Raw genomic sequence first — 56,835 nt, 5'->3', positions numbered from 1 at the left:
GCACCCCCGGCGGGAATCCCCTCGGCGGAGACGATCCGCCGATCGAGGACCTGATCATCAGCAACCGGGACAGCTACCACCTGCTGCGGTTCGTACGGACGTCCTTCGACAGCAGCGTGTGCCTGCACCTGTGGCTGACCCGCGCCGAGGGCAATCTCGCGCTGGCCCGCATCCGGCTCGGCGAGATGGCCGGACGGCTGGTGCTCGAATGACGGCCGTCAGGACCACCCCGGCCGCCCCGCCGCCCCGGCTGCCCGCGCGGGACAAGGCCGCGGCCCGGGACCGGGGCTGGGGCGGCGGCTCCCCGATGCTGACCCGGCTCGCCGCCGAGCGGGCCACCGGCGTCCTCGTCCGCGAACGCGGCACGCTGCGGCTCTCCCGGGGCCGGGTGGTGGACGCCGAGAGCCCGGCCGCGCCCGGCCTGGACGTCCTGCTCACCGCCCGGGGCACACTCGACGGCGAGGTCTGGCGGCAGGCGCTGGCCGAGACCGGGGACCGGCATCACGCGGGCCACCGGCTGGTCGAGGGCGGGCTCCTCGCGCCCGGCGCACTGGAGCTGTGCCGACTGGTCGCGCTGTACGACGCCGCGTACTTCACCCTCGCCCCCAGCAGCACCCCCGGCCGCTTCCGCTACGCCGCCGAGGACGGCCCCGACTGCGGCTGCCCCGTACCGGTGGCCGCCCTGGAGCGCGAGACCCTGCGCCGCCGCGACCTGCTGCACCGCATCTGGCCCGACCCGGCCACCGACGAACGGCCCCTGACCCGGGCGCACCGGGCCACGCCCCCACCGTCCACCGTCCGCCAGCGCGCGGTCCTCGCCGAACTGGACGACGTCCGCACGGCGACGGACATCGCGCGGGGCCTGGGCCGCCCGGCCTTCCACACCCTGGTGGACCTGCGGCGGATGGCGGCGGCCGGAGTCGTCGCGGCCCGCGAGCCCGCCCCCGCCGAGGCGTCCGACCCGCTCGAAGGGATCCCGGCCGACGCCGTCGACCCCCACATCACGTTGCTGAAGAGGCTCAGGGATGCGCTGGAGGCCCTTTGACCGACAGCGGCAGCGGATCCGCGCCGAGAGGAGAGACCTGATGGCGGCGGAGGCCGAAATACAGGAGGAGCTACGGCGGCTGAGGGCGCGTGTGCCCCAGCTGACCGGTGCCCTCGCGGCCGGGGCCGACGGACTCGTCCTCGCCCGGGACACCCCCGGCGTCGCCCCGGAGGCGGTCGCCGAACGCACCGCGGAGGCCCAGGCCCTCGCCACGGGACTGGCCGACGCGGCCGGCCGGGGCGAGGTCCGCGAACTGCTCGTCCGCGGTGTCCACGGCTATGTGGCGGCGTATCCGGCGGGCCGCGCCGCCCTGCTGACGCTGCTCGCCGAGGACGGCGTGAGCGTCGGCCGCCTGCGCCTGGAGGGCCGCCGGGCCGCCGCGCGGATCGGGGAGCTTCTCGACACGGCAGAGCCGACACCGACTCCGACACCGACTCCGACAGCAACACCGGCGGCCCAGACACCGGCACCGAAGCCCGCCACCAAGAGAGCGCCCCGTACGGCCAAGCCCAAGCCCGCGGCCACCCCGCGTACCGCGAACCCACGTACCGCGACCCCCGAGACGCCCGCCGCACCGACGGCGGCGCGTACCACCGAAAGTTGAGAGGAACCGAGGAATCGTCATGGCCAACACCGAAACCTGCCTGAAAGAGGCGCTCGCCTCCATCGAGGGCTCCACCGCCGTCGCGCTCGTCGACTACACCAGCGGGATGGCGCTGGGCACGCTGGGCGGCAGCAAGGGCTTCGACCTCAATGTCGCCGCCGCCGGCAACACCGACGTGGTCCGCGCCAAGATGCGCACGATGGAGCACCTCGGGCTCAAGGCCCAGATCGAGGACATCCTGATCACGCTGTCCGACCAGTACCACCTGATCCGGCTGATCAGCGGCCGCGGCGGCAACGGTCTCTTCCTCTACCTGGTCCTGGACGCCAAGCGGTCCAACCTCGCGATGGCCCGCCACCAGCTGCGGAAGATCGAGGAGGACCTGGAGGTCTGAGCCGCCCGGCTACACCAGGGCCGCGGTGCGGCGGCGCGCTCCGCCCGGGGCCGCGTCGCCCGCCGCGATGCCCGTGCTGCGGTAGCCCTTGACCGCCTTGCCGGCCGGTCGGCCGCCGCCCGCGGCGAGCCAGTCGACCCGCACCCACAGCAGCGCGTCCCCGTCCCGCTCGCGCCGCCCGAGCCAGGCGGCCTTCAGCCGGAGCCCCGTCCCGCACCCGGCGAGCAGCATGCCGCCCGCCGCGGGCACGGCGAACGCGCTGCCCAGCGCCGCCGCGAAGGCGAGCAACAGCCACCAGCGGTGTCCGCGCCGCCAGGTGCGGACGCTCACCGCACGGTCCTGGAGGATGTCGTGCTTGCCGGCGCGGACGGCCGAGCGGGCCAGGGCGACGTACCGCCTGCGACGGCCGTACGCCACGACCGCCGCCCCGATGATGAACAGGGCCGCTCCGGCCATCACACCGATCCGGCGGCCGGTCAGTCCCGGTACCAGGACGCCGATGCCCGCCGCGCACACCCCGAGCCACCACATCGGCGCGGCTCCGGCCCGTACGACGACCGCCACCCGAGCCAGTCCCTGAGCTCCCGCGCGTGCCACGTTCCGCCTCCTCGTCGCCTCGGCACAGCCGTTCGACACGGCCGTTTCTCGGTCGCACAGATTAGCGAGCGAACGTGAGACGAGTCTGAGAGCGCCGTGCGAGCGTCCCCGGCGGCGCCGTCACTCCACGAACAGCCCCCGGGCCGCCGCCCGCGCGTCGAACTGCTCCAGGCGTGCCTGCGCGTCCGGCAGGTCGTCGCACATGGCCTCCAGCAGGACCCGGCCGAGCAGCATCGGCGCACAGGCCGTGTCGAAGGCGAGCCCGGTGCCGACGGCGGCCGGCAGCAGCAGGTCGGAGACCTTGGCGACCGGCGCGAAGGCGGAGTCGGCGACCGTGACGACCGTCAGGCCCGCCTCCTTGGCGTAGGCCAGCGTGTCCACGACCTCGCGCGGGTGCCGGGGCAGCGCGAAGCACAGCAGGGTCGAGGCGCCCGCCCGGACGGCGGCGTCGATCCGGTCGTGGATCATCGTGCCGCCCTCGTGCAGCAGCCGTACGTCCGGATGGACCTTGGCGGCGAAGTACGCGAAGCCGTACGCCTGGGAGGCGGCGGCCCGCAGGCCGAGGACGGGCAGCGGCCGTGAGGCCGCGAGCAGCCGGCCCGCCCGCTGCACCGGCCGCGGGTCGGCCAGCACCTCCGCCAGGTGCCTGAGGTTCTCGATCTCGGCCTCGACGGCCTGCTGGTACTCGTTGTACGAGGCCGTGGACGCCGTCGGTTCGCCGGGCGCGACCTCGCGCAGGTGCCGGCGCAGGGCCGGGTAGCCGTCGAAGCCGAGGGCGACCGCGAAGCGGGTGACGGAGGGCTGGCTGACCCCGGCGAGCTCGGCCAGCTCGACGCTGGACAGGAACGGCACGTCGGCGGCCCGCCGCACCATGCTGTGCGCGATGCGCCGTTGAGTGGGCGTCAGCCGGTGCCCCTCGAACAGCGCCTGCAGCCGTGCGGCGGGAGTGTCCGTCACACCCATGTCGCTCATGCCCCGCTCCCCCTCCAGATGTCCGTGAACCGGTCGAGCAGTGCGGCCGCGGTCGTCACGTCGTACGTGAGCGGCCGGTCGGCCGGGTCCTCGTCGAGCACCGCCTCGGCGAGCTCCAGAGCGCGGCCCACCGGCAGGTCCGGGTCCGCCCTGAGGCCGCGCTGGCGCAGCGCCCGTACGGCGGCGACCAGTTCGCAGCCGACGACGAGACGGTACGCGCCGCACGCGCGCAGTGTCTGACGTGCGGCGAGCGAGGCGAAGCTGGCCTGTTCCTCGACGCCTCGGGAGAGTACAGCGTGCCCGAGCGAGGCGGGTGCCGAGAAGGCCCGCAGGTCTCCGAGGGCGGCCCCGGCGGCGTACTCCAGGATCATCACGCCGGAGGAGGCGGGCTCGGCGTCGGCGAGGAAGGGCTTCAGGCGGGTGAAGGCGGGCTCGTTGAGGGTGGACAGGCGGGAGGTGGACAGCCGGGCCACCTGGGTCAGGGCCAGCCTGAAGTGGTCCAGGGCGAGGGCGAGTTGGGCCTGGTAGAAGCCGCCGTGGTGGTAGGCGGCCATGTCCTCGGGGGAGATGAGCGGGTTCTCGGCGGCGGCGTTGATCTCGATGGCGAGGACCTCCTCCAGCGCGTCGGCCGCGTCCTGCGCCGGACCGTGGATCTGGGGCAGGCAGCGGAAGCCGTAGGGGTCCTGGATCCGGCCCAGCGGAGGGGTGGGCCGGTCCTCGGCGCCGATCAGCTCCCGCATCCGGCGGGCCACCTCGCCGGAGCCGCGGTGCGGTCGGGCGGCGTGCACGGGAGCGGCGTACGCCTCGTGCGAGCCGTCGACGGCGAGCAGGGAGAGGGCGGCGACGACCTGGGTGGCCTCCACCAGCCCGCGCAGTTCGTGCAGGGCCAGGGCGGCCTGGCCGAGGGTGAGGGCGTTGCTGCTGATGAAGGCGAGGGCGTCGTTGTTGTCGAGGGGCTGGGGCTCGGGGGCGCCGAGGACACCATGACCCGGGACGCGCCCCGCGCCGTCCGCCGCCGTCCGCCAGGGATGCTCCCCCGCGAGCGCCAGCCCCACCTGTGCCAGCGCCGCGATGTCCCCGGTGCCCACCGAACCGAACTCGTTGACGGCCGGGTGGGCGCCGTTCTCCAGCGCCTCGCACAGTGCCGTCACCACCGTCGGCCGGAGCCCCGCCCCGCCCGCGAGCAGTTGGTTGGCCCGCACCGCGAGCATCGCGCGCACCTGCCGGGCGGGCAGTTCCTCGCCGATGGCGCCGGCGTGACTGCGCAGCAGCCGCAGCCCGTGCTCGGCGGCCGCCTCGGTGGGCACGTCCTCGTTCCGGTTGGCGCCCACGCCGGTGGAGCGGCCGTAGACGCGTCCGGTCGCGGCGATCTGCCGGGCGGCGTCCCAGGACTCGGTCACCCGCTTCATCCCGTCGGTCGCGGGAACGGGCCGCGCGGTCCCGTCGGCGAGGCGGACGACGTCCTCGACGCCGAGCCCGATCCCGTCGAGGACCACCAGGCCGGTGTGCACAGGACTCGGCGTGTCCACGATCCGAGACGACATAGAGGCCAAACTCCCATCAATCGGGACATTCGATCTTGCTCTCTGGTCATTCGTTACCTCGGATTAACGTCGAGGCGTTGACAACCTATTCAGACACCGAGAACTCTGCATGACGTTATACAGCCGGGCAAGGGACAACTCATGATCCAGTTCGACGCGGTCCACAAGCGCTTCCCCAACGGCACGACAGCGGTCCACGACCTCTCCCTGCGCATGCCGGAAGGCGGCGTGACGGTCCTCGTCGGATCCTCCGGTTGCGGCAAGACGACCACCCTCAGGATGATCAACCGGATGGTCGAGCCGACCTCCGGCACCATCCGGGTGGGCGGCAAGGACGTCACCGAGCAGGACGCCGCCGAGCTGCGCCGCTCCATCGGGTACGTCATCCAGCAGGCGGGCCTCTTCCCGCACCGCACGGTCCTCGACAACATCGCCACCGTGCCGCTGCTGCTCGGCCACGGCCGCCGCCGGGCACGGGCCCGGGCGGCCGAGCTGCTGGAGACCGTCGGCCTCACCGCCGAGGCCGGCAAGCGGTACCCGCACCAGCTCTCCGGCGGCCAGCAGCAGCGCGTGGGCGTCGCCCGCGCACTCGCCGCCGACCCGCCCGTCCTGCTCATGGACGAACCGTTCGGCGCGGTCGACCCGGTCGTGCGCACCCAGCTCCAGGACGAACTGCTGCGGCTCCAGAAGGAGTTGAACAAGACCATCGTCTTCGTCACGCACGACATCGACGAGGCCGTCCGGCTCGGCGACCGCATCGCGATCTTCCGCACCGGCGGCCACCTCGTCCAGTGCGCCCCGCCCACCGAGCTGCTGGCCCGGCCGGCCGACGACTTCGTGGCCGACTTCCTCGGCGCCGAGCGCGGTCTGAAGCTGCTCTCGCTGACGACGCTGGCGGACGTTCCGCAGGGTCCCGCACCGGAGGGCGCCGCCTGGAGCCTCGTCCTCGACGCGCGGAACAGGCCCCTGCACTGGGCCTCCCGGGACGCCGAGGTCCCCGTACGACCGCTCAAGGACGGTGACTCCCTGCTCGCCGCCCTCGACGAGTCCGTCGCCTCCCCCACCGGCCTGGTCGCCCGGGTCGACGCCGACGGCGCCCTCACCGGCGTCTCCTCGCGCGACGACATCCACCGGCACGCGGGCCGGGCGCACACGGAAGCCCGGGTGGCGGCATGACCATCGACTGGTCGTGGATATCCGGCCACACCGACGACCTCACCACCCTCACGCTCTCCCACCTGCAGGCCGCCCTGACCGCGGTCCTCCTGGGCCTGATCATCTCGCTGCCCCTCGCGGTGCTCGCCCACCGGGTCCGGCCCCTGCGCGGACTCCTGCTCGGGCTGTCGAACGTCCTGTTCACGATCCCCTCGATCGCCGTCTTCGTGCTCCTGCTGCCGGTCAGCGGCCTCACCCGCACGACGACCGTGATCGGCCTGACGATCTACACCCTGGTCGTCCTGCTCCGGAACACCGTCGAGGGCCTCGACTCGGTCCCCGCGCGGACCAAGGAGGCGGCGAAGGCGATGGGCACGCGCCCCCTGCGCACGCTGCTCACCGTCGAGCTGCCGCTCGCGCTCCCCGTGATCATGGCCGGCGTGCGCATCGCGACGGTCATGTCGATCTCCCTCGTCTCCGTCGCCACCTACATCGGCGACGGCGGCCTCGGCCAGCTCTTCACCGACGGCTTCCAGCGCAACTTCCCCACCCCCGTGATCGTCGGCGTGGTCCTCACGCTGCTGCTCGCCGTGGTGGCGGACGCGGCGCTGGTCGCCCTCCAGTACGCCCTGACGCCGTGGAAGCGGAGGCGAGCCTGAGATGTACGAGCTCCTCAAGAACCTCGGTGCCTGGCTGACCAGCGGCGCCCAGTGGGCCGGCTCCGACGGCATCGCCCACCGCCTCGCCGAACACCTCCAGTACTCGCTGCTCGCCACCCTCGTCGCGACCGCGATCGGCCTCCCCCTCGGCCTGCTCATCGGCCACACCGGCAAGGGCGCGTTCCTCGCGATCAACCTCGCGTCCTTCGGCCGCGCCCTGCCGACGGTCGGCCTGGTCGTCCTCGTCTTCCTGGCCGGCGGCCTGTCCATGCTCCCGGTCTACGTCGCCCTCGTCGCCCTCGCGGTCCCGGCGATCGTCACCAACACCTACGCGGGAATGACGGCCGTGGACCCGGACGTCCGCGACGCCGCCCGCGGCCAGGGCATGCGCGGCCACCAGGTCCTCTTCCAGGTCGAGCTGCCCCTCGCGCTCCCCCTGATCATGACGGGCCTGCGCCTCGCCCTCATCCAGGTCGTCGCCACGGCGACCATCGCGGCCTACGTCTCCTTCGGCGGCCTCGGCCGCTACGTCTTCGACGGCCTCGCCCAGCGCGACCTGGTCCAGGTGCTCGGCGGCGCGGTCCTGGTGGCCGCGGTCGCCGTTGCCCTCGACCTGGCCCTCTCCGCCCTCCAGCGCTTCCTCTTCCGCCACCGCACCGCCTAGGGAATCCGAACCATGAACCGTCGCAACCTCCTCGGCGCACTGGCCGGGACCGCCGTCGCGATACCCGCCCTCTCCGCCTGCTCCAGCGGCATCACCTCCCTCGAAGGCCAGGGCTCCTCCTCCGGTGGCGGCGGCTCCAGCAAGGGCGGCCTCACCATCGGCACCGCCAACTTCACCGAGAACCAGGTGCTCGGGTACCTGTACGCGGCCGTGTTGCAGGCGTCCGGTGTGAAGGTGACGGTCCGCCCCAACCTCGGCACCCGCGAGATCCTCATCCCCGCGCTCAAGGGCGGCGACATCGACCTCCTCCCCGAGTACCAGGGCGCCCTGCTCCACTACCTGGACCCCAAGGCGACGGCGACCGAGGAGGGCGAGATGCAGAACGCCCTCACCATCGCCCTCCCGGCCGGCCTCCAGGTGCTGCCGTACGGCATGGCCGAGGACTCGGACGCCTTCGTCGTCACCCGCGAGACGGCCAGGAAGTACGGCCTGACCTCCCTCGCCGACCTGAAGAAGCAGAACGGCAAGCTGGTCATCGGCGCCGCACCCGAGGTGAAGAAGCGCCAGGTCGGCGTCATCGGCCTCAAGGACGTCTACGGCGTGGACTTCAAGGAGTTCAAGTCCCTCGACTCCTCGGGCCCCCTGGTCAAGGGTGCCCTGAAGAAGGGCGACGTCGACGTGGCCAACCTCTTCACCACCGACACCGACATCGTGGCCAACGACTGGGTCGTCCTGACCGACCCGAAGAACCTCATCCCCGGCCAGCACGTCGTCCCCCTCATCGCCGACCGCAAGGCCGACTCCCCCGTCCGCAAGTCCCTCGCCCGCCTCGGCAACATCCTCACCACCGCCCAGCTCACCGAACTCAACCGCCAGGTCGACAAGGACAAGAAGGACCCGGAGGACGTGGCGAACACGTACGCGAAACAACACGGCCTGGCCTGAACCCCCTCGGGGAGAACCCGCCCGGCACGGCGTCCGGACTCCCCGCGGCCTGCTCAGACGTGGTCGCGCTCGTACTCCTTGTAGCCGTCCGGGACACCGATGGTGATGTCGTGGATACGGGCCCAGCCGCGGGCGATCAGGTCGCTGTCCCGGAGGCCCTCGACGAAGTGGTAGTACGCCCTGAGGTCGTCGGTCTCGATCAGCAGGAAGTCGGAGTAGTCGGCGGCGAAGGCCTCCGCGTCGAAGTGCCGGACGGTGAGACGGTCGGCGTACGGGCCGACGACGTCCTTCCGGAAGATCTCCCCGTACTGGTTGCGCTCCGCCCTGCTCAGACGCAGCCAGGAGGAGTCGAACCGGTAGCGGATGACGATGCCGTAGGTCATGTCAGCACGTTATGACGGACCGTCGTTTTTTGACACCTCGTTCAGGTAAGAGATCGGTCAGGAGCAAGCTGCTCGGCCGCTCCCACGATCTCGGCGACCACCTGCTGGATCGAGGTCAGCTCCTCGGTCTCCAGCCGGGGCCAGCCGAGCCCCTCGACCATCGAGGCCAGCACCTGGAGCCGGCCGCGGAGGCTGTCCTTCTCGGCCCACAGGAAGCGGCGGGAGAGCAGGTGCATCGCCGCGTAGCCGAGGATGTACGAGCGCAGGGCGTCCACGGCGACGGCGGGGGTCAGACGCGGATTGTCGAACGGGCCCTCGGTGACCGCGCGCTCCACGACCGAGCCGACCACCTGCGACATCTGCGCCTCGACCAGCTCGCGCCGCTTCAGCCGGGCCTCGGACGCGGCCTCGCACACGGCGTCGGTGCGGGCGGTGATGCTGCACTCGAACAGGACGGGGGCGACCTCCGCGTGCCGCATGTAGGCGAGCATCAGCGCGTACAGGGCCGGCACCCCGCCCCACGCCAGGTCGGCGATCGCCTGGTAGTAGCGCAGTTGCCTGCGCGCGCTCTCGGCGGACAACTCGATGAGCAGGTCCTCGCGGCAGGTGAAGTGGTTGTAGATGGTCCCCTTGGAGTAGCCGGCCTCCTCGGCCAGGCGTCCGAGGGTGAGGTTGTGGAAGCCGTCCCGCTCGATCATCTCGAGCGCCAGACGCACCAGCGCCTGGTCACGCTCCGCGACCTCTTTGGCTTTCCTTTGAACGGTACGCATGGGCGTCAGTATGAATGACCATCAGTCGGATATCGACCAGCGGTCAAAGATTCTTTCCCTCGACGCCACCACAACTCCACACAGCCACCCCGAACAGGGGGGCTATCCCCAGTGCCGCGGGCCGCGTGGCTCCCTACCGTGGGGCGTATGAGCGGAATGGACGCGCGGGACACCGAGCTGAAGAAGGAACTCGACGCCACCTTGCAGGCCCGCAGGGAGCTGGGTGAGGAGTACGAGTCCGCGCTGGTCGACTCCTTCATGGAGAAGGTCGACCAGCGCATCGACGGCGCCGTGGAGCGCCGGATGCGGCGGAGTACGGCCGAGCGGCAGATGGTGGCGGCCCGGGGCTCCCGGTCGCCGCAACCCACCGATTCCTGGGGCGACCGCTTCGGCTTCGGCATCGTCTCCCTGGTGCTGGCGATCCCGCTGTCCGCGATCGGCGGCGGTGTGGCCCATCTGCCGGGCCTGCTCGTCGCCTGGGCGGGCATCGTGGGGGTGAACGCCTTCCAGGCGGTCCGCACGAACCCGGGGCTGTTCCGTGGCCGGGACAGCCGTAAGTCCTCCCAGGACAGTGACTGGGAGGAGTGACCGGAAGTATTTCGCGGGGACCGCCGCACCCCCGTGAACGGGGGGCGGGACGACGGCGGTCCCCGCGAGGGACGCGGGCCGGGTCAGGGCCAGGCTGGCGCGTCCTAGGCGTCTGTGGAGGTCCGGGAGCCGCTCCGGAGGTCCGTGACGCCGTTCTGTTGCCGCCGGGGCGGGGAGCCGCTCCCGCCCTGCCGACATCCACTAATGTGCCCGACCCGTGTTAAGCGGGTGCTGCGTGGACGTGACGCGCTCGTACCACTTCCGCGAAGTCGACGATTTCGGTAGGCAATCGCAAGTTCGCCGGGTACACCGGCCGTTCACCGGAGGTTTCCCGGCGAGCCGCGGGAGCCGGGCGGGAAATCGCCACCCGCCCGGCCACGAGGGCTACTTGGCGCCCAGGCTGCCCTTGCTGCCCTTGGCGAGGAAGGCCAGGAGGTCCTGCCGACTGACGACCCCGGTGGGCTTGCCCTCGACGAGGACGATCGCCGCGTCGGCCGCGCCCAGCACCGACATCAGGTCGCCGACCGGCTCACCGGAGCCGACCTGGGGCAGCGGCGGCGACATGTGCTTCTCCAGCGGGTCCTCCAGCGAGGCCTGCTGGGCGAACAGCGCGTTGAGCAGCTCGCGCTCCACGACCGACCCGACGACCTCGGCCGCCATCACGTCCGGGTGACCGGCGCCCGGCTTGACGATCGGCATCTGCGAGACGCCGTACTCGCGCAGCACCTCGATGGCCTGGCCGACGGTCTCGTCCGGGTGCATGTGCACGAGGGACGGGATGGCGCCGTGCTCCTTGTCGTTGAGGACGTCACCGACACGGGCGCTGGGGCCCTCGTCCTCCAGGAAGCCGTAGTCGGCCATCCACTCGTCGTTGAAGATCTTGCTGAGGTAGCCACGGCCGCTGTCGGGCAGCAGGACGACCACGACGTCGTCCTCGCCCAGCCGCGAGGCGACCTCCAGCGCCGCCACGACGGCCATTCCGCAGGAGCCGCCGACCAGCAGCCCCTCCTCCTTGGCGAGCCGGCGGGTCATCTGGAAGGAGTCCTTGTCGGACACGGCCACGATCTCGTCGGCGACGGTCCGGTCGTAGGCGGTCGGCCAGAAGTCCTCACCGACGCCCTCGACGAGGTACGGCCGTCCCGAACCGCCGGAGTAGACGGACCCCTCCGGGTCGGCGCCGATGACCTTGACCCTGCCGTCGCTGGCGTCCTTCAGGTACCGCCCGGTCCCGGAGATGGTGCCGCCGGTGCCCACCCCCGTCACGAAGTGGGTGATCCTCCCCTCCGTCTGCTCCCACAGCTCGGGGCCGGTGGAGTGGTAGTGGGAGAGCGGGTTGTTGGGGTTGGAGTACTGGTCGGGCTTCCACGCGCCCGGCGTCTCACGGACGAGCCGGTCGGAGACGTTGTAGTAGGAGTCCGGGTGCTCGGGGTCCACGGCGGTGGGGCAGACGACGACCTCGGCGCCGTAGGCGCGCAGGACGTTGATCTTGTCGGTGCTCACCTTGTCGGGGCACACGAAGATGCACTTGTACCCCTTCTGCTGGGCCACGATGGCGAGCCCCACGCCGGTGTTACCGCTGGTCGGCTCGACGATGGTGCCGCCCGGCTTGAGCGCGCCGCTGTCCTCGGCCGCCTCGATCATGCGCAGGGCGATGCGGTCCTTCACGCTGCCGCCGGGGTTGAAGTACTCCACCTTGGCCAGGACGGTGGCCCTGATGCCCTTGGTCACGCTGTTGAGCCGCACCAGCGGGGTGTTGCCGACGAGGCTGATCATCGAGTCGTGGAATTGCACCGTTGTCTCCGGATGCTTGCAAAAGAAGTGGTCGTGATTGGTTCCGCCAGCCTATGGCTTCCCGATGATCCGTGGCGGCCGTTCACTCGCCGTTGAGATTGGGCGACGGTCCGTACGGGGCAAGGAGTGGTTGTACGGATTCGAGGAGGTGGCGGCGACGCATGACGAGCATGTCGAGGGCACGGGTGGCCCGGCGGATCGCGGCCGGTGCCGCGTACGGCGGTGGCGGGGTAGGGCTGGCCGGGGCGGCGGCCATGGGCCTGCTGCTGGCGGAGGTACGGCTGGCGAGGCGCCAGGTGGGCAACGGCAGCACCCCGCACGTCCCCCATTCGGAGGGCCGCTACGGCCACGTCTACACCGTCCCCGACGAACCTCCCCTGCGCATGGTGATGCTGGGCGACTCCACCGCGGCGGGCCAGGGCGTGCATCGGGCCGGCCAGACGCCGGGCGCGCTGCTGGCGTCGGGCCTCGCGGCGGTGGCCGAACGCCCGGTGGAACTCCGTAACGTCGCCCTCCCCGGGGCCCGCTCCGACGATCTGGACCGCCAGGTGGCCCTGATCCTGGCGGACCCCGCCCGGGTGCCCGACGTCTGCGTGATCATGATCGGCGCGAACGATGTCACCCACCGGATGCCGCCCACTCGGTCCGTGCGGTATCTGTCGGCCGCGGTACGGCGGCTGCGCACCGCCGGTGCGGAGGTCGTCGTCGGTACCTGTCCCGACCTCGGCACGATCGAGCCCGTGCAGCAGCCGCTGCGGTGGCTGGCCCGGCGGGCCTCGCGGCAGCTGGCGGCCGCGCAGACGATCGGGACCGTGGAGCAGGGGGGCCGTACGGTGTCCCTCGGTGATCTGCTGGGGCCGGAGTTCGAGGCGAATCCCCGGGAGCTGTTCGGGCCCGACAACTACCATCCCTCCGCGGAGGGGTACGCCACCGCGGCGATGGCCGTTCTGCCGACGGTCTGTGCGGCGCTGGGGTTGTGGCCGGCAGAGGAGGAGCGGCCCGATGTGTCCCGCCGCGAGGGCTTCCTGCCGGTCGCCCGTGCGGCCGCGGAGGCCGCGTCCGAGGCCGGTACGGAGGTCGCCGCCGCGATGCCCACGGGGCCGCGTGGTCCCTGGGCCCTCCTCAAGCGCCGCCGCCGGCGGCGGGTCTCGGAGCCCCAGCCGGTGACTCCGGCCCCCCAGCCGTGATCTCGCCCCCCGCCACCCCTACCCGTCCCGTCCCCCAGGGGCTCCGCCCCTTCGACCCCGACCTGCGGGTGGGTGGGGGCTGGTCGCGCCCGCGCGGCGGTAGCCGCATATTCAGCACAGCCCCGCGCCCCTGGGTTTCTCAGCCCGTCCGGCGTTTGAGGACGAGGCCCCTTCAGGGCCGACAGCGGGGGTCTGGGGGCGCAGCCCCCAGGGATGGGACGGGTAGGGGCGGCGGGGGCGAAAATCCGCTCCCCCGCCGGAGGCCCAAGCAAGCGCTTAGACAATTGCGGTCAGGGTCACACCCCCACCCCCGTGACCGAGGCCATACGGCCGGGTAACTTCCCACACAGCCCTGCCCGACCCCCCGGTATGTCAATGGAGCCGTGATGCCCGAAGCCGTGATCGTCTCGACCGCCCGCTCCCCCATCGGCCGCGCCTTCAAGGGCTCGCTCAAGGACCTCCGCCCCGACGACCTCACCGCCACGATCATCCAGGCCGCCCTGGCCAAGATCCCCGAGCTGGACCCGAGGGACATCGACGACCTGATGCTCGGCTGCGGCCTCCCCGGCGGCGAGCAGGGCCACAACCTCGGCAGGATCGTCGCCGTACAGATGGGCATGGACCACCTGCCCGGCTGCACGATCACCCGCTACTGCTCCTCCTCCCTCCAGACCAGCCGCATGGCCCTGCACGCCATCAAGGCCGGCGAGGGCGACGTCTTCATCTCGGCGGGCGTGGAGATGGTCTCCCGCTTCACCAAGGGCAACTCCGACAGCCTCCCGGACACGCACAACCCGCTCTTCGCCGAGGCCGAGGCCCGCACCGCCGAGGTCGCCCAGCAGGAGGGCACCACCTGGCACGACCCGCGCGAGGACGGCCTCGTCCCCGACCCCTACATCGCGATGGGCCAGACCGCCGAGAACCTGGCCCGCGCCAAGGGCATCACCCGCCAGGACATGGACGAGTTCGGCGTCCGCTCGCAGAACCTCGCCGAGGAAGCCATCAAGAACGGCTTCTGGGAGCGCGAGATCACCCCGGTCACCACCCCCGACGGCACGGTCGTGAGCAAGGACGACGGCCCGCGCCCCGGCGTCACCATGGAGGGCGTCCAGGGCCTGAAGCCGGTCTTCCGCCCGGACGGACTCGTCACCGCCGGCAACTGCTGCCCCCTCAACGACGGCGCGGCGGCGGTCGTGGTCATGTCCGACACCAAGGCCCGCGAGCTCGGCCTCACCCCGCTCGCCCGCATCGTCTCCACCGGCGTCTCCGGCCTCTCCCCCGAGATCATGGGCCTCGGTCCGGTCGAGGCGAGCAACCAGGCCCTGCGCCGCGCCGGCCTCACCATCGACGACATCGACCTGGTGGAGATCAACGAGGCCTTCGCCGCCCAGGTGATCCCCTCCTACCGCGAGCTGGGCATCGACCTCGACCGGCTGAACGTCAACGGCGGCGCCATCGCCGTAGGACACCCCTTCGGCATGACCGGTGCCCGCATCACCGGCACACTCATCAACTCCCTCCAGTTCCACGACAAGCAGTTCGGCCTGGAGACGATGTGCGTCGGCGGCGGCCAGGGCATGGCAATGGTCATCGAGCGTCTGAGCTGATCACCCGGAAGGGCGCCAACCGCCCGTAGCCGTAAGGGAACCCAGCGTCACCCATCGGCCCGGAACCCTTGAACCACCAGGGTTCTGGGCCGATTTGTGATCCAATCTCCCTCAGGATGTGACCTATCTCCCTTTCGGAAGGGATTCACGCAGGTCAGCACCCCTCCATCAGCACCCCCCGGGCCCAAAGTCCTGTCCGATTCGTGACGTTACGCACTGACAGCTGGATAGTCCGCCCTTCAAGCTGATGTAGGAAGTCGGGGGTCGACTTTGAACCGGGAGTACGTCAGTGAGCGCCATGCCGATCGCCTTGCTGGTCACCACGGCCGCCACGGGCGCCGTGGGCGTCGCCGTCCTGCGCACCCTCATGGTGCTGCGCCGACAGGTCGCCGCCCTGCACACGGAGCTCGCCGCGGGCAACGCCGCCGCGGCGAAGGCCCTCGTGCCGCCCGCCCGCCAGTCCGCCGACGCCGAGGGGATACGTGCCGCCGTGGCCGAGGCCCTCGCCGAGGAGCGAGAGCGCGAGCTCGCCGAGGCGCGCGCCTTCTGGGCCGCGCAGGAGGCGCGAGACGCCTCCGACGCACCCTCGCTGCTCGGCCTGCCCGACAGCGAGCTCTTCCTGCCCCGGCAGGCCGATTTCGTGGGCCTGGAGCCGCTGGAGCCGGTCGCCGAGCCGACCGCCGACAGCGAGGAGTACGTCGCCGACTCCCCGGAGCTGGCCGCGGCCCGTCGCCGCCACCCCTCCCACCCGGACTTCGTCCCGGTCGCCTCACCCGTCGTGAACGACCACGAACGCACCGTCGCCACCCTCGAGGACCTCGCGGCCTCCCGGACCGAACTCACCGACGTCCGCCCCGGCCCCCTCGGCACCCTCGACGTCTACGTCTTCGCCGACGGCACCACCCTCTGCATGACCCCGGGCCACCGCGAAACAGCCGAACGCCTCGCCACCGCCCTCCGAGCCGGCGAAACCCCGATCCTGCTGGGCGGCTCAGGCATCTCGGGCGCCTACACCCTCACCTTCGCCTGCGGCGAGGAAAACGTCTACATCCTGGCGGACAGGGTCATAGCGAGCCTTTAAAAGGTTCACAGGAAAACGCAGGGCAACCGCGTCCCCCAGGGGCGCGGGGAACTGCGCGACAAGCCACGACGAACCCGCACCCGCCAACGCACCTCAAACCCCCGCCCTCTTCTGCGCCTCCTCCACCAACCTCACAGCCTCAGCAACCTGGCCCTCGTCCTCCAGGACGAGGGCCAAGTCATGCACAGCCACAGTGATCTGATCCGCCGCAGCGAACATCCCCGCGTCCGGCATCTCCCGAGGCTCAACCCCGGGCGCCTCCACCAACTGAGCCCGCCGCACAAACTCCCTGGCCAACCGCAAAGCCTCAGCGGCAGCGCCTCGCTGCAAACGACTCTGCGGCGCCGCCCGCAAACGGTCGGCAAAGTGATCCACAGCCCGGGTCAGACGCGTCGTATCCACCACGGCGCAACCGTACGCGTCCCACCGGGACTGTTGCCAACAGGCCAACGCTCAGGCACGGTGACCTGAAGGACCGGCTTACATCCCCTTTGCGTCCGGAGGCGCCGATGTCCCACGTCCTCTCCGAGGAGACCCACCGCAACATGCTCGCCCGCATCCCCCACTGCACCGGTCGTGAAGTGTCCGACTGGCTCCGCACCGTCGAAGAAGGCCCGGCTCTCTTCCGCTTCGAGGAAAAGGTCAGCTGGCTCCGCCACGAACACAACCTCGCGTACGGCCACGCGAAGGCGATCGTCCACGAGTACGACCTGAGGAGGGCGGCGCGCAAATTCCTCTAGGCGCGCGAAGACGACGAAGGGCCCCGGGTCGGCGACCCGGGGCCCTTACTCCGTACGACTGTTCCGTACGACCGTGCTGGACGACCGTCGGAGACTAGTCGTTGCTGTTGAGGATCGCGATGATCCTCAGGAACTCCATGTAGATCCAGACCAGCGTCAGCGTCAGGCCGAACGCCGCCAGCCACGCTTCCTCGCGCGGCGCGCCGTAGGCGATGCCGTCCTCGACCTGCTTGAAGTCCAGGGCGAGGAAGGCGGCACCGAGCAGGATGCCGATGACACCGAAGACGATGCCGAGCGGGCCGCTGCGGAAGCCGAGGCCGTCACCGCCGCCGAAGACGGCGAACAGCAGGTTCACCATCATCAGCAGGACGAAGCCGAGCGCGGCCGCCATCACGAAGCCGTAGAACCGGCGGTTGACGCGGATCCAGCCCGCCTTGTACGCCACCAGTACGGCGGCGAAGACCGCCAGGGTGCCGATCACCGCCTGCATGGCCGCACCACTGGCGATGCGGTTGTCGACGATGCTGGAGACGACTCCGAGGAACACACCCTCGAAGGCGGCGTACGTCAGGATCAGCGCGGGCGAGGCCTTGCGCTTGAAGGACTGGACGAAGGCCAGGACCATGCCGATCAGGGCGGCACCGATACCGATGCCGTACGAACGGCTGATGTTCGCGTCGTCCACGGGCAGCAGCGCCCAGGCGAGCGCGGCCGTGACGACGAGGACGCCGAGCGTGGTGCCGGTACGCAGAACGACGTCGTCGATGGACATCCGGCCGGTGGTGGCCGGGGCCTGCGGCGGCGCGCCGTGCTGCACGTCCTGCTGGGCGTAGGGATTCTGCGCGTACGGGTTCTGGGCGTACGGGTTGCCGGACTGCGGCTGCGCGTACGGGCTGCCCTGCGTGCCTACGGCTGCGCCCCCGGCCTGCGGCGCGGTGTTGAAGCCCGCGTAGCCGTTGTCGCGGCTGAACCCCCGTCGCGAGAAGACCGGGTTGCTGCTCCTCATTTCACTCCTCCATGGCCACCGTCTGTGGGCCTTGGCTCAAGAGTAATAGGTAGGCAAAGGAATGACCCTAGTGCTTGGGGAGGATCTTTCCCTCGTCGTGATGGCCAACACGCTACGCGCACCGCTGATTCCCGGCGCCCGCAGGGCCCGGATCATGACCTGACCGGGACGAATCCGTCACATGGCTCAGCCGAGGGGGAAGCCCGTGTACGCCTCGGCCAGGTCGGTGTCGGCGGCCCGGGAACCGGCGATCCGCTCCAGCCGGGCGAGCTGCAGCCGGTCCTCGAAGGGGGTGGCGTCGGGGGCCCGGTGCAGCAGCGTCGTCATGTCGTAGGAGAACCGCTCGGCCTGCCAGATCCGGCGCAGACAGGTCTCGGAGTAGGCGTCGAGCAGCTCCGCCGAGCCCTTGTCCTTCTGGTACGTCAGGGCGCGCGCGAAGGTCACGACGTCGCCGACGGCGAGGTTGAGCCCCTTGGCGCCGGTGGGCGGGACGATGTGCGCGGCGTCACCGGCCAGGAAGAGACGGCCGTGGCGCATGGGCTCGTGGACGTAGGAGCGCATCGGGGTGACGGACTTCTGGGTGATGGGCCCGCGCTCCAGGCGCCAGTCGTCGTCGGTCTCGAAGCGGCGCTCCAGCTCGTCCCAGATCTCCTCGTCGCCCCACGACTCGGCGTCGGTGCCCTCGGGCACCTGGAGGTAGAGGCGGGAGACGGAGGGGGAGCGCATGGAGAGCAGGGCGAAGCCGCGGTCGTGGCGGGCGTAGACCAGCTCGTCGTGGGAGGGCGGGACGTCGGCGAGGATGCCGAGCCAGCCGAAGGGGTAGGTGCGCTCGAACACCTGGGTGAGTTCGGCGGGGATCGCCCCCCGGGCCACGCCCCAGAAGCCGTCGCAGCCGACGACGTAGTCGCACTCCAGGACGGATTCGCGGCCCTCGTGGCGGAAGCGGACGCGCGGGTGGTCGGTGTCGGCGTCCTCGACGGCGAGCGCCTCCGCCTCGAACAGCAGGGGGCCACCCTCGGCGAGCTGGAGGGCGATGAGGTCCTTGCAGACCTCGGTCTGGGCGTAGACCATCACGGACCGGCCGCCGGTGAGGGCGGGGAAGTCGACGCGGTGGCGCTTCTTGTCGTAGCGCAGCTCGATACCGTCGTGGCGCAGGCCCTCGCGGTCCATGCGCTGTCCGGCGCCGGCCTCGCGCAGCACGTCGACCGTGCCCTGCTCCAGGATCCCGGCCCGCTGCCGGTGCTCGACGTAGGCGCGGTCGCGGCTCTCCAGGACGACCGAGTCGATGCCCGCGTTGTGCAGCAGCCGGGCGAGGAGGAGGCCGGCGGGTCCGGCTCCGATGATGCCGACGGTGGTGCGCATCGACCCACCCTCTCTGTTCTCTCGCGTTCGCGTAGTGAAGTTTCCTTCACTTACTTTCAACCATGAGTCTCCGACCGCGCACGGCCGCTGTCAACGGTCACGCGGGGAACGCTTCAGTGAAGTGAAGTCTTCAATGGAGGGTGCAAGTGTCGGAAGTGCCCGGAGCCGGACTTGAACCGGCACGCCCGCGAAGGGGCAGCGAGGTTTAAGCTCGCCGTGTCTGCATTCCACCATCCGGGCAGGCCATGGGCTCCGCATCGAGGTTCCCGAGCCTATCGGGACCCCTCCCCCGAACAGGGGTCGGGTGGCCCGATGTTGTCTTATTTTATTGAGTTCTGAGGGAGCATCAGCACCCGGAACAGTCCATCCGCACTTGCCAATAGCCTTACGCGGGACGTCTCACCACGCATGCGGAATGACGGAATTTCACCGTCTGAACGAGGACGCTCCACCTGTTCTCGACGCGCCGGGTCGTCAGGGGTGACCGTCATCCCCAGGTATGACACCGCGCGGTGTGGTCCGACTCGAGTCTGCCTTCGGAACCGGAACAGCGGCTGACTACACGGCGGTCCGCGGCGACGACGATGGAGGCATTCCCCCAGTCGTCGTTCCACAGGAGTGCCTTCTCGTGACCACCACATCCATCGCCGGCCGGACCACCGCTGTGGCCGCGCGTGCCACGGATCTGTCGAAGATCTACGGTCAGGGCGAGACCCAGGTGGTCGCCCTGGACCGGGTCTCCGTCGAGTTCCGGCAGTCCGAGTTCACCGCGATCATGGGCCCCTCCGGGTCCGGCAAGTCCACGCTGATGCACTGCGTGGCGGGCCTGGACACCTTCTCCTCGGGCTCGGTGCGGATCGGCGAGACCGAGCTGGGGTCGCTGAAGGACAAGCAGCTGACCAAGCTGCGCCGGGACAAGATCGGGTTCATCTTCCAGGCGTTCAACCTGCTGCCGACGCTGACCGCCCTGGAGAACATCACGCTCCCCATGGACATCGCGGGCCGCAAGCCGGACAAGCAGTGGCTGGACACGGTGATCCGGATGGTGGGCCTCAGGGACCGTCTCGGCCACCGTCCCTCCCAGCTCTCCGGCGGCCAGCAGCAGCGCGTCGCCGTCGCCCGCGCCCTGGCCTCCCGGCCCGACATCGTCTTCGGCGACGAGCCGACCGGAAACCTCGACTCGCGCTCCGGCGCCGAGGTGCTCGGCTTCCTGCGCAACTCCGTGCGGGAGCTGGGCCAGACGGTGGTCATGGTGACCCACGACCCGGTGGCCGCGGCCTACGCGGACCGGGTGGTATTCCTCGCGGACGGCCGCGTGGTCGACGAGATGATCCGCCCGACGGCCGACGGGGTCCTGGACTTCATGAAGCAGTTCGACGCCAAGGGCCGCACCAGCTGATCCCGGTCGGGACCGACAGGACTGAGAAGAAAAAACACCATGTTCCGTACCGCCTTGCGCAATGTGCTCGCGCACAAGGCCCGGCTCCTGATGACCGTGCTCGCCGTGATGCTCGGCGTGGCCTTCGTGTCGGGGACCCTGGTCTTCACCAACACCATCTCCGACGCCTACCAGAAGAGTTCGGCCAAGGGCTTCGACCAGGTCGACGTCGCCGTCACGGCGGGGTACCAGGACGCCGAGGGCGACCGGGTGGGCAAGTCCCACGACCTGACCCAGGCGATGCTCGACGAGAGCACCCGGGTCCCCGGTGCCGCGTCCGCCATCGGCGTCGTCAGCGACTTCACCGCCATCGCCGACAAGAACGGCAAGCTCATCGGCCAGGGCTTCCAGTCGCAGGGCGGCAACTACTGGGGCACCAAGGACCCCCGCTACCCGCTGGTCAGCGGCCACGCCCCGCAGGGCGAGAACGAGATCCTCATCGACGCCGAGACCGCGAAGCGGGCCGGCTACAAGGTCGGCGACACCGTACGGATGTCGGTCGACGGTCCGGTTCTCACGCCGAAAATCACCGGCATCTTCACCACCGACGACGGCAATGTCGCCGCCGGCGGCAGCCTCACCCTCTTCGACACGACGACCGCGCAGCGCCTCCTCGGCAAGCCGGGCACCTACGACGAGATCGACGTCAAGGCGAAGCCGGGCGTCACGCAGGCCGCGCTGAAGACCCAGCTGGACAAGGCGCTGCCGAAGGACGTCACCGAGACCACCACCGGCAAGGAACTCGCCGACGACCAGGCGCGGATGATCTCCCAGTCGATGAGCGGCATGCAGACGGGCCTGCTGGTCTTCGCCGGCATCGCCCTGTTCGTCGGCACCTTCATCATCGCCAACACCTTCACCATGCTGGTCGCCCAGCGCACCAAGGAGCTGGCGCTGCTGCGCGCGGTCGGTGCCTCGCGCCGGCAGGTGACGCGGTCGGTGCTGATCGAGGCGTTCGTGGTCGGCGCGGTCGCCGCGGTGGCCGGACTGCTCGCGGGCATCGGCATCGGGGCCGGACTGCGCTCCCTGATGGGCACGTTCGACGCGACCGTCCCCGACGGTCCGCTGATCATCAAGCCCACCACGATCGCCGTCGCGCTCGCGGTCGGCATCCTGGTGACCATGCTGGCGGCCTGGCTGCCGGGCCGCCGGGCCGCGAAGATCCCGCCGGTGGCGGCCATGAGCAGCCTGCACGCCAAGGCCACCACCAAGTCGCTGGTGCTGCGCAACACGCTGGGCTCGCTGGTCGCGGGCGCGGGTGTCGCGGTCGTCCTGGCGGCCACCACGATGGACGGCTCGGACGGCCAGATGCCCATGGGGCTCGGCGCGGTCCTGCTGATCATCGGCGTGTTCATCCTGACCCCGCTGCTGTCCCGCCCGCTCATCGCCGCAGCGGCTCCGGTGCTGCGCGTCTTCGGCATCTCCGGCAAGCTGGCCCGGCAGAACTCGGTGCGCAACCCGCGCCGCACGGCCGCCACGGCCTCCGCGCTGATGATCGGCCTGACCCTGATCACCGGGATGACGGTGATGGCGGGCAGCCTCCAGCAGGCCATCGACAAGATGGCGGCGTCCTCGATCAAGGCGGACTACGTCGTCTCCATGGCGAACGGCAACTCGCTGTCGCCGGACGTCGAGAAGAAGCTGAGGCAGACCGACGACGTCACCGCCACCAGCCCGCTGACCAACGCCGCCTCCCGGATCGGCGGCGAGACCGAGTACCTGACCGGTGTCAACGGCGCCGCGATCGGCGACCTGGTGGGCCCGAAGGTGGACGACGGCTCCTTCAAGGTCGGCGGCACCCAGGTCGTCGTGGACAGCGAGACTGCCAAGTCCAAGGGGTGGAAGGTCGGTTCCGGCTTCACCGCCTCCTTCGAGGACGGCGAGAAGCAGCGGCTGACGGTCGCCGGGACCTACGAGAGCAACGAGTTCCTGCGCGGCATCCTGCTCGACGAGGCGACCCTCGCCCCGCATGTGACGGACCCCTACGTCATGCAGGTCATGGTGAAGACCTCCGACGGCGCCTCCGGCACGGTACAGGACAAGCTGGAGAAGGCCCTCGGCACCAACCCGGCGATCAAGGTCCAGGACAAGAAGGACATCTCCAACGAGATCGCGCAGATGTTCACGCTGATGCTGAACATGGTCTACGGCCTGCTCGCGATGGCGGTGATCGTGGCGGTCCTCGGCGTCATCAACACCCTGGCCATGTCGGTCTTCGAACGCTCCCAGGAGATCGGCATGCTCCGGGCGATCGGCCTGGACCGCAAGGGCATCAAGCGGATGGTCCGCCTGGAGTCCCTGGTGATCTCGCTGTTCGGGGCGGTGCTGGGCATCGGTCTGGGCGTGTTCTTCGGCTGGGCGGCCGGTGAGCTGCTGGCCTCGAAGATGGCGACGTACGAACTGGTCCTGCCCTGGGCCCGGATGGCCGTCTTCCTCCTCCTGGCCGCGACGGTGGGCATCCTCGCCGCCCTGTGGCCGGCCCGGCGGGCGGCCCGGCTGAACATGCTGACGGCGATCAAGTCGGAGTAGCGGTACGGAGATCGGCATACGACAGGGCCCGGTTCCTCCTGATGAGGAACCGGGCCCCGCTGCCGTACTCAGTTCCAGGTGCGCGCACGCAGCGGCAGCCCCGACGCGCCGGACTCCGGGGCGCGGACGGCGAGGACCTGGTTGACGCCGATGCGGTTGCGTTCGAAGGCGAGCGCGCAGGCGGCCATGTACAGCCGCCAGACCCGGGCCCGCCCCGGGCTGGTGAGCCGCACCGCGCGGTCCCAGTCGCCCTCCAGGTTGGCGACCCAGCGGCGCAGGGTCAGTCCGTAGTGCTCCCGGATCGACTCGACGTCCCGGACCTCGAACCCGGCGCGTTCGAGCTGGGTGACGGTGGTGCCGACGGGGGCGAGCTCCCCGTCGGGGAACACATAGGCGTCGATGAACTCGTCCACGTGGTACGACGACTCGTCGCGCTGCGGACGGCGGCCGATCTGGTGGTTCAGGAGTCGCCCCCCGGGCTTGAGCAGCCGGAAGAGGTCCTCGGCGTACTCCAGGTACCGGTCGGCGCCGACGTGTTCGGCCATCCCGATGGAGGAGACGGCGTCGTAGGGACCGTCCTCGACGTCCCGGTAGTCCTGGACGCGGATCTCGATCCGGTCGGTGAGGCCCTCGCCGGCGACGCGCTTGCGGGCGTAGGCGGCCTGTTCCTGGGAGAGGGTGACGCCGACGACGCTCACGCCGTACTCCCGGGCGGCGTGGATGGCCATCGAGCCCCAGCCGCAGCCGACGTCCAGCAGGCGCATGCCGGGCTTCAGGCCGAGCTTGCGGGAGATCAGGTCCAGCTTGTCGTACTGGGCCGTCTCCAGGGTGCTGTCCGGGGCCGGCCAGTAGGCGCAGGAGTACACCATGCTCGGCCCGAGGACGATCTCGTAGAAGTCGTTGCCGACGTCGTAGTGGTGGCTGATGGCCCGCTTGTCACTGCTCTTGGTGTGCAGGTGCCTGCGGGGTCTGCGCACCTCCTCGCGCGGCGGGGCGGGCGGCAGCGGGGGCCCGGCCAGCACGATCAGCCGGCGTACGGCGGCCCGCACCTCGGGGTCGCGCAGTGCGTCGAACAGGGTCCTGGCGTCCTCCCCGCGCTCCCACACCAGCCCCGAGATCAGCCCCAGCGCGGTGTAGAGGTCGCCCTCGATGTCCAGGTCACCGGCGACCCAGGCACGCGCGAGCCCCAGTTCACCGGGCTTCCACAGCAGCCGGCGGACGGCCCTGCGGTTGCGTACCACCAGCGCGGGGGCGTCGGGCGGCCCCGCCTCCGAACCGTCCCAGGCCCGGATGCGTACCGGCAACGGCACACCGAGCAATTGTCCGAAGAGGTCCCTGAGCCGCAGCGCGGCATCTGCCATGGCGCACACCTCCGTGACGAGGATCCCGGAATTGTCCACCTTGGTAAACAGCGACGCGGCCGGGTGCAGTCCGAGTGAGTGGTCACGACTGGGCAAAACAGATGCACCGACCACGCACTGCTGTCGCCGGCGTTTCAGGAATGCCGAAGGGCCCCCTGCACCACGGATGGCAGGGGGCCCTTCGGTCGGTTCAGCGACCGGAAGCGGTCAGGAGGCCTTGGCCTTCTGCTCGGTCTTCTCCTCGGTCTTCTTCGGCTCGGCGGCCGCCGGTACGGGCCTCGCGGCCTCGTAGAACTCCTCGCGCGGGTGCTCCATCGCGCCGAGGGAGACGACCTCGCGCTTGAGGAACATACCGAGGGTCCAGTCGGCGAAGACACGGACCTTGCGGTTCCAGGTCGGCATGGCCAGACCGTGGTAGCCGCGGTGCATGTACCAGGCGAGACGGCCCTTGAGCTTGATCTTCATCTTGCCCATGACGATCATCGCGACGCCCTTGTGGAGCCCGAGACCGGCCACCGCGCCCTTGTTGGCGTGGCTGTAGTCCTTCTGCGGGAAGCCGCGCATCCCGGAGATCACGTTGTCGCCGAGGACGCGGGCCTGACGCAGCGCGTGCTGGGCGTTCGGCGGGCACCAGGCGTTCTCGTTGCCCGCCTTGCGGCCGACGAGGTCCGGGACCTGGGCGTTGTCGCCGGCGGCCCAGATGTAGTCGGTGCCCTGGACCTGGAGGGTCGGCGCGCAGTCGACGTGGCCGCGGGGGCCGAGCGGCAGGCCGTAGCGGGACAGGACCGGGTTCGGCTTGACGCCGGCGGTCCAGACGATGGTGTTGGAGTCGACCTCCAGGCCGTTCTTCAGCACCACGTGGCCGTCGACGCAGGAGTCCATGGAGGTGGAGAGGTAGACCTCGACCCCGCGGGCCTCCAGGTGCTCCTTGCCGTACTGGCCGAGCTTGGGGCCGACCTCGGGGAGGATCTTGTCGGCGGCGTCGACGAGGATGAACCGCATGTCCTCGCGGGAGACGTTGGTGTAGTACTTGGCCGCGTCGCGGGCCATGTCCTCGACCTCGCCGATGGTCTCCGCGCCCGCGAAGCCGCCGCCGATGAAGACGAAGGTGAGCGCCTTGCGGCGGATCTCCTCGTCGTTCGTGGAGTCGGCCTTGTCCAGCTGCTCCAGCACGTGGTTGCGCAGGCCGATGGCCTCCTCGATGCCCTTCATGCCGATGCCCTGCTCGGCGAGGCCGGGGATCGGGAAGGTGCGGGAGACCGCGCCGAGCGCGATCACCAGGTAGTCGAAGGGCAGCTCGTACGCCTCGCCGACCAGCGGGGCGATCGTGGCGACCTTGCGGTCCTGGTCGATGGTGGTGACCCGGCCGGTGAGGACCTCCGCCTTGGGCAGCACGCGTCGCAGCGGGACGACGACATGGCGCGGGGAGATGTTGCCGGCGGCGGTTTCGGGAAGGAAGGGCTGGTAGGTCATGTACGACCGGGGGTCGACGACCGTGACGGTCGCCTCGCCGTAGCGCATCTTCTTGAGAATGCGCCGAGCTGCGTACAGGCCTACGTACCCACCGCCTACTACGAGGATCCTGGGACGCTCCGTGGTGCTCATGCCATCGAGTATCCACCCGCCTCAGGGGGGTCGCTCGTGCGCCCCTTCACAAGCTTCCTCCGGGTGTGTGCTATCCTCCGCGGCTCGCGTGATCCAGGTCATGACGGCGACCGGGAACCCCCGTACCGGACGGGCCGTTGTCAATGCCGCGTGAGCTGCCTCTCCGTGGGTCCGGACCCCCTGTGAGAGCCCTCGCCGTCCCCCTCGCACACCACCTTCGCGACGCCCCCTTGTGTCCGATCTGAACACGTTCAAGGGCATGTCCGGGCCCCGGAAGGGTCAACGCGATGCCTTTCGTGCTCCGACAGGGCCGAATTCCTTGTGAAGAACTTCACGAACTTTCTCGACGGCACGTCATCGAGGGGCCCCGAAGGGCCCCTCGAACGTGCTCATACGTTGTCCGACCTGCTCAGCAGAGGCTCAAGCGACCGACCACGCGATGCCGTCGAGGATGTCGTGCTCGCTCACCACGACCTCCTCCGCGCCGATCCTTTCCATGATCGACAGCAGGACGAGGGCACCGGCGGCGATCACGTCGACGCGCCCGGGGTGCATGGAGGGAACGGCCGCCCGTTCGGCATGCGTGGAGTGCAGCAGCCGGTGGGTGATCTCGCGGACCGTGGCGCAGGGGATCCGCGAGTGGTGGATGGCCGTCGAGTCGTACGCGGGCAGGTCCTGCGCGATCGCGGAGAGCGTGGTGACCGAGCCGGCCAGGCCCACCAGGGTGTGCGCCTCGCGCAGCGGCACCGTCCGCTCGGCGAGGTCGAGGGCGGCCTCGATGTCGGCGCGCATCGCGGCGACCTGCGCCTCGGTGGGCGGGTCGGTCACCACCCCGTCCTGGACGAGATGCCGCTCCGTCATCCGGACACAGCCGACGTCGACGGAACGCGCCGCCCGCACCCGCTCGTCCCCGACGACGAACTCGGTCGAGCCGCCACCGATGTCCACCACCAGGTAGGGCTTGGCAAGGTCGTCCCGGCCGGTGAGCTCCTTGGTGGCACCGGTGAAGGAGAACTCCGCCTCCCGGTCCCCGGTGATGACCTCGGGCTCGACTCCGAGGATGTCCAGGACACCCCGTACGAACTCGTCCCGGTTCTCCGCGTCCCGGGAGGCCGAGGTCGCCACGAAGCGCAGCCGCTCCGCCCCGTGCTCCTTGATCACCGCCGCGTACTCGCGACAGGCGGCGAAGGTCCGCTCCAGCGCCTCGGGCGCCAGCCGCCCGGTGCGGTCCACGCCCTGCCCCAGGCGCACGATCGTCATACGGCGGTCCAGGTCGACCAGTTCACCGGTCTCCGGGTCGGCGTCGGCGACCAGCAGCCGGATGGAGTTCGTACCGCAGTCGACGGCGGCGACCCGGGTCACTGCTCGTCCTCCTTCACGGCCGGCACGCCCGTCACGCACGTCCCCTTCAGCCACCACTCCGGCAGCATCTCCAGCGCCTCGTCGCCGAGCGGGTTCACGCCGGGCCCGGCGGCCAGGGAGTGCGCCACGAGCACGTGCAGGCACTTCACCCGGTCCGGCATGCCGCCCGCGCTCGGGAAGCCCTCCAGGACCTCGATGGCGTCACGGCGCGCGATGTAGTCCTCGTGCGCGGCACGGTAGGCGGCGGCCAGCTCCGGATCGCTCTGGAGCCGCTCCGTCATCTCCTTCATGACCCCGTTCGCCTCCAGCGTGCCGATCGCCGAGGCGGCGCGCGGGCACGTCAGGTAGTACGTGGTCGGGAAAGGGGTGCCGTCGGGGAGGCGGGGGGCCGTCTCCACCACGTCCGGCTGTCCGCAGGGGCAGCGGTGCGCGATCGCCCGCAGCCCGCGCGGCGGCCGTCCGAGCTGCTGCTTGAAGGCCTCGACATCCGCGTCGGTCGGCTCGGTGCGCGGTGTGGAGGGCGGAGGCGTTTCCATGCCTGTCTTTCTATCGTTCCATCGGTCGGTTCACTGGTCGGAGGCGTCGGACTTGTCGACGCCGTCCCAGACGTTCGCGTACCAGGGGCGGTCGGCCGCTCCCAGGTCGGCGCGGGACTGCCGGGCCGCGTTCGGGTCGATGACGATGAAGCCCGTCTCGCCCGGCAGGACGTAGTGCAGCCGCTCCCGGATCTGCTGCTGCGCGTACGCGTCGTCCTGCCAGCGTGCCTTGAGGTCCCGCAGCTGCTCCACGCGCTGCCTGGCCTGCTCCTTCTCCCGCTGGAGGTCGGAGATCTCGGCCCGCTGGGAGACGTACTGCCTTATGGGATACGCGAGCGCCACGACCAGCGTGCACAGCACGAGGGCCAGCAGCGCGGCCCGGCCGGTCAGCCGGGAGCGGCGGGCCTGCCGTCTGGTCTGGGAGCGGTACACCCGGGCCGCGGTCTGCTCGCCGAGCAGCCTGATCCTGGTCGTGGTGGAGAAACGGTCCCGGTCCTTGACGGCCATCTCTCACTCCCGTTCTCACACGCGCGTACGTCCCCGCACACGGTACGGGACCGGTACGGGGACGTACGTACGACTGGCTAAGCCTTAGCCCTGCCGAGGTCAGCCCTTGCTGTGCCTAATGGTTCGCAGAGCGAAACCGCGGGAAGGCCGAGCGGCCGGCGTACACCGCCGCGTCGTCGAGGATCTCCTCGATGCGCAGCAGCTGGTTGTACTTGGCGACGCGGTCCGAGCGGGCCGGGGCGCCGGTCTTGATCTGGCCGCAGTTCACCGCGACGGCGAGGTCGGCGATGGTGACGTCCTCGGTCTCGCCGGAGCGGTGGGACATCATGCACTTGAAGCCGTTGCGCTGGGCGAGCTCGACGGCGTCCAGGGTCTCGGTGAGGGAACCGATCTGGTTGACCTTCACGAGCAGGGCGTTGGCGGAGCCCTCCTCGATGCCGCGGGCCAGGCGCTCGGGGTTGGTGACGAAGAGGTCGTCGCCGACGATCTGGACCTTGTCGCCCAGCTTCGCGGTGATGGTGTTCCAGCCGGCCCAGTCGTCCTCGAACAGCGGGTCCTCGATGGAGACGAGCGGGTACGCCTCGACGAGCTCGGCGTAGTACTCCGTCATCTCGGCGGCGGAGCGCTCCTTGCCCTCGAAGGTGTAGACGCCGTCCTTGTAGAACTCGGAGGCGGCGACGTCGAGCGCCAGGGCGATCTGCTCGCCGGGGGTGTAACCGGCCTCCTTGATCGCCTCCAGGATGAGGTCGAGGGCGGCGCGGTTGGACTCCAGGTTCGGGGCGAAGCCGCCCTCGTCGCCGAGGCCGGTGGACAGGCCCTTGGTCTTCAGCACCTTCTTGAGGGTGTGGTAGACCTCGGCGCCCCAGCGCAGGGCCTCGGAGAAGGACTCCGCGCCGATCGGGGCGATCATGAACTCCTGGATGTCCACGTTGGAGTCGGCGTGCGAGCCGCCGTTCAGGATGTTCATCATCGGAACGGGCAGCAGGTGCGCGTTCGGGCCGCCCAGGTAGCGGAAGAGCGGGAGGTCGCTGGCCTCGGAGGCGGCGTGGGCGACGGCGAGGGAGACGCCGAGGATGGCGTTGGCGCCGAGGGAGCCCTTGTTGTCGGTGGCGTCCAGGTCGAACATCGCCTGGTCGATCAGGCGCTGCTCGGTGGCGTCGTAGCCGACGAGCTCCGGGCCGATCTGCTCGATGACCGCGAGGACGGCCTTCTCGACGCCCTTGCCCATGTAGCGGTTGGGGTCGCCGTCGCGGAGCTCGATGGCTTCGAAGGCGCCCGTGGAGGCGCCGGAGGGGACGGCGGCACGACCGGTGCTGCCGTCGTCGAGGCCGACCTCGACCTCGACCGTGGGATTGCCTCGGGAGTCCAGGATTTCCCGGGCTACGACGACGTCGATGGACGGCACGAGCATCTCCTTCTGGGATGTGACGCGGTTGCGCGGGCCGCGGGGCCCGTGGTGCACGGAGCCACCGTCGGCTCCGCGAGACGAGCCTAACCGGCCCGGGGCGATCGGCCATGCGGTCGCCCACCCCTTGGGCAGAACCGAGAGTAAATTGTTTCCGAACGGAACAAAAAGCTCCCGGGGCGCCGCATGAAAAAGCCCCGCCCCGGTGCGTACGGGGGAACACGCACCGGAGCGGGGAGCCCGTGGGGACGGGGGGGACCCTCACGAGGCCCTCATCATGAAGGACACGGATATGAGGACCCTGTGGTTCAGCCGTCCTGCCGTCCTCTTACTTGAGGTGCAGCTGCTGACCCGGGTAGATGAGGTCGGCCTGGTCGACGATGTCCTTGTTCAGGTCGAACAGCTTCGCCCAGCCGCCCTTGACGTCGTGCTTCTCGGCGATCGAGCTGAGGGTGTCGCCCTTGACGACCTTGTACTCGCCGTCGCCCTTCTTGACCTTCTTGCCGGTCGGGGTGGTGACGGTCTTCTTGGCCTTGGCCGCGGGGCGCTCGGCGGAGCGGGAGGCCGACTGCTCGGAGGAGCGGGTCTCGGTGCTCTGGTTCTGGCCGGCGCTGCCCGAGCCGCCGTTGTAGGAGGCACCGGACAGGTTCTTGCCGCAGACCGGCCAGGCACCCTTGCCCTGGCCCGCGAGGACCTTCTCGGCTATCTCGATCTGCTGCGCCTTGGTGGCCTGGTTGGCCTGCGCGGCGTACTTCGTGCCGCCGTACGCGGCCCAGGTGGAGGCGGAGAACTGCACGCCGCCGTAGTAGCCGTTGCCGGTGTTGATGGTCCAGTCGCCGCCCGACTCGCACTGGGCGACGGCGTCCCACTCGGAGGCGGTGGCGGCGGAGGCGTTGCCGGCCGCCATCAGCGGGGCGGCGATGGCGACACCGGTGACGCCGGCGAGCGCGACGGCACGGGTGGCCTTGGACGGACGGCGGTGCTTGCCCTTGCCGGAAAACAGCATGGAAGGATCCCCTCACCGACGCCTGCGAGGTGAGCTGTCGGGTTCGGGCCGGTTGAGTTGCCCGGCCGCGCACCTCTCGGTGCACGGCTTCACCCCAAGCCGGTTCCGGTGTCAACCACCGGGCCCGGCACTTACCTTGGGTCCCCCGCTCCTGCCTACGGCGCTTGACGCGACGACTGTTCCCATGTGGCCGCTGGCAGGATTCGGCGTTGCGGCCGCCGGGGCTCGGGTTGCCGAGCGGTGATGACCGTAGACACGCGATCCGCGGAATTTCAAAGACGATCAGGGCTTCTGAGACTCATCCCACACTTTCGCCAATCCGGACATTCGGCGCGAAGTATGACGCGAACTCCCGTTGCTTTTCGCCCTATTCGACACCAAGTCCGAGGGTCTGACCGGGCACGATGCGGCTCGGGTCGGCACCGATGGCCACCTTGTTCTCCTCGTAGAGCGCGCGCCACCCGCCCTGGAGGTCAAGGGAGTCGGCGATGGACGCGAGCGTGTCCCCGGGGCGCACGGTGTACGAGTCGTCGCGGGCGGCGTGCCGGCCGGTGGACGTGGCGGTGTCGGCGCCGCGGGTGTCCGCGCTCTCGCCCGCGCTCTCGTCGGCACTGCCGCCGCGGTGCTTGCCGCCGCTGAAGGTGTCCCCGAGGGCGCCGATGTCGACGAGGCCCGAAGAGCCGCCCTCCCGCCATGAATTATCCGACTCGTCCTGTTTCGGCGAGCCTGTGGAGGCGCTGTCGGAGCGCTGTGAGTCGTCCTGCGGGGTGGCGCCGGTGGTGGGATCGGCTGATGTATCGGACTTGTTCGAGTTATTCGAGTTGTCCGCCGTGCCCGAGTCGCCCGACGGAGTGCCGGACGGCGAGGGCGACGACACGTCTCCCCCGGAGCCCGTGGAGCCCCCGGACGAACCGGCCGTGGACTCGGAGGAGTCGGTCAGGCCGGAGCCGATGCCGGAGTCCGAGTCGTCCGAGGAGCCCGTACCGCTGGACACGCCCGTGTCGACGTCGGCCGCCTGGGAGTCCTGGCTGAGCCCCTTGAGCAGGCCACAGGTGGCCCAGTAGCCGACGCCCTTGTCCGCGAGGATCTTCTCGGCGACCGTTATCTGCTGGTTTCTGCTGGCCTGGTCGGGGCGTTCGGCGAAGTCGAGTCCGCCGTACTTGTCCCAGTCCTCCTGGGCGATGTTCAGCCCGCCGTACTCACCGTTGCCCTGGTGGCTCCAGGCGCCTTCGGTCTCGCAGTTGGCGACCTGGTCCCAGGTGGCCCCGGTGGCCGCGCTCGCGCCGGTGGCTCCGAGGAGCGGGATGGCGATGGCGGAACCGGTCACTCCGGCCGCGACGAGGATGGCCGGAGCCTGGCGGGGGCGACGGTGACGACCGTTCCCGGAGAGCATGCGGAAACCTTTCGCGAGACGACGGTGACGGGCGCGGAGCCTGGTGCTCGGCGCCGCGTTGATCCGTGAACGTATAGGCAGCCGATCACTTGTCACAAGTTAATGCCGCGTAGATCACGTGAAAGTCACAGACTTGAGGGCGTGTCACCTTTACGCAGGTGGGAGCGGGCGACCACGGGGCGTGAACGCGGCGCTCAGCGGGCGGTGAACTCCACGGGGAGGGTGCGCAGTCCACGCATGATGAGGCCTCCGCGCCAGCGCAGATCGGTCGGATCCGCCGCGAGTTGCAGGTCGGGGAGTCGGGTGAGGAGGGTGGCGAGCGCGATCTGGCCCTCCAGCCGGGCGAGGGGCGCGCCGAGGCAGTAGTGGATGCCGTGGCCGTACCCGAGGTGTTGGTTGTCACGCCGGCCGAGATCGAGCACGTCCGGGTCCGCGAACCGCTCCGGATCCCGGTCCGCGGCGGCGAGGACGACGAGGACGGGGTCGCCGGCCGCGATGTCCTGTCCGCCGATGCTCAGCGGGCGGGTCGCGAACCGCCAGGTGGCCAGTTCCACGGGGCCGTCGTAGCGCAGGAGTTCCTCGACGCCGGTCTCCAGCAGGCCGCGGTCGCCCTCGGAGAGCGCCTTCTGCAGGCGGGTCCGCTGCTCGGGGTGGGTGAGGAGGGCGTAGGTGCCGTTGCCCACCAGGTTGACGGTGGTCTCGAAACCCGCGAAGAGCAGGATGAAGGCCATGGCGGCGGCCTCGTTCTCGGTGAGGTGCTCGCCGTGGTCGGAGGCCCGGATCAGACCGGAGATGAGGCCCTCACCGGGGGTGGGCTCGTCGGGCAGTGCCTCCCGCTTGCGGTGGATCAACTCGGCCAGGTAGCCGCGCATCTTCTTCACCGACCGCGCGACCCCGCCCCGGGGGCCGCCCTGGTGACGGATCATCATCCCCGCCCAGTCCCGGAAGTCGTCCTGGTCCTCGCGGGGGACACCGAGCAGGTCGCAGATCGCGTAGATGGGGAGCGGGAAGGCGAACTCGTGGATGAGATCGGCGCTCCCCTTCTCCGCGAACCCGTCGATGAGCTGATCGGTGAGCTCCTGGACCCGGGGCGCGAACTCCGCGACCCGGCGCGGGGTGAACGCCTTCGACACCAGCCTGCGCAGCCGGGTGTGGTCCGGCGGGTCGATGTTCAGCAGATGCGTCATCAACTCCGCCTTGCGCTCCCCGGGGATGCCGGTCTTGCCCTTGGCGTGCGCCGGCTCGTCGTGATGCGCCGGGTTCTTGGACAGCCGGGGATCGGCCAGCGCCTGCTTGGCATCGCGGTAACGGGTGACCAACCAGGCCTCCACCCCGCTGGGCAGCCGCGTCCTGTGCACGGGGGCGTGCTCACGCAGCCAGGCGTACGCCGGGTAGGGGTCGCCGGCGAACTCCCAGGTGAAGAGCTCGGGTGCGGGGCTGAGGGGGAGGGGCTGGTCGGTCACTCCTCGACGGTATCGGGGCGGGGGCGGTCGTGGCCGGGTGGGACCGGGCTACGGCCGGTGCTGGTCGGCCAGGCCCTCGGCCGCTCGTACGGCGTCCCGGTAGGCGCGGGCTGCCGCTCGCAGGGCCGCCTCCGGGTCCACACCGGACGCCTCGGCGCGGACGGCGAGGGCCAGGAGGTCGTAGCCCATGCCGTCGCCGGTGGGGAGGGGGACGTCGAGGCCGGCCGTGCGGACTCGGGAGGCGAGTTTGGAGGCGAGGGCGAGGCCCGGCTGGCCGAGGGGTATGCCGTCGGTCACCGATTCACGTCGCTTCTCGACGGCCTTGGTGCGCAGCCAGTGTTCCTTGACCTCGTCGGGGGTGGTGGCGGTCTCGTCCCCGAAGACGTGCGGGTGGCGGTGGATGAGCTTGGTGACGATGCCGCCGGCGACGTCGTCGACGGAGAACGGGGTGTCCGGGTGCTCCTCGGCGATCCTCGCGTGGAAGACGACCTGGAGGAGGACGTCGCCGAGTTCCTCGCGGAGTTCGTCGCGGTCGCCGTCCTCGATGGCCTCGACGAGTTCGTACGCCTCCTCGATGCCGTACTTGGCCAGGCCCTCGTGGGTCTGCCGGGAGGACCACGGGCACTCGGCGCGGATGCGGTCCATCACCTGGACGAGGTCGAGGAGACGGGCGCCGGGCAGGTCGTAGGAGGCGGGCAGCAGCTCCAGCTCGGGCATGGTCACGCGTCCGGAGCCCGCCAGGCGGGCCAGTCCGTCGGTGAGGGCCGGTTCGCCCTCGCCGGTCGCCACGACGACCACGGTGGCGCCGTCGGCGCAGGCGGCGACCAGTTCCTCGGCGGTCGGTGACGTCTCGTCGACGCCTATGCCCGCCTCGCGCAGATACGGCAGCTGCGGGTGCGCGCCGTCCGCGCAGAGCACGCGGTCGGCGGCGTGCAGCGCCTGCCAGGCGGGCCAGGAGAGCAGTCCGGGCGCGACGCGGTGGCTGGTGGTGAGCAGGACGATGCGGCCGGGGGCCGCGGCATCGGGGCCGGTGCCGGTGCCGGAGGCGGGGGCGGCTTCGGGACTGGTTGCGTTCACACCTCGAAGCTAACGCACGGCGCGGACGGCACCACGAGTTGTCCACAGGGGCGGGTGTTCACGGCCCGCGGTTGTCCACAGGCCGGGGATCCGCCGTACTCCCCCGTAGTCCGTCGGAGTCCGCCGTACCGTTACGCCACCTCGTGACCGTGGCTCGGTCTCATGCCGGCTGCTCGGGCTCCGGCGCCGTCACCTCGCGCACCCACGGCGTCTTCGCGTCGGCGCGGCTGCTCTTCTGGACGTCCCAGGTGCCGTAGCGCGGGTTGAGATCGACGCCGAGCTCCTTGGACGCCTTGGCGAGGGCGTTCCAGAAGGCCGGGTCGCCGGTGTCGGTGCCGACCTTGGCGGCGAGCTTCTGGGCCTCCAGCTGGAAGCGGAGGTTGTCGTCGAGGCGCTCGGGAGCGATGCCGTACTGCTGGAGCCAGGCGGTCTCCAGCGCCTTGGCGCCGCCGGTCTGCTGCTCCAGGCCGGCGCGCATCTGCTGGACCTCGCGGCGGCTGACGGTCACGCCCGCCTCCTGCGCGGCGCGGTGCACCACCTGGTCGAGGACCATGTTGTGCAGGGTGTCGCGGGTGAGGGTGCCGGTCCTGGCGACGGCCTGTGCGTACTGCGCCTCGTCCGGCACCGCGGCCCGCTGCGCCTCGCGGACCTCGTTCACCCGGTTCTCCAGCTGGGCGACGGTGATCCGCTGGCCGCCGACGACGGCCGCCGCGCCGGGGTGCGCGTCGTTTCCGCAGGCGGTGAGGAGGGGCGCCGCGGCGATCGCGGCGGAGAGGAGGAGCGCGGTGCGACGACGGCGGTGCAAGGAAGCCTCCCGAGGAGATTGTGCAGACAGGTGCGCCGCGTAGCGGCTCGTTGAGGGGTGGTGGTCGGGCGACGGGCGGGCGCACAAAGTCTTGCGGTGATCGATGGTAGGCAGTGGGCAAGCTCTGGCCAACCCATTCGACCAACGATTCACCAGGACTTCGGGCACCGACGCGGATCCCGGGCCACTCCGGGTGCGACGACGGGCCCCCAGCCGTGGACCTAGCCGTGCACCTGGCCGAGCCACTCCAGGGTCCGGCGGACCTCCACGGCGAGCGGGTGTCCGGGGCCGTGCAGGTGCTCCGCGTCGTGCAGCAGGCGGGCCAGGGTGTCGTGGGCGGCGGCGCGGTCGCCGAGGGCGAGCAGGAGGTGGCCGATGCGGCGGCGGACGTCGTGGGCGAGTCCGGGGTCCCCGGCCACGTACTGGTTCTCGTAGTACGGCAGCAGCGCGCGGTACTCGGCGAGCGCGGCCGCCGGTTCGCCGAGCTGTTCCAGGCACTGGGCGGCCTCGTAGCGGAAGCGCAGGGACCGGGGGTCGGCGTGGCCCGACTCGGCGGCGCGTTCGGTGGCGAGGGAGCGCAGGACGGGCAGCGCGCGCCGGTACTGGCCGTCGTCCATGAGGGTGGCGGCGTACTGCTTGCGCAGGGTGCGGACGACCGGGGAGTTCTCGCCGTGCTGTTCGGCGGCGACCGGGAGGATCGCGCCGAGGATGTCGACGGCCTGGGTGATCCGGCCCTCACCGAGGAGGCGCTTGACCTCGTCCACGGCACGGGCCACGTCCGGTTTCCCGGCGGGCGGCGCGGCCGGAGCGGCGGGGGCGGGCTGCGGGGCGGGCGTCCGCGCGCGGTCGGGCCAGGGGGCGTGCGGGCGCAGGAACGGGCGCGTGGGGTCCAGGGGCGCCCCGGTGGGCATCCCGCGCGCGGGCAGCAGCGGTGTCAGGTCCTCGTACACGTCCTGCGCGGAGGCGGGCCGGTGCTGCGGGTCCTTGGCGAGCAGCCGCAGCACCAGTGCCTCAAGCGGCTCGGGCACCTCGGGGCGCATACGGCGGACGGGCAGCGGAGGCTCGTACAGGTGCCGGTGCAGCACGCCGAGCGCCGTCGATCCGGCGAACGGCACATCGCCGCTGAGGAGTTCGTGCAGCACCACGCCGAGTGCGTACAGGTCGGTGTACGGGCCGACCGCGCCTCCCATGGCCTGTTCGGGGGCCATGTAGGCGGGCGAGCCGATGGGCGTGCCGGTGTGGGTGAGGCGGGTGGTGTCGGCGTCCATGACGGAGGCGACGCCGAGGTCGAGGACGGTGACCGTGCCGTCCTGCTTCACCATCACGTTGCGCGGCTTGAGGTCGCGGTGGACGATCGGCACGGCGTGCACGGCGCTCAGCACGGCGCACAGTTGCGCGGCGACCGCGACGGCCCACGGCCAGGGGTACGGGCCGTGCTCGGCGAGATGGTCGGAGAGGTCGGCGCCGTCGACGTACTGCATGACGAGGAACAGCTCCTCGCCCTCGCTGCCCGCGTCGTGCACGGTGACCAGGCCCGGGTGGTCGACCTGCGCGGTCACCCGGCACTCGCGCACGAACCGGCGGCGCAGTTCGTCCGCCTCCTGTCCGGCCACCTTGTCGGGCCGCAGCAGCTTCACCGCGACCCGCCGGTCCAGCCGCCGGTCGTACGCGGTCCAGACCTGGCCCATGCCGCCCTGGCCGATGAGCGTGGACAGTTCGTAGCGGTCGGCGACGACCCGTCCTGCCGTCACGGTCACCTTCCGCCCTCGGAGTTGCCGTGGGGGCGGCCTTCGTGGTTGCGCAGGTAGTCACTGAGCTCGTCGAGCTCGGCGCGCACCTGGTCGATGCGCGCGGGCGCGGGGCGCTGCGGCGGCGGGGCGGCGGGCAACGGCGGCTGCGGCATCGGGGGCGGGCCGTGCGGCGTCCGGGAGGTCTGCGGCAGGGTCGCCGCTGTGTACGGCGTGGGCGGCGCGGGCTGCGGATAGCCGTACCCCGGAGCCGTGGCGGCCCGCGGCGGGTGGCCGCCGTGGCGGAGCTGGTGGAAGTGGCGGATGTCCGCCGCGAGGTAGTACGCGATCCCCGCGACGAGCGTGCCCAGGAGGAGCAGCATGCCCGTCCAGCCGCCCACGGTGTGGACATCCTCGCCGGGCTCGGTGCCGACCAGCACGAGCGCGAGGACGTCGGCGACGAACGCGGCCACGAACAGGCCCCAGTCGAGCGACTTGCGCGTGACGATCGCCAGGCGCAGCAGCATCGTCCAGGCCAGGAGCCCGACGCTGAGGATCGAGACCACCACGAACAGCACGCGCAGGAAGACCAGCCACCCCGTGTGGGGCGGCTGCTTCACCGGCTGCGTGTAGCCGTGGCCATGCATGACAGCTCCTGGTGTCCGAGTGTCCGAGTGTCGCTTCGAGCGTATAGGCCGACACCTGCGAGCGGTCCTGGGTTGTACCGAACCGTTGTCGTCCTGATCACGTCACCCGGCGGGGCAGGTCGGCGCGGCGGATCGGCCGAACGGATCAGGCCGGGTGCGGGGATGCCGTCAGCGGATGCCGCATCCACACGTTCGGCTCGACGTACACCGCGTACCCGCGCTCCGGCTCGCAGCGCACCGGAACCAGCGCCCCCGGTACCTCGACGTCGCCCGCCGTGTCGAACGGCAGTCCGGTCCAGCGGCGCCACTGTTCCAGGGAGCCGGAGACGGTCATGGAGGCCGGTGCCACGGAGTCGACGGTGGCGCCGGCCCGGGCGTGCACGCGCATCCAGGGGTCGTGCGGCAGCCCGTCGGGGCGTACGCGGCGGGCGTACTCCTCGATCGGGGTGTGCGGTTCCCGATGCTTGGCGTTGGGGCGGACCGGGGCGACGACCTCGCCGAAGCCCCGGGCGCGGGCGTTGTCGCGCATCGCGGACAGCATCAGGCCGGACAGTCCGCGGCCCTGGGCGTGCGGGGCGACGGTGACGGAGATCGCGCTGACGGTGTCGGGGCGGGTGCCGCGGCGCAGGTCGGCGAAGGCCCACAGGAGCACCTCGTCCCAGCCGCGGGCGGGCAGTTCGCGCCGGCCCTCGACGTCCAGTGCGAACGGCACGCTGTAGGCGTGCGCGACGATCTCACCCCGCTCGTCCTCGGCGAACTGCACGTACTGCGGGAGTTCGGTCGCGATCCGGCCGTAGTGGTGGTAGCCCACGAGGTCCTGGATCACGTACTCCTGCCAGCTGTCGGCCATCGCGACGATCCGCTCCCGCGCCTCGGGCCGGTCGGCGAGGCTCGACACCTTGATGTCCTGCGCCTTGATGTCCTGCGCCTCTGTGTCCCGCGCCTTCATGTCCCCCACCTTCACGCCCCGCACTGCCTCAGCATCATCTGCCGGTCGGGGGCGGTGACCGGCAGTTCGTACTTGACGGCTACCTGCGCGAAGCGGATCACGTAGGCGCAGCGGATCCGTTTGTTCGGGGGGAGCCAGGAGGCGGGGCCGGAGTCGCCCTTGGAGGAGTTGGCGCGTCCCTCGGCCGGGATGAGGTTGAGGGGGTCGTTGGCCAGTTGCTCGCGCTTGGTCTCCGGCCAGCGGGAGGCGCCCATCTGCCAACTGTAGGAGAGCGGCACGACGTGGTCGATCTGCACCTCGGTGGCCTTCTGCTTGCGCCACTCGATGACGGTGCCGGTGTAGGGGTCGTCGAGGGTCATGGAGACGACCACGCAGTCGGAGCCGGAGCGGAAGCGCACGTCCTGGCCGTCGCGTTGGAGGAGGTCGTTGCGGGTGTCGCAGCCGTTGCGGGACAGCGGGACGCCCTCGGCGGTGTCCATCCAGGCGTAACCGAACTCGTCGCGGTCGTAACCCGTCTTGGGGCCCCGCCCCTTGGTCCGCACCGACTCGATGAGCTTGCGGGCCGTGGCCTCGTCGCTCTCGCTCGTCACGGGCGCGAGGCCCGGCTCGGTGCCGTCCGGATTCTTCAGCGGGCTGACGGCGCGGCCGTCCGCCGCGGGTGCCGCCGCGCCGCTCTCCCCGGCGGAGCCGTCCGCTTCGAGGCCCTCGCATCCGGACACGAGCGTCATGGCCGCGCACACGGCCAGTCCGGTCATGACGACGGACCCGACCCCACCCCTCAGACGCATCATGATGCGCCCCTCCCCTTGCCTGCCCGGTCCGCCCGGCGTGGGCGGTTGTCACTGGTCCCGGTCCCACCGTAGCGGCCGAGAGGTCCAGACCACATCGGCCCTAAATGGGCATTGCTCACAAGTCGGGCGTATGGTCGATTCGGAATCTTCTCCGGAAGGAGCTCTGGATGGGCATCTTCGACAAGCTCAAGAACCAGATGAAGGGCGGCAAGGGGAAGGACATGTCCGACGCCGCCGAGCGGAAGGTCAACGAGAGGACCGGCAACAAGTACGAGAGCCAGGTCGACGACGCGCAACAGCGCATCGAAGGCCAACTCGGCATGGACCGCGACCGGCCCCCGCAGCCGTAAGAGCCTGACGCAGGCTCTAAAGGCCCAGAAACGCGGAAGCCGCCCGCGGAGGCGTACTCCGCGGGCGGCTTCACACCATGCATGAGGCCTACGACCCCAGGATCGACGCCAGGAACTCCCCGACCCAGCCGAGCAGTTCCCGCCCCACCAACGGCTTCCCGCCTACCTTCGCGGTCTTGGGACGCGGGACGAGGAGCTGGTGGACGGCCGGCTTGATGACGGTCCCCGGGTACAGGCGCTTGACCCTGAGTTCCTGGGACTCGCGCAACTCCACCGGCGCGAAGCGGATGTTGTTGCCCTGCAGCACGATCTCGCCGACACCGCACGCGCGCGCGAGCATGCGCAGGCCGGCCACGAGGAGCAGGTTCTCGACCGGTTCGGGCAACTTGCCGTAGCGGTCGACGAGTTCCTCGCGGACGGCCTTGACGTCGTCCTCGGTGTTCACCGAGGCGATGGCCCGGTAGGCCTGGAGCCTGAGCCGCTCGCCGGGCGCGTAGTCGTGCGGGACGTGCGCGTCGACCGGGAGCTCGATCTTGACCTCCAGCGGCGGTTCCTCCTCCACCCCGCCCTCCAGGGAGGCCCGGTAGTCCGCGACGGCCTCGCCGACCATACGGACGTACAGGTCGAAGCCGACGCCCGCGATGTGGCCGGACTGCTCGCCGCCGAGGAGGTTGCCGGCGCCCCGGATCTCCAGGTCCTTCATCGCCACGTACATGCCCGCGCCCATCTCGGTGTGCTGGGCGATGGTGGCCAGGCGCTCGTGGGCGGTCTCCGTGAGCGGCTTCTCCGGCGGGTACAGGAAGTAGGCGTAGCCGCGCTCGCGGCCACGGCCGACCCGGCCGCGCAGCTGGTGCAGCTGGGAGAGGCCGAAGTTGTCGCCGCGCTCCACGATCAGGGTGTTGGCGTTGGAGATGTCGATGCCGGACTCGACGATCGTGGTGGAGACGAGCACGTCGAACTTCTTCTCCCAGAAGTCGACGACGACCTGCTCCAGGGACTGTTCCGACATCTGGCCGTGGGCCGTCGCGATGCGCGCCTCGGGGACGATCTCCCGCAGCCTGGCCGCCGCCCTGTCGATCGACTCGACGCGGTTGTGGATGTAGAAGACCTGGCCCTCGCGCAGCAGTTCACGGCGGACGGCCGCGCCGATCTGCCGCTCCTCGTAGGGCCCGACGAAGGTGAGCACCGGGTGGCGCTCCTCCGGGGGTGTGGTGATCGTCGACATCTCGCGGATGCCGGTGACCGCCATCTCCAGGGTGCGCGGGATCGGGGTGGCGGACATGGTCAGGACGTCGACGTTGGCGCGGAGCTTCTTCAGCTGCTCCTTGTGCTCGACGCCGAAGCGCTGCTCCTCGTCGACGATGACCAGGCCGAGGTCCTTGAACTTGGTCTCGGACGAGAACAGCCGGTGGGTGCCGATCACGATGTCGACCGAGCCCTCGCGCAGGCCCTCCAGGGTCGCCTTGGCCTCGGTGTCGGTCTGGAAGCGGGACAGGGCCTTCACGCTGACCGGGAACTGCGAGTAGCGCTCGGAGAACGTCCCGAAGTGCTGCTGCACCAGCAGGGTGGTCGGCACCAGCACCGCCACCTGCTTGCCGTCCTGAACCGCCTTGAAGGCGGCCCGGACCGCGATCTCCGTCTTGCCGTAGCCGACGTCGCCGCAGATCAGGCGGTCCATCGGGACCGACTTCTCCATGTCCTCCTTGACCTCGGCGATCGTGGTGAGCTGGTCGGGCGTCTCCGCGTAGGGGAAGGCGTCCTCCAGCTCGCGCTGCCAGGGCGTGTCGGAGCCGAAGGCATGGCCGGGCGCCGCCATCCGCGCGCTGTACAGCTTGATCAGGTCGGCGGCGATCTCCTTGACGGCCTTCTTGGCGCGGGCCTTGGTCTTGGTCCAGTCGGCGCCGCCGAGGCGGTGCAGGGTGGGAGCCTCGCCGCCGACGTACTTGGTGATCTGCTCCAGCTGGTCGGTGGGGATGTAGAGGCGATCGCCGGGCTGGCCGCGCTTGGCGGGGGCGTACTCGACGACCAGGTACTCGCGGGTCGCGCCCTGCACGGTCCGCTGCACCATCTCGATGTAGCGGCCCACGCCGTGCTGCTCGTGGACGATGTAGTCGCCCGCCTCCAGGGTGAGCGGGTCGATGGTCTTGCGGCGGCGGGCGGGCATCCGGGCGCCGTCCTTGCCGGCCGCCTTCTGCCCGGTCAGGTCGGTCTCCGTGAGGACCGCGAGTCTCAGGGCCGGGTCGACGAAGCCGTACTCGATCGAGCCGCACGCCACGTGCACGACCGAGGGGGAGATCTCCCCGAGTTCCGCGTCCTGGCGGGCCGCGATGCCCTCGCCGCCGAGCACCTCGACGGTACGGGCGGCCGGGCCGTGGGCCTCGGTGACGTAGACCGCGCGCCAGCCGTCGGCGAGCCAGCCCTTGGTGTCGGCGAGCGCCCTGGCGGTGTCGCCGCGGTAGGTCTCGGGCGCGTGCATCCCCAGCTTCAGGGTGTCCCCCGCCGCGTCAGCGGCAAATGTCTCCGTCAGCTCCTCGTCCGCCGCGAACGGGGACACCGACCACCACATCATGTCCAGCTCGCGCGCCCGGTCCCGGACGTCCGCGATGGACCACAGGGAGGCCGCGCCGACGTCGATCGGCGCCTCGCCGCCGCCCGCGGTGGCCGCCCAGGACGCCTGGAGGAACTCCTGACTGGTGGCCACGAGGTCGGAGGCACGCGTGCGCACCCGCTCCGGATCGCAGACGACGGCCATGGAGCCCTTGGGCAGGACGTCGATCAGCAGCTCCATGTCGTCGACCAGGACCGGCGCCAGGGACTCCATTCCTTCTACGGCGATCCCCTCGGCGATCTTGCCCAGCAGCTCGCCGAGCTCCGGGTGCTGTTCGGCGAGGGCACGCGCGCGTGCCCGGACGTCGTCCGTCAGCAGCAGCTCGCGGCAGGGCGGCGCCCACAGGCCGTGCTCGGCGACCTCCAGGGAACGCTGGTCGGCGACCTTGAAGTAGCGGATCTCCTCCACGTCGTCGCCCCAGAACTCCACCCGCAGGGGGTGTTCCTCGGTGGGCGGGAAGACGTCGAGGATGCCTCCTCGTACGGCGAACTCGCCGCGCTTCTCGACGAGCTCCACGCGCGCGTACGCGGCGGCGGCGAGGGCCTCCACGACCTCGTTCAGATCCGCGGTCTGTCCGCTCCTCAGGGCCACGGGCTCCAGGTCGCCCAGGCCCTTGACCTGCGGCTGGAGCACCGAGCGGACGGGGGCGACGACGACGGAGACCGGGCCCGTCTCGGGGTCGTCGGGGCGGGGGTGGGCCAGGCGGCGCAGGACGGCGAGGCGGCGGCCGACGGTGTCGCTGCGGGGGCTGAGGCGCTCGTGCGGGAGGGTCTCCCAGGAGGGGTACTCGACCACGCCCTCCGGGGGCAGGAGCGAGCGCAGGGCCGCGGCCAGGTCCTCGGCCTCGCGGCCCGTCGCGGTCACCGCCAGGACCGGGCGGCCGGCCTCGCGGGCCAGGGCGGCGACCGCGAAGGGGCGGGCCGCGGGCGGGCCCACCAGGTCGACGTGCATGCGGTTGCCGTCTGCGGCCGCCCTGATCGCTTCCGCGAGGGCGGTGTCCTTGACGACGGCGTCGAGCAGACCGTGCAGGCTCATTCTGGGGCGGCTTTCGTCGGGGTGGGCAACGCGAATCGCCCGACGCGCGCGGCGGGCCGGGGGTATCTCCAGCGTACGACGACGCCGACGTCGAGGTGGCTGTCCCTGGGGGCTGCCGCCCCCAGACCCCCGCTTCGGCCTTAAGGGGCCTCGTCCTCAAACGCCGGACGGGCTGGGAGCGCCCCGGCCAGACGAAATAGCCGCAGTACCACACATCTCCCCCACAACACCTCCCACCCCCGGTCGCCCCCTCCTGATCTCCGCAGACCACCCTTGGTGCACGCCCCGAGCCCGCCCCGACCCATGAGGCCCGCACATGCACGCCCCCTCCCTTCCCGCGACCGAGACCGCGGCCCGCCCCCACATACCCGCGCCGGTCGCGCCTCCCCCGCGTGACCGGCGTCCCCTGGCCCCCCGACGGGATCCCTGGGTGCTCGCGGGGGCCCTGTTCCTCGCCTACGCGGCGGTGTCCGTGGGGCGGTACCGGCACATGGCCTCGCGGTCGTGGGATCTGGGGATCTTCGAGCAGGCGGTGCGGGCGTACGCGCATCTCCGGGCGCCGGTGGTCGATCTGAAGGGGCCGGGGTTCGACGTCCTGGGGGACCACTTCAGCCCGGTGACGGCGTTGCTGGCGCCGCTGTACCGGCTCTTCCCCTCGCCGGTGACGCTGCTGGTGGCGCAGGCGGCGTTGTTCGCGCTGTCGGCGGTGCCGGTGACGCGGGCGGCGGCGGGGCTGCTGGGGCGGCGGCGGGGGCTGGCGCTCGGGGCGGCGTACGGGCTGTCGTGGGGAGTGCAGCGGGCGGTCGACTTCGACTTCCACGAGATCTGCTTCGCCGTACCGCTGATCGCGTTCTCGTTGGAGGCGGTGCTCGCGCGGCGGTGGCGGCACGCGCTGTGCTGGGCGCTGCCGCTGGTCCTGGTGAAGGAGGACCTGGGACTGACGGTGGCGGCGATCGGGGTGGTGGTCGCGCTGCGGGCCCGGGGCGCGGCGCCGCGGACGGTGCCGTACGCCCTGGCGGTGGCCCTCTTCGGGGCGGTCGCGACCGCGCTGACGCTCACGGTCGTGATCCCGGCGTTCAACACCACGGGGGCGTACGACTACTGGGACAAGGTGGGCGAGGCGGGCGGGCCCTGGGACGGCCTCGGCACCAAGCTGCGGACGCTCGCCTGGCTGCTGATCCCCACCAGCGGCCTGTTCGCGCTGCGCTCGCCGCTCCTGCTGGTCGCGCTGCCGACGCTCGGCTGGCGGTTCCTCTCCGGCGACCCGCACTACTGGGGCACGGACTGGCACTACAGCGCGGTCCTCATGCCGGTGGTCGTCCTCGCGCTGGCCGACGCGCTGTCCACCGCGCGGCACAGCCCGAGCGCCCGCGTGCGGTCGTACGCCTCCCATCTGCCGGCCGCCGTCGTCGCGGCGGCGCTGGCGCTGACCACCTCGCTGCCGCTGTCCGCGCTGACCGAGGCGGACCTCTACCGCAAGCCGGCCGAGGTGAGGGCCGTGGAGCGGCTGCTGGACCGGATCCCGGACGGCGCGAGCGTGGAGGCGAACATCGGGCCGATCAGCCGGCTGACCTCGCGGTGCCGGGTGTTCTGGATCGGCGACACGCGCGGGATCGCCCCGGACTTCATCGCCATCGACAACTCCACCAAGTGGGTGGACGACGTGGCGGAGTACGCGCGGCAGCTGCATCCGCGGGCGACGTACGTCGTGGCGGGCGCCTCCGAGGGGTACGTGCTGATGAAGCGCACGCGGCCCTGAACGCAGCCCGGGACACAGCGACGAACACGGACATGCCCCGGCGCCGAGAAGTCCCCCGTGACTTCTCGGCGCCGGGCGCTCCCCCGTGCGGGATGGCTACTCGGTGGCGATCGCGTTCAGGACGTTCATCCGGCCCGCCCGGAACGCCGGGACGAGGGCGGCGAACAGGCCCACGAACGCGGAGCCGACGAACACGCCGATGATGGTCGGCCAGGGGATCTCCAGGACGCCGAGGCCCTCCAGCGCGAGCAGCTTCTGCGCGGTGGTGCCCCAGCCCATGCCCAGGCCGAGGCCGAGCAGGGCGCCGAAGAGGGCGATGACCACCGACTCCATGCGGATCATCCGCCGCAGCTGGCGCCGCGAGAGGCCGATCGCCCGCATCAGGCCGATCTCCCGGGTCCGCTCGACCACCGACAGCGCCAGGGTGTTCACCACACCGAGCACGGCGACGATGATCGCGAGGGCCAGCAGGCCGTAGACCATGTTCAGCAACTGCCCGACCTGGTCCTTCAGTTCCTGCTTGTAGTCGGTCTGGTCGCGGACCTGGTACTGCGGGTAGGTGTCCAGGGACTTCTTCAGGGCGGCGTAGGCCTGCTCCTCCTGGCCGTCCTTGGCCTTGGCGAACATGATCGAGTTGGGCGGGACCTCGTCGGCCGGGACGTACTTCCGCATGGTCTCGATGCTGAGGTAGCGCGAGCCCTTGTCGAGTGCCCCGCTGTCGTCGGTGATGGCGGCGACCTTGAGCTTCGCCGTCCCGCCGCCCTTGAAGGCGACCGTGATGGTGTCGCCGACCCGCACGCCGTGGGCCTTGGCGTAGTCGGAGCCGACCGACATGGAGTCCTTGCCGTAGGCGGCCGAGAGGGTGCCCGCCGTGGTGGGGCGGCGCAGGTCCTGGGCGTACGACGGGTCGGCGGCGGTGACGCCCTCGGTGTCCTTCTTGCCGTCGGGCGAGGTGAGGGTGGCCTCCAGCTCCTTGTAGCTGGTGACGTGGGCGAGGCCGGGGCTGCGCTCCATGGCCCGCTCGGCCTGGGGCACGATCCGCTGGTTGCCCTGGACGATGAAGTCGGCGCCGACGGACTTGTCGAGCTCGCTGGTGGCCGAGGCGACCATCGAGGAGCCGACCACCGACAGACAGGCCACCAGGGCCAGGCCGATCATCAGGGCCGCACCGGTGGCGCCGGTGCGGCGCGGGTTGCGCAGGGCGTTGCGCTCGGCCAGGCGGCCGACGGGTCCGAAGCCCCGCAGCAGCACCGCGCTGATCGCCCGGACGACACCGCCGGCCAGCAGCGGGCCGATGACGACGAACCCGATGAGGGTCAGCACGACTCCGCCGCCCAGCAGCAGCGAGCCCTCCTTCGCCTTGTCCGCGTTGGCGGCCGTGTAGAGGGCGAAGGTGCCCGCGCCGGTCAGGACGAGCCCGATCAGACCGCGCACCAGGCCGGCCCTGCCGTCGGCCGGGGTGCCGGCGTCGCGCAGCGCGGCCATCGGGGAGACCTTGCCGGCCCGGCGGGCGGGCAGATAGGCGGCGAGGACGGTGACCACGACACCGAGCACGAGTCCGGCGATCGGAGTCGTCGCCGTCACGGTGAGGTCGTCGGTGGAGAGGTTCATGCCGGCCGCCGACATCAGCTTCATCAGGCCGATCGCGATACCGACTCCGGCGCCGACGCCGAGGATGGACCCGACGACTCCGAGGAGCAGCGCCTCGACCAGCACGGACCGGTTGACCTGCTTGCGGGAGGAGCCGATCGCCCGCATCAGGCCGATCTCGCGGGTGCGCTGGGCGACCAGCATCGAGAAGGTGTTGATGATCAGGAAGATGCCGACCAGGAACGCGATCCCGGCGAAGCCGAGCATGGCGTACTTGATGACGTTCATGAACTGGTCGATGCCCTGACGGTTCTCGTCGGCGTTCTCCTTGGCCGTCTGGATCTTGACGGTGCCGCCGAGGGCGTCGGTGACGTTCTGCTTGAGCTGCGCGTCGGTGGCGCCGTTCGCGGCGGTGACGTAGATCTGGGTGAACCGGCCGGTGGCGCCGAGCAGTTCGCGCTGGGCGGTGGCGGTGTCGAAGTAGACGACGGCCGCGCCGGGGTTGGTCACCTTGAAGGCGGCTATGCCGCTGATCCGGGCCTTGAAGTCACCGGCGACGGAGATGGTGCGCAGTTCGTCGCCGAGCTTGAGATCGTGCTTGTCGGCGGTGTCGGCGTCGACCATCACCTCGGTGGGGCCGCGCGGGGCGTGCCCGGAGGTGATGTCCATCGTGCGGGCGTCGCTGCTGGTCCAGTTGCCCGCGATGGTCGGGGCGCCGCTGTCGGAGCCCATGTTCTTGTTGTCGCTGTCGACGACGGTCACGTTCATCGAACTGACCGCGCCCTCGGCGGACTTGACATCCTTGGCCTTCTCCACCTGCGGCAGCAGGGAGGCGGGCACCGACGCGGGCTTGCCGTTCTGCGGGGTGTCGTCGCTCTTGGCGCCCTTCGGGGAGACGGTGACGTCGGAGGCGGTCGACGCGAAGAGCTTGTCGAACGTCGTGTTCATGGTGTCGGTGAAGACGAGCGTGCCGCAGACGAAGGCCACCGACAGCATGACCGCGATGGCCGACAGGGCCATGCGTCCCTTGTGCGCGAAGAAGTTGCGCATCGAGGTCTTCAGGACGGTCATGACGTGCGCCCCCGGGCGTCGAAGTCCTTCATGCGGTCCAGGACGGCCTCGGCGGTCGGCTTGTACATCTCGTCGACGATCCGGCCGTCGGCGAGGTACAGCACACGGTCCGCGTAGGAGGCGGCGACCGGGTCGTGGGTGACCATCACGATGGTCTGGCCCAGCTCGTCCACCGAGCGGCGCAGGAAGCCCAGCACCTCCGCGCCGGCACGGGAGTCGAGGTTGCCGGTCGGCTCGTCGCCGAAGATGATCTCGGGGCGGGCGGCCAGGGCGCGGGCCACGGCGACGCGCTGCTGCTGACCGCCGGAGAGCTGGGTGGGCCGGTGCTTGAGCCGGTCGCTGAGCCCCACGGTGTCCACGACCCGGCCCAGCCAGGCCCGGTCGGGCTTCCGGCCGGCGATGTCCATGGGCAGGGTGATGTTCTCCAGCGCGTTCAGCGTCGGCAGCAGGTTGAACGCCTGGAAGATGAAGCCGATCCGGTCCCGGCGCAGCTGCGTGAGCTTCTTGTCCTTCAGGCCGGTGATCTCGGTGTCGTCCAGGTAGATCTGCCCGGAGGTGACGGTGTCGAGCCCGGCGAGGCAGTGCATCAGGGTGGACTTGCCGGACCCCGAGGGGCCCATGATCGCGGTGAACTGTCCGCGGGCGATGTCCACGTCGACGTGGTCGAGGGCGACGACACGGGTCTCCCCGGACCCGTACGCCTTGACGACCTGCCGCGCCCGCGCGGCAACGGCCGTACGCCCTCCAGTGCCCCCGTGCCTGGTGATGGTTACAGCCGATGTCACGGTATTTCTCCTATGTCGGTCAGCAGGTGAGTCGCCGAGGCCCGCTCGGTAGGTGCTGCGTGCTTGGGTACGGCGTTCAGTCTGGTCCCGGGAGGGTCCCCGGCGCGCTGGTGCCCAGCGCAGTCTTCTGCTGGGGAAAACCCCACCCCGGCCGGTTCGGTCAACCACCCCCCGACCGCTCCCCAGCGGCGTAAAGCCAGATTAAGGAGCGGACCGGTCCCCTCTCGTCCTCCGGCGGTACGAACCCTCCCCGAGCCGTAGTACGGAGGTACCCCTAGGGGCCCTCCACCGGTGGGTGGAGGCGTCCTCGGGGTCCGCTCCACCCACCGGTCCAGTCAGGCTGCACCCTGCCGTGACGTGAGGCTCAAGTGAGATGGTGGTGCGCGGCAGATAGGTGCAGGGGGAAAGGAATCCGGTGGACGACACCAGACCCGTGCTGCGCGCGGAAGCGGCGCGCACCGCACCCGACCGGCGGGGGGCCGTCGTGGCGGCCCTGATGCTCGCGATGGCGCTGGCCGCGCTCGACTCCACCATCGTCTCCACGGCCGTACCGCAGATCGTGGGCGACCTCGGCGGGTTCTCGGTCTTCTCCTGGCTGTTCTCCGGCTATCTGCTGGCCGTGACCGTCACCCTGCCCGTCTACGGCAAGCTCTCCGACACCTTCGGGCGCAAGCCGGTGCTGGTGGTGGGCGCGGTCCTGTTCCTGCTCGGGTCGCTGCTCTGCGCGGTGGCCTGGAACATGGGGGCGCTGATCGCGTTCCGGATCGTGCAGGGGCTGGGCGGCGGGGCACTGCAGGGGACGGTGCAGACGCTCGCCGCCGACCTGTACCCGTTGAAGGAGCGCCCGAAGATCCAGGCCAAGCTGTCCACGGTGTGGGCGGTGTCGGCGGTCGCGGGGCCGGGTGTGGGCGGGGTGCTGGCGACGTACGCGGACTGGCGGTGGATCTTCCTGGTCAACCTGCCGATCGGGGCGGTCGCGCTGTGGCTGATCGTCCGGTTCCTGCACGAGCCCGACCGGGGAACGCGGGGCACGCGCGCGCGGGTCGACTGGGCGGGCGCGCTGGCGGTGTTCGCGTGCGGCGGGGTGCTGCTCACCGCGCTGGTGCAGGGCGGGGTGGCGTGGCCCTGGCTGTCGGCCCCCTCGCTCGCCCTGTTCGGCACCGGGCTCGCGCTGGTCGGTGTCGTGGTGCTGGTGGAGCGCCGGGCGGCCGAGCCGATCATCCCCGGGTGGGTGTGGCGCCGCCGCACCATCGCCGCGGTGAACCTGGCCCTGGGCGCGCTGGGCCTGCTGATGGTGGCGCCGGCGGTCTTCCTGCCGACGTACGCCCAGTCGGTGCTGGGACTGGCCCCGGTGGCCGCCGGGTTCGTGCTGTCGGTGTGGACGCTGAGCTGGCCGGTGTCGGCGGCGCTGAGCCAGCACGTCTACCGGCGCATCGGCTTCCGCAACACGGCGATGCTCGGGATCGGCTCGGCGGCGCTGATCCTGTTCGCGTTCCCGTTCCTGCCGTACCCGGGGCAGGCCTGGCAGCCGACCCTGCTGATGCTGCTGCTCGGCGCCGCGCTCGGGCTCTTCCAACTCCCCCTGATCATCGGCGTCCAGTCCACGGTCGGCTGGGAGGAACGCGGCACGGCCACCGCGTCCATCCTTTTCTGCCGCCAGACCGGCCAGACCATCGGCGCCGCGGTCTTCGGCGCGATCGCCAACGGGGTGCTCGCCGCACGGCTCGGCGGCGTCGGCGACCTGGACTCCGTCACCCGCGCCCTGGACGCGGGCACCGCCCCCGAGGCGACCCGGCGGGCCATCGCGGACGCGGTCCACTCGGTCTACCTGGGCGCGTCCTGCGCGGCGGCCCTGGCGTTCCTGGTCCTGCTGTTCCTCGCCCCGCGCCGGTTCCCGGTGCTCAAGGAGCAGTGATATTCGCGTGCCCCAGGAGCCACGGCTGCCTACCCTGCGTCTCATGGTGAGACTGGAACGGCTGCGGGCCGATCACGCGGACGCCGTGCTGGCCTTCGAGCGGGCCAACCGCGCCTACTTCAGGCAGTCGATATCGGACCGCGGGGACGCGTACTTCGCCGAGTTCGCCGACCGGCACGCGGCACTGCTCGCTGAACAGGACGCCGGTGTCTGCCACTTCCACGTGATCAAGGACGACCGGGAGGACCAGGTCGCCCGGGACGAGCTGATCGGCCGGGTCAACCTCGTCGACGTCGAGGACGGCACGGCCGAACTCGGCTACCGGGTGGGCGAGTCGGCGGCGGGCCGGGGCGTGGCGAGCGCGGCGGTGGCCGAGGTCTGCCGGCTGGCCGCGACGACGTACGGCCTGGTCTCGCTCACCGCGGTCACGACTCTCGACAACCTGGCGTCCCGAACCGTCCTCGAACGCAACGGCTTCACCGTCACCGGCGAGCTCACCATCGGCGACCGGCCCGGCGTCCGCTACACGCGCCCGACCTGACCGGGACCGAGGTCACCGCGCCCGTCCCGACCGGACCGGCGTCAGCGCTCCCGGTCGAACCAGGCCGTGGACTCCCGCAGGAACAGCAGGACGACGACCGGTGCGCCGAGCGCGACGCGCAGCGCGGCGTCCAGGAACTCCGTGGCCTCACCGGCCCCGAGCAGTCGCCTCGCGGACGGCACGACGGTGAACACCATCAGCACGATGGTCGTGATCCGGACCCCGCCCCGCGCGCCGCCGCCGTAGGTCAGGGCGAGCAGCGCGCAGATCCACGCGGGCAGCCAGGCCCCGACCAGCGCGCCGAGTCCATAGGAGCTCAGACTCCCGGAGAGCGCGAGCACCATGACCAGGCCGATGAATCCCAGCGCGAACAGCAGCAGTTGAGCGGCCCGCACCAGACCCGGCATCACCACGGGCACCACGGACTCACGTACGTCGGACATCGACACTTCCCCCCGAAAAACGTCCCCCGGTCGACCGCCGCATCGTAGCGACCCGGACACGAAACCAGGGTCACCGCCCTCCCCACGCAGGACGCCCGCCCCGGCCCGGTCCGCGTCTGCTGGAGTCATGGACATCGACAGGCGTACGGCGATGGCGGCGGGCCTCGGAGCGACGGCGGCGGCGGTGACGGGCCCGGACCCGGCACGGGCGGGGACCGGCTCGGCACGGGCGGGGACCCTCCCGGTGCGGACGATCACCGTGCAGGGGGAGGCAGCGGCCCGCACCAACATCCCCGTGGTCCGCGACCGCCGCGCCTCCGGCGGCCGTCTGCTCGTCCTGCTGACGACCGAGCGGCCACCGGGGACGGCCGGCTGGTACGCCACCTACCGGGTCCGCGCCCCCGAGGCGGGCGTGTACGCGCTGACCGCCGTCACGACCGCCCCGGTCGAGACCCCGCACACCGAGGCCGTGGCCTCGTACCTCCGACTGGCCGTGAACGACGCCCCGTTCACCGACCTCGACCACGCCCAGCCCCACTGGTACGACTCGCCGCCCGCCTGGGGCGACCTGTCCGTCCTCGACCTCGGTGTGGTGGAACTCCGGGGCGGCCCCAACACGTTGACGCTTCGCGTCAACGAGAAGACGGTCCTGGACACCACCACCGCCTACGTCCTCACCCTCGACCACCTCACCCTCCGTCTCCGCCCCGGCCACCCGGCCCTGCGCACGGCCACCGTCGCCCGCCACCGCGCCGGCGAACCCGCCCGCCTGCGTCTCGCCCTGGACGGCCACGCCCGCCGCCCGCACCCCGTGCGCTACACGGTCACCGACCACGTCGGCCACCAGGTCGCCGCCGGCCGTACGACGATCCCGGAGGGCGCCACGAGCACGACCGTCGCCCTGCCCGAGGACCTCCCGCCGGGCCACTACCGCGTCGACGCCGACGGCGTCACCGGTGCCTTCGCGCGTCTGCCCGCGCGCCCGGCGCCGACCGGCGCGGCGAGCCGCTTCGGCGTGAACGTCTGGGCGTCCTCGCTGGTCCCGCCGTCCCGGCTGGCCGAATTCGCCGCCGCGGTACGGGACATGGGGGCGGGCTGGGTGCGCGACGGGCAGTCCTGGCCGGCCGTGGAGCCGACGCCGGGCCGGTACGACACCGCGCACCACGACCGCGCGACCCGCACGCTGCGCGCCCACGGCCTGGCCGTCCTGGACGTACTCTCGCCCGCGCCCGAGTGGGCGATGACGGAGGCGTCCCTGCCGCTCCCGGCGGACCTCAGGCACGCCTACCGCTACGCCCGCCGGCTGGCCGCGGCCGCCCCCGAGGCGCTCCAGCTGTCGAACGAGCCCGATGTCGACACCACCCGCTCCACCGGCGACGCGCACGCCGCGTTCGTGAAGGCGGCGGCGCTCGGCGTCAAGGACGCCGCGGACAGGCCGCCGCTCGTGGTCCTGCCCGGCCTCGCCCAGCGGGGCCCCTTCCAGGACCTGATGCTCGCCAACGACGTCGTCCGCTACGCCGACGCCTGGGCCTTCCACGGCTACCCCGACCCCACCCGGCCGGGCGAGCCCGAGTTCCCGGGCGCGGCGGACGAACAGCACGCCCTCGCCCGCGAACACGGCGCGGACGTCCCGCTGTGGATGACGGAGTGCGGCGCGTTCCAGACCGCCCGCCCGGGGCAGGACCTGACGCCCGCCGAGCAGGCCGTACAGGCCCGCTATGTGGTGCGTTCCATGGTGGAAGGGCTGGCCGCGGGCAACGCCCGCCAGTTCTGGTTCGCGGGCCCGCCCCTGCACGACGACGGCGTCTGGTTCGGGCTGCTGGACCGGAAGTGGGCCCCGCTGCCCGCCTACAGCACCCTCGCCGCGCTCACCTCCCTCCTCGGCGCGGCCCACTTCGTCGGACCGGCTCCCCGACTGCCCGCCGGGGCACGCGGGTTCGTCTTCGACACCGGACGCGGCGAGCTGGTCACGGTGGTGTGGGCACCCCGTCCGGTGCGCGTACGGCTGCGGGGGACGGCGTACGACATCATGGGCCGCCGCCTGCCCGGGACCGGCCCCCTGACCGCCTCCCCCGACCCGCTCTACGTCGTCTCCCGCGGTGCCTCACCCCACGCACCGGCGTCGGACGGCCCCGCGCCCCGCCCGCTCTCCGCCGCCGAGCACATCGTGCTCGCCCAGCGCTTCTCCGCCCGGAACGCGGCCCCCGGCAAGGAGGACGGGGACGCGCCGCCCCCGCACGGCTACCGCCTGGGCCGCCGGACGCGGATGCGGGTCGAGGTCTACAACTTCTCCTCCGTGGCCCGGACCGTGACGGTGACGGCCGGTCCGCCGGGCGGTGGTTGGTCGGTGCGGGCGCAGGCCGGGACGCGGGTGCGCGTGACGGCCGGGGGCCGGGCGGGGGTCGACTTCGTGGTGACGGCGGGGCGTTCGGTACCGCGCCGGGTGGACCGGCGGCTGTCGTTCGGCGCGGTACTCGAAGACGGCGTCGACAGGGGTGAGCAGGTGCCCGGGAGCGTGGCGCTCGTGCACCAGAAGTAGGCGCCCGGACACCGGGCGTAGGGGTTCGGGGCGGCGAAAAATCTGAGTTAACGGCGGTAACACCGCAGGTCAGCGAAGTAAGCGCATACCGACCAATCAGTTTGGCGAAACCCTTCTCGGCCGTGCCTACCTGCGAGTAGCGTGCGTCACTCCGTTCGCCCAAGGAGTACCGGGATGTCCTACGACCGACCGCCGTACGCCACCTACCCGTGGCAGCCGCCCACCCCGCCCGAGCCCGTCGAGCGACGGCCCCGCCACCGGACCGCGCTCGGGCACCACAGCGACCTGCGGCTGCTGCGCAGCGCCTACCGCTGGCAGCGGCGCACGGCCACGCTCACCGCGCTCGGCTACTTCACGCTGTTCCTGATCCTGTCCGCGTTCGCGCCGTCCTTCATGACCGGCACGGTCGCCGACACAGTGCCCACCGGTCTGCTGCTCGCCCTGGTCCAGCTGCCGGTCACCTGGCTGGCGGTGGGCCTCTACGAGTACACCGCCCGCCGTCATGTCGACCCGCTCGCGGACCGCATCCGCAAGGAGTCCGCGCTGAACGCCAAGCGGGGGGAGGCGGACCGGCGATGACCGGCTTCGACGACTCCTCGCAGGCGATGTCCCTCGTCGCCTTCTCCGCGGTCGCCACCGTCACCCTCCTGCTGTGCGTGATGACCGGCCCCGACAGCGACGACCTCGACGAGTTCTACACCGGCTACGGCTCCCTCTCCCCGATGCGCAACGGCCTGGCCATCGCGGGCGACTACATCTCCGCCGCGACCGTCCTCGGCACCGGCGGCGTCATCGCGCTCTACGGCTACGACGGTGTCGTCCTCGCCCTCAGCACGGCCCTGTCGCTGATGCTGCTGATGTTCCTGCTGGCCGAACCCCTGCGCAACGCGGGCCGGTTCACCATGGGCGACGCGCTGACCCGGCGGACGCCCGGCCGCGCGGTCCGGATGACGGCGTGCGTGGTGACCCTCGCCGCGCTGCTGCCGCTGATGCTGGTGCAACTCGCCGGCACCGGGCAGTTGCTGGCGTTCATCCTCGGCTTCTCCGACGACTCCCTGAAGACCGGCTGCATCATCGGGCTGGGCGCGCTGATGATCAGTTACGCGGCGATCGGCGGGATGAAGGGCACCGCCCTCATCCAGATCCTGAAGATCGTGATGCTGCTCGGATCCGGCGCCGTCGTCGCCGTACTCATCCTGAACAGGTTCGACTGGAACCCGGGCGCCCTGTTCGACACCGCGGCCGAGAACAGCGGGGTGGGCTCCGCCTTCCTCGGCTCGGGCCTGGAGTTCGCGGGCGGCCCGCACCCGCGCCTCGACATGATCACCTCGCAGCTGGCCGTGGTCCTCGGCGGCGCCTGTCTGCCGCACGTCACCATGCGCATGTACACCGCCTCCAGCGCCCGCCAGGTGCGCCGCTCCATGTCCTGGGCGGTGTCGTCGGTGGCGCTGTTCGTCCTGGTCATCACCGTCGTGGGGTTCGGCGCGACGGCGTTGATCGGGCGGGAGGTCATCGCCGGGGCGGACCCGCAGGGCAACACGGCCTATCTGCTGGGCTCCCGGGCGGCGTTCGGCGAGGACGTGTCGACCGCCGAGACGCTGCTCTTCACGACCGTCACCACGGCGCTCTTCCTGACCCTGCTCGCCTCCGTCGCCGGCATGATCCTCTCCTGCGCCAACTCCCTCGCCCACGACGTCTTCGCGGCCCGCGTCCACGAGATGTCCGAGCGCCGCGAGATGCTGCTGGCCCGCCTCTCGGCCCTGGCGGTCGGGGTCCCCGCGATCATCCTGGCCACCCTGGTCCAGCACCACAGCCTCCAGCCCCTGGTCACCCTCTCCTTCTGCCTCGGCGCCTCCGCCCTGGCCCCCGCCCTCGTCTACAGCCTCTTCTGGCGCCGCTACACCCGAACGGGCCTGCTCTGCACGCTCATCGGCGGCTCCGCGGTGGTCCTCGTCCTGATGCCGGGCACCAACCTCGTCTCCGGCTCCCCCGCTGCGGCCTTCCCCGACGCCGACTTCAACTTCTTCCCCTTCACCACCACCGGCCTCGTCTCCGTCCCGGCCGGCTTCCTGCTCGGTTGGCTGGGCACGGTGGCCTCCGGCCGGCGCGAGTCGGAGGAACAGCGCAAGCAGTACGAGGCGGTGGAGGGGTGGATCCTGGCGGGGGCGGTACGGAAGGGCAGCTGACGTCGGCACGGCGGTCGAGGGCCTGCGTGCCGCCGGGGGCGCCGCACGGTCGCGGGCCTGCATGCCGCCGGGCACCGGGCACCCCGCACCCGGTGGCCTCCCGCCGGGCGGTGCGGAGATCCGGACCGCGCCCGCCCGGACAGCCCGCGGCCGACCGACACCGCTGAACACCCCCGGCCACCGCGCGAGGCTGGGGTCAGGCACGCCTACGCCGCCCGGCACCCGGGCCGGCCACAGCCGCGACCTGCGAGGCAACGCGGCCGGACCGGCTACAGGCTGTCCGCACGGTCGCGGGCCTGCATGCCGCCGGGCACCGGG

At 71.2% G+C, this 56,835-nt stretch carries 50 protein-coding genes, 1 tRNA gene, 1 pseudogene and 1 riboswitch (1 of these 53 running past the window's edge); of the genes and pseudogenes, 22 read left to right on the top strand and 30 right to left on the bottom strand.

What is annotated here, in order from left to right; translation table 11 throughout:
* The 4 genes in view from K4B79_RS26100 to K4B79_RS26085 are tightly spaced (at most 40 nt apart) and all read left to right on the top strand, a layout consistent with a single transcriptional unit that may run on beyond the window.
* On the top strand, positions 1-212 hold the 3' portion of the coding sequence (locus K4B79_RS26100) for a hypothetical protein (protein ID WP_232029339.1). Its footprint begins 250 nt before the window's first position; only the last 212 of its 462 coding nucleotides appear in the window; its start codon lies beyond the left edge, outside the window; its stop codon occupies positions 210-212.
* Entirely contained in the window at positions 209-1,045 is an 837-nt protein-coding gene (locus K4B79_RS26095) for a transcriptional regulator (protein ID WP_232029338.1), read from the top strand. The genes K4B79_RS26100 and K4B79_RS26095 overlap by 4 nt, the downstream gene beginning before the upstream one ends.
* 40 nt (positions 1,046-1,085) lie before the next feature.
* On the top strand, positions 1,086-1,649 hold the full coding sequence (locus K4B79_RS26090) for a roadblock/LC7 domain-containing protein (protein ID WP_232029337.1): 564 nt from the start codon (positions 1,086-1,088) through the stop codon (positions 1,647-1,649).
* 19 nt (positions 1,650-1,668) lie between these two features.
* Positions 1,669-2,043 (top strand): hypothetical protein, encoded by a 375-nt coding sequence (locus K4B79_RS26085; RefSeq protein ID WP_232029336.1) that lies wholly within the window; start codon positions 1,669-1,671, stop codon positions 2,041-2,043.
* Between the two features lie 9 nt (positions 2,044-2,052).
* Here the strand turns inward: K4B79_RS26085 and K4B79_RS26080 are convergent, their stop codons facing one another.
* From K4B79_RS26080 to K4B79_RS26070, 3 genes are all read right to left on the bottom strand, one after another.
* Positions 2,053-2,640, bottom strand: coding sequence for a hypothetical protein (locus K4B79_RS26080; RefSeq protein WP_232029335.1), 588 nt, complete (start codon positions 2,638-2,640; stop codon positions 2,053-2,055).
* 120 nt (positions 2,641-2,760) lie between these two features.
* A complete protein-coding gene (locus tag K4B79_RS26075; RefSeq protein WP_232029334.1) occupies positions 2,761-3,612 on the bottom strand; it encodes a MurR/RpiR family transcriptional regulator in 852 nt (283 codons plus the stop codon).
* A complete protein-coding gene (locus tag K4B79_RS26070) occupies positions 3,609-5,156 on the bottom strand; it encodes an aromatic amino acid ammonia-lyase (protein WP_232029333.1) in 1,548 nt (515 codons plus the stop codon). The genes K4B79_RS26075 and K4B79_RS26070 overlap by 4 nt, the downstream gene beginning before the upstream one ends.
* Before the next feature lie 141 nt (positions 5,157-5,297).
* On the opposite strand from K4B79_RS26070, the gene K4B79_RS26065 reads away from it, so the two are divergent.
* From K4B79_RS26065 to K4B79_RS26050, 4 genes are read left to right on the top strand one after another with little or no spacing between them, the layout of a single operon-like run.
* A complete protein-coding gene (locus K4B79_RS26065; protein ID WP_232029332.1) occupies positions 5,298-6,332 on the top strand; it encodes an ABC transporter ATP-binding protein in 1,035 nt (344 codons plus the stop codon).
* Entirely contained in the window at positions 6,329-6,970 is a 642-nt protein-coding gene (locus K4B79_RS26060) for an ABC transporter permease (RefSeq protein WP_232029331.1), read from the top strand. Before K4B79_RS26065 ends, K4B79_RS26060 begins: the two co-directional genes overlap by 4 nt.
* Before the next feature lies 1 nt (position 6,971).
* Positions 6,972-7,634 carry an ABC transporter permease gene (locus K4B79_RS26055; RefSeq protein WP_232029330.1) on the top strand — a complete coding sequence of 221 codons (663 nt, stop codon included), beginning with the start codon at positions 6,972-6,974 and terminating at the stop codon, positions 7,632-7,634.
* Between the two features lie 12 nt (positions 7,635-7,646).
* Entirely contained in the window at positions 7,647-8,579 is a 933-nt protein-coding gene (locus K4B79_RS26050; RefSeq protein ID WP_232029329.1) for an ABC transporter substrate-binding protein, read from the top strand.
* Between the two features lie 53 nt (positions 8,580-8,632).
* Here the strand turns inward: K4B79_RS26050 and K4B79_RS26045 are convergent, their stop codons facing one another.
* On the bottom strand, positions 8,633-8,962 hold the full coding sequence (locus tag K4B79_RS26045) for a darcynin family protein (protein ID WP_232029328.1): 330 nt from the start codon (positions 8,960-8,962) through the stop codon (positions 8,633-8,635).
* A 41-nt stretch (positions 8,963-9,003) separates the two neighbouring features.
* A complete protein-coding gene (locus K4B79_RS26040) occupies positions 9,004-9,732 on the bottom strand; it encodes a TetR/AcrR family transcriptional regulator (RefSeq protein ID WP_232029327.1) in 729 nt (242 codons plus the stop codon).
* 156 nt (positions 9,733-9,888) lie between these two features.
* On the opposite strand from K4B79_RS26040, the gene K4B79_RS26035 reads away from it, so the two are divergent.
* The gene (locus tag K4B79_RS26035; RefSeq protein ID WP_232029428.1) at positions 9,889-10,320 is read left to right on the top strand and encodes a hypothetical protein; all 432 of its coding nucleotides are present in this window, start codon (positions 9,889-9,891) and stop codon (positions 10,318-10,320) included.
* A gap of 384 nt (positions 10,321-10,704) precedes the next feature.
* On the opposite strand, the gene K4B79_RS26030 is transcribed toward K4B79_RS26035, so the two are convergent.
* Positions 10,705-12,111, bottom strand: a complete 1,407-nt coding sequence (locus K4B79_RS26030; protein WP_232029326.1) for a cystathionine beta-synthase — start codon at positions 12,109-12,111, stop codon at positions 10,705-10,707.
* Between the two features lie 161 nt (positions 12,112-12,272).
* Here K4B79_RS26030 and K4B79_RS26025 point away from each other — a divergent pair, with 161 nt between their 5' ends.
* Positions 12,273-13,298 (top strand): SGNH/GDSL hydrolase family protein, encoded by a 1,026-nt coding sequence (locus K4B79_RS26025; protein ID WP_232029325.1) that lies wholly within the window; start codon positions 12,273-12,275, stop codon positions 13,296-13,298.
* A gap of 137 nt (positions 13,299-13,435) precedes the next feature.
* Here the strand turns inward: K4B79_RS26025 and K4B79_RS48850 are convergent.
* Positions 13,436-13,602 (bottom strand): annotated as a pseudogene (locus K4B79_RS48850) (cobyrinate a,c-diamide synthase); the annotation flags it as partial.
* 82 nt (positions 13,603-13,684) lie between these two features.
* Between K4B79_RS48850 and K4B79_RS26020 the strand changes: the two are divergent.
* Both K4B79_RS26020 and K4B79_RS26015 read left to right on the top strand, forming a co-directional pair.
* On the top strand, positions 13,685-14,905 hold the full coding sequence (locus tag K4B79_RS26020; RefSeq protein WP_232029324.1) for an acetyl-CoA C-acetyltransferase: 1,221 nt from the start codon (positions 13,685-13,687) through the stop codon (positions 14,903-14,905).
* 298 nt (positions 14,906-15,203) lie between these two features.
* The gene (locus K4B79_RS26015; RefSeq protein WP_232029323.1) at positions 15,204-15,986 is read left to right on the top strand and encodes a hypothetical protein; all 783 of its coding nucleotides are present in this window, start codon (positions 15,204-15,206) and stop codon (positions 15,984-15,986) included.
* 93 nt (positions 15,987-16,079) lie between these two features.
* On the opposite strand, the gene K4B79_RS26010 is transcribed toward K4B79_RS26015, so the two are convergent.
* Complete coding sequence (locus K4B79_RS26010) at positions 16,080-16,391, bottom strand: hypothetical protein (protein ID WP_232029322.1); 312 nt, start codon at positions 16,389-16,391, stop codon at positions 16,080-16,082.
* A 104-nt stretch (positions 16,392-16,495) separates the two neighbouring features.
* Here K4B79_RS26010 and K4B79_RS26005 point away from each other — a divergent pair, with 104 nt between their 5' ends.
* Positions 16,496-16,726, top strand: a complete 231-nt coding sequence (locus K4B79_RS26005) for a DUF4287 domain-containing protein (protein ID WP_109496416.1) — start codon at positions 16,496-16,498, stop codon at positions 16,724-16,726.
* A gap of 94 nt (positions 16,727-16,820) precedes the next feature.
* Here K4B79_RS26005 and K4B79_RS26000 read toward each other — a convergent pair whose 3' ends face one another.
* From K4B79_RS26000 to K4B79_RS25990, 3 genes are all read right to left on the bottom strand, one after another.
* Entirely contained in the window at positions 16,821-17,732 is a 912-nt protein-coding gene (locus K4B79_RS26000; protein WP_232029321.1) for a Bax inhibitor-1/YccA family protein, read from the bottom strand.
* 186 nt (positions 17,733-17,918) lie between these two features.
* On the bottom strand, positions 17,919-19,094 hold the full coding sequence (locus tag K4B79_RS25995) for a 4-hydroxybenzoate 3-monooxygenase (RefSeq protein ID WP_232029320.1): 1,176 nt from the start codon (positions 19,092-19,094) through the stop codon (positions 17,919-17,921).
* A gap of 156 nt (positions 19,095-19,250) precedes the next feature.
* Positions 19,251-19,334 (bottom strand) — tRNA-Leu (locus K4B79_RS25990).
* A gap of 388 nt (positions 19,335-19,722) precedes the next feature.
* Between K4B79_RS25990 and K4B79_RS25985 the strand changes: the two genes are divergently transcribed.
* On the top strand, positions 19,723-20,493 hold the full coding sequence (locus K4B79_RS25985; RefSeq protein WP_232029319.1) for an ABC transporter ATP-binding protein: 771 nt from the start codon (positions 19,723-19,725) through the stop codon (positions 20,491-20,493).
* 39 nt (positions 20,494-20,532) lie between these two features.
* Positions 20,533-23,061 (top strand): ABC transporter permease, encoded by a 2,529-nt coding sequence (locus tag K4B79_RS25980; RefSeq protein ID WP_232029318.1) that lies wholly within the window; start codon positions 20,533-20,535, stop codon positions 23,059-23,061.
* 68 nt (positions 23,062-23,129) lie between these two features.
* Here the strand turns inward: K4B79_RS25980 and K4B79_RS25975 are convergent, their stop codons facing one another.
* From K4B79_RS25975 to K4B79_RS25905, 15 genes are all read right to left on the bottom strand, one after another.
* Complete coding sequence (locus K4B79_RS25975; protein WP_232029317.1) at positions 23,130-24,422, bottom strand: SAM-dependent methyltransferase; 1,293 nt, start codon at positions 24,420-24,422, stop codon at positions 23,130-23,132.
* 207 nt (positions 24,423-24,629) lie between these two features.
* Positions 24,630-26,027, bottom strand: coding sequence for an NAD(P)/FAD-dependent oxidoreductase (locus K4B79_RS25970; protein ID WP_232029316.1), 1,398 nt, complete (start codon positions 26,025-26,027; stop codon positions 24,630-24,632).
* Between the two features lie 420 nt (positions 26,028-26,447).
* Positions 26,448-27,389 (bottom strand): Ppx/GppA phosphatase family protein, encoded by a 942-nt coding sequence (locus K4B79_RS25965; RefSeq protein WP_232029315.1) that lies wholly within the window; start codon positions 27,387-27,389, stop codon positions 26,448-26,450.
* Entirely contained in the window at positions 27,386-27,925 is a 540-nt protein-coding gene (locus K4B79_RS25960; RefSeq protein WP_232029314.1) for a DUF501 domain-containing protein, read from the bottom strand. Before K4B79_RS25960 ends, K4B79_RS25965 begins: the two co-directional genes overlap by 4 nt.
* A gap of 30 nt (positions 27,926-27,955) precedes the next feature.
* On the bottom strand, positions 27,956-28,432 hold the full coding sequence (locus tag K4B79_RS25955) for an FtsB family cell division protein (protein WP_232029313.1): 477 nt from the start codon (positions 28,430-28,432) through the stop codon (positions 27,956-27,958).
* Positions 28,433-28,547: 115 nt separating this feature from the next.
* Positions 28,548-29,837 carry a phosphopyruvate hydratase gene (eno, locus tag K4B79_RS25950; protein WP_232029312.1) on the bottom strand — a complete coding sequence of 430 codons (1,290 nt, stop codon included), beginning with the start codon at positions 29,835-29,837 and terminating at the stop codon, positions 28,548-28,550.
* Between the two features lie 328 nt (positions 29,838-30,165).
* Positions 30,166-30,843, bottom strand: coding sequence for a LysM peptidoglycan-binding domain-containing protein (locus tag K4B79_RS25945; RefSeq protein ID WP_232029311.1), 678 nt, complete (start codon positions 30,841-30,843; stop codon positions 30,166-30,168).
* 4 nt (positions 30,844-30,847) lie between these two features.
* Positions 30,848-31,016, bottom strand: a riboswitch (cyclic di-AMP (ydaO/yuaA leader).
* 194 nt (positions 31,017-31,210) lie between these two features.
* Positions 31,211-32,236, bottom strand: coding sequence for a LysM peptidoglycan-binding domain-containing protein (locus K4B79_RS25940; RefSeq protein ID WP_232029310.1), 1,026 nt, complete (start codon positions 32,234-32,236; stop codon positions 31,211-31,213).
* Positions 32,237-32,430: 194 nt separating this feature from the next.
* Complete coding sequence (locus K4B79_RS25935) at positions 32,431-33,699, bottom strand: cytochrome P450 family protein (protein WP_232029309.1); 1,269 nt, start codon at positions 33,697-33,699, stop codon at positions 32,431-32,433.
* 48 nt (positions 33,700-33,747) lie between these two features.
* Positions 33,748-34,776, bottom strand: a complete 1,029-nt coding sequence (locus K4B79_RS25930) for a nucleoside triphosphate pyrophosphohydrolase (protein ID WP_232029308.1) — start codon at positions 34,774-34,776, stop codon at positions 33,748-33,750.
* Between the two features lie 160 nt (positions 34,777-34,936).
* The gene (locus K4B79_RS25925) at positions 34,937-35,581 is read right to left on the bottom strand and encodes a SurA N-terminal domain-containing protein (RefSeq protein ID WP_232029307.1); all 645 of its coding nucleotides are present in this window, start codon (positions 35,579-35,581) and stop codon (positions 34,937-34,939) included.
* A 221-nt stretch (positions 35,582-35,802) separates the two neighbouring features.
* Positions 35,803-37,296: a serine/threonine-protein kinase gene (locus K4B79_RS25920; protein WP_269463972.1), complete on the bottom strand. Its 1,494-nt coding sequence runs from the start codon at positions 37,294-37,296 to the stop codon at positions 35,803-35,805.
* 38 nt (positions 37,297-37,334) lie between these two features.
* Entirely contained in the window at positions 37,335-37,955 is a 621-nt protein-coding gene (locus K4B79_RS25915) for a hypothetical protein (RefSeq protein ID WP_232029306.1), read from the bottom strand.
* Between the two features lie 145 nt (positions 37,956-38,100).
* Entirely contained in the window at positions 38,101-38,904 is an 804-nt protein-coding gene (locus K4B79_RS25910) for an N-acetyltransferase (RefSeq protein WP_232029305.1), read from the bottom strand.
* An 11-nt stretch (positions 38,905-38,915) separates the two neighbouring features.
* Positions 38,916-39,695 carry an HNH endonuclease family protein gene (locus K4B79_RS25905; protein ID WP_232029304.1) on the bottom strand — a complete coding sequence of 260 codons (780 nt, stop codon included), beginning with the start codon at positions 39,693-39,695 and terminating at the stop codon, positions 38,916-38,918.
* A gap of 167 nt (positions 39,696-39,862) precedes the next feature.
* Here K4B79_RS25905 and K4B79_RS25900 point away from each other — a divergent pair, with 167 nt between their 5' ends.
* Positions 39,863-40,045 (top strand): antitoxin, encoded by a 183-nt coding sequence (locus K4B79_RS25900; protein WP_232029303.1) that lies wholly within the window; start codon positions 39,863-39,865, stop codon positions 40,043-40,045.
* Between the two features lie 88 nt (positions 40,046-40,133).
* Here the strand turns inward: K4B79_RS25900 and mfd are convergent, their stop codons facing one another.
* A complete protein-coding gene (gene mfd, locus K4B79_RS25895; RefSeq protein WP_232029302.1) occupies positions 40,134-43,688 on the bottom strand; it encodes a transcription-repair coupling factor in 3,555 nt (1,184 codons plus the stop codon).
* Between the two features lie 316 nt (positions 43,689-44,004).
* Here mfd and K4B79_RS25890 point away from each other — a divergent pair, with 316 nt between their 5' ends.
* Positions 44,005-45,447: a DUF2079 domain-containing protein gene (locus K4B79_RS25890; protein WP_232029301.1), complete on the top strand. Its 1,443-nt coding sequence runs from the start codon at positions 44,005-44,007 to the stop codon at positions 45,445-45,447.
* Between the two features lie 96 nt (positions 45,448-45,543).
* On the opposite strand, the gene K4B79_RS25885 is transcribed toward K4B79_RS25890, so the two are convergent.
* Entirely contained in the window at positions 45,544-48,108 is a 2,565-nt protein-coding gene (locus K4B79_RS25885; protein WP_232029300.1) for an ABC transporter permease, read from the bottom strand.
* The gene (locus K4B79_RS25880; protein WP_232029299.1) at positions 48,105-48,893 is read right to left on the bottom strand and encodes an ABC transporter ATP-binding protein; all 789 of its coding nucleotides are present in this window, start codon (positions 48,891-48,893) and stop codon (positions 48,105-48,107) included. Before K4B79_RS25880 ends, K4B79_RS25885 begins: the two co-directional genes overlap by 4 nt.
* A gap of 415 nt (positions 48,894-49,308) precedes the next feature.
* Here K4B79_RS25880 and K4B79_RS25875 point away from each other — a divergent pair, with 415 nt between their 5' ends.
* Together K4B79_RS25875 and K4B79_RS25870 are read left to right on the top strand one after the other, a co-directional pair.
* On the top strand, positions 49,309-50,808 hold the full coding sequence (locus K4B79_RS25875) for an MFS transporter (protein ID WP_232029298.1): 1,500 nt from the start codon (positions 49,309-49,311) through the stop codon (positions 50,806-50,808).
* A 43-nt stretch (positions 50,809-50,851) separates the two neighbouring features.
* Positions 50,852-51,349: a GNAT family N-acetyltransferase gene (locus tag K4B79_RS25870; RefSeq protein WP_232029297.1), complete on the top strand. Its 498-nt coding sequence runs from the start codon at positions 50,852-50,854 to the stop codon at positions 51,347-51,349.
* Positions 51,350-51,390: 41 nt separating this feature from the next.
* On the opposite strand, the gene K4B79_RS25865 is transcribed toward K4B79_RS25870, so the two are convergent.
* Positions 51,391-51,792, bottom strand: a complete 402-nt coding sequence (locus tag K4B79_RS25865; protein WP_232029296.1) for a hypothetical protein — start codon at positions 51,790-51,792, stop codon at positions 51,391-51,393.
* 127 nt (positions 51,793-51,919) lie between these two features.
* On the opposite strand from K4B79_RS25865, the gene K4B79_RS25860 reads away from it, so the two are divergent.
* The 3 genes from K4B79_RS25860 to K4B79_RS25850 all read left to right on the top strand — a co-directional run bounded on the left by K4B79_RS25860 (position 51,920) and on the right by K4B79_RS25850 (position 56,517).
* Positions 51,920-54,331, top strand: a complete 2,412-nt coding sequence (locus tag K4B79_RS25860) for a hypothetical protein (protein WP_232029295.1) — start codon at positions 51,920-51,922, stop codon at positions 54,329-54,331.
* 174 nt (positions 54,332-54,505) lie between these two features.
* The gene (locus K4B79_RS25855) at positions 54,506-54,910 is read left to right on the top strand and encodes a DUF485 domain-containing protein (protein WP_232029294.1); all 405 of its coding nucleotides are present in this window, start codon (positions 54,506-54,508) and stop codon (positions 54,908-54,910) included.
* The gene (locus K4B79_RS25850) at positions 54,907-56,517 is read left to right on the top strand and encodes a sodium/solute symporter (RefSeq protein ID WP_232029293.1); all 1,611 of its coding nucleotides are present in this window, start codon (positions 54,907-54,909) and stop codon (positions 56,515-56,517) included. Before K4B79_RS25855 ends, K4B79_RS25850 begins: the two co-directional genes overlap by 4 nt.
* The last annotated feature ends 318 nt before the right edge of the window (positions 56,518-56,835 follow it).

The sequence above is a fragment of the Streptomyces lincolnensis genome (assembly GCF_021173675.1).
GTDB lineage: Bacteria > Actinomycetota > Actinomycetes > Streptomycetales > Streptomycetaceae > Streptomyces > Streptomyces lincolnensis_B.
The sequence above is the reverse complement of the archived record's forward strand: the minus strand, read 5'-3'. Positions and strand labels throughout refer to the sequence as shown.

Bases quoted from the DNA above. Each gene is read 5' to 3' on its own strand.
- K4B79_RS25850 (WP_232029293.1), top strand. From the start codon at position 54,907: ATGACCGGCTTCGACGACTCCTCGCAGGCGATGTCCCTCGTCGCCTTC.
- K4B79_RS25865 (WP_232029296.1), bottom strand. From the start codon at position 51,792: ATGTCCGACGTACGTGAGTCCGTGGTGCCCGTGGTGATGCCGGGTCTG.
- K4B79_RS25870 (WP_232029297.1), top strand. From the start codon at position 50,852: ATGGTGAGACTGGAACGGCTGCGGGCCGATCACGCGGACGCCGTGCTG.
- mfd (WP_232029302.1), bottom strand. From the start codon at position 43,688: ATGAGCCTGCACGGTCTGCTCGACGCCGTCGTCAAGGACACCGCCCTC.
- K4B79_RS25915 (WP_232029306.1), bottom strand. From the start codon at position 37,955: ATGCATGGCCACGGCTACACGCAGCCGGTGAAGCAGCCGCCCCACACG.
- K4B79_RS26050 (WP_232029329.1), top strand. From the start codon at position 7,647: ATGAACCGTCGCAACCTCCTCGGCGCACTGGCCGGGACCGCCGTCGCG.
- K4B79_RS25970 (WP_232029316.1), bottom strand. From the start codon at position 26,027: ATGAGCACCACGGAGCGTCCCAGGATCCTCGTAGTAGGCGGTGGGTAC.
- K4B79_RS26020 (WP_232029324.1), top strand. From the start codon at position 13,685: ATGCCCGAAGCCGTGATCGTCTCGACCGCCCGCTCCCCCATCGGCCGC.
- K4B79_RS26025 (WP_232029325.1), top strand. From the start codon at position 12,273: ATGACGAGCATGTCGAGGGCACGGGTGGCCCGGCGGATCGCGGCCGGT.
- K4B79_RS25910 (WP_232029305.1), bottom strand. From the start codon at position 38,904: ATGAAGGCGCGGGACACAGAGGCGCAGGACATCAAGGCGCAGGACATC.
- K4B79_RS26005 (WP_109496416.1), top strand. From the start codon at position 16,496: ATGTCCCACGTCCTCTCCGAGGAGACCCACCGCAACATGCTCGCCCGC.
- K4B79_RS26045 (WP_232029328.1), bottom strand. From the start codon at position 8,962: ATGACCTACGGCATCGTCATCCGCTACCGGTTCGACTCCTCCTGGCTG.
- K4B79_RS25900 (WP_232029303.1), top strand. From the start codon at position 39,863: ATGGGCATCTTCGACAAGCTCAAGAACCAGATGAAGGGCGGCAAGGGG.
- K4B79_RS26000 (WP_232029321.1), bottom strand. From the start codon at position 17,732: ATGAGGAGCAGCAACCCGGTCTTCTCGCGACGGGGGTTCAGCCGCGAC.
- K4B79_RS26015 (WP_232029323.1), top strand. From the start codon at position 15,204: ATGCCGATCGCCTTGCTGGTCACCACGGCCGCCACGGGCGCCGTGGGC.
- K4B79_RS25945 (WP_232029311.1), bottom strand. From the start codon at position 30,843: ATGCTGTTTTCCGGCAAGGGCAAGCACCGCCGTCCGTCCAAGGCCACC.
- K4B79_RS25980 (WP_232029318.1), top strand. From the start codon at position 20,533: ATGTTCCGTACCGCCTTGCGCAATGTGCTCGCGCACAAGGCCCGGCTC.
- K4B79_RS26095 (WP_232029338.1), top strand. From the start codon at position 209: ATGACGGCCGTCAGGACCACCCCGGCCGCCCCGCCGCCCCGGCTGCCC.
- K4B79_RS26065 (WP_232029332.1), top strand. From the start codon at position 5,298: ATGATCCAGTTCGACGCGGTCCACAAGCGCTTCCCCAACGGCACGACA.
- K4B79_RS25955 (WP_232029313.1), bottom strand. From the start codon at position 28,432: ATGGCCGTCAAGGACCGGGACCGTTTCTCCACCACGACCAGGATCAGG.
- K4B79_RS25885 (WP_232029300.1), bottom strand. From the start codon at position 48,108: ATGACCGTCCTGAAGACCTCGATGCGCAACTTCTTCGCGCACAAGGGA.
- K4B79_RS25890 (WP_232029301.1), top strand. From the start codon at position 44,005: ATGCACGCCCCCTCCCTTCCCGCGACCGAGACCGCGGCCCGCCCCCAC.
- K4B79_RS25860 (WP_232029295.1), top strand. From the start codon at position 51,920: ATGGACATCGACAGGCGTACGGCGATGGCGGCGGGCCTCGGAGCGACG.
- K4B79_RS26055 (WP_232029330.1), top strand. From the start codon at position 6,972: ATGTACGAGCTCCTCAAGAACCTCGGTGCCTGGCTGACCAGCGGCGCC.
- K4B79_RS25960 (WP_232029314.1), bottom strand. From the start codon at position 27,925: ATGGAAACGCCTCCGCCCTCCACACCGCGCACCGAGCCGACCGACGCG.
- K4B79_RS26060 (WP_232029331.1), top strand. From the start codon at position 6,329: ATGACCATCGACTGGTCGTGGATATCCGGCCACACCGACGACCTCACC.
- K4B79_RS26090 (WP_232029337.1), top strand. From the start codon at position 1,086: ATGGCGGCGGAGGCCGAAATACAGGAGGAGCTACGGCGGCTGAGGGCG.
- K4B79_RS25995 (WP_232029320.1), bottom strand. From the start codon at position 19,094: ATGCGCACCACCGTCGGCATCATCGGAGCCGGACCCGCCGGCCTCCTC.
- K4B79_RS26040 (WP_232029327.1), bottom strand. From the start codon at position 9,732: ATGCGTACCGTTCAAAGGAAAGCCAAAGAGGTCGCGGAGCGTGACCAG.
- K4B79_RS25975 (WP_232029317.1), bottom strand. From the start codon at position 24,422: ATGGCAGATGCCGCGCTGCGGCTCAGGGACCTCTTCGGACAATTGCTC.
- K4B79_RS25905 (WP_232029304.1), bottom strand. From the start codon at position 39,695: ATGATGCGTCTGAGGGGTGGGGTCGGGTCCGTCGTCATGACCGGACTG.
- K4B79_RS26075 (WP_232029334.1), bottom strand. From the start codon at position 3,612: ATGAGCGACATGGGTGTGACGGACACTCCCGCCGCACGGCTGCAGGCG.
- K4B79_RS25940 (WP_232029310.1), bottom strand. From the start codon at position 32,236: ATGCTCTCCGGGAACGGTCGTCACCGTCGCCCCCGCCAGGCTCCGGCC.
- K4B79_RS25855 (WP_232029294.1), top strand. From the start codon at position 54,506: ATGTCCTACGACCGACCGCCGTACGCCACCTACCCGTGGCAGCCGCCC.
- K4B79_RS26085 (WP_232029336.1), top strand. From the start codon at position 1,669: ATGGCCAACACCGAAACCTGCCTGAAAGAGGCGCTCGCCTCCATCGAG.
- K4B79_RS26070 (WP_232029333.1), bottom strand. From the start codon at position 5,156: ATGTCGTCTCGGATCGTGGACACGCCGAGTCCTGTGCACACCGGCCTG.
- K4B79_RS26035 (WP_232029428.1), top strand. From the start codon at position 9,889: ATGGACGCGCGGGACACCGAGCTGAAGAAGGAACTCGACGCCACCTTG.